We start from the raw sequence: 57209 nt of genomic DNA on the forward strand, positions 1-57209 counted from the left end.
CCCCCACACGACCCACTGATGTGGCGCACCACCGCAGCCGTCCTCGCCACCGCAGCCTGGATCATCCTCCTCACCACACTCATCACACACCCATAAGACCCCCGCCCCGCCCGGCCTCCACCCCGGGCGGGGCGGGCCACATCCACCCCCGGTCAGGAACACGGCGGCGCGACGGGCGGGGGCGGTGGGGGCAGGGGCGGATAGTCCGGCGGGGTCGGAATCCGTGGCCGGGGCGGGGCCACGACGGATGGAGGCGGGGGCGGTCCCGGCAGGTAGGGGGACGGTGGCCGGCGCAGGCCCACCGTGCCCCCACCGTACGGCTGTTGCCCGGCCCGGCGCGGCGCGGCGTCCGTATCGCGCCGCATCCCCCCGCCGACCCCGCCGTACCTCTCCTGACCCCCGCATCCCGCCGGGATATCCGGATGCGTACTCCCCCGCCCCCGACTACCGTCGGCGGTATGTCCACGCCCCGAATTTCCTAGCCCAGGACCCGCTTCCACGTCACCCGTGTGTCCTCGGCCAGTTTCGGAGCGTCATCCCATGATCACCGCTCGCGGGGTCGACGTGCGCGTCGGCGCCCGTCTTCTCCTGTCTTCCGTTTCCTTCCACATCGCTCCCGGCGACCGGATCGGCCTGGTCGGCCGTAACGGCGCAGGGAAGACCACCCTTCTGCACACCCTCGCCGGGCTGCGCGCCCCCGCCGCCGGCGAGGTCGTACGTACCGGCCCGGTGGCCTGTCTCGCGCAGGACTCGCGGGCCGCCGACCCGGACATGACGGTCCTGGACCGGATCCTGTCCGCGCGGGGCATGGACGTCGCCACCCGGCGGCTGCGCGAGGCCGCCGACCGGCTCGCCGAGCGGGCGGACGACGCCGCGATGGCGGCGTACACGCGGGCCGAGGCCGCCTTCGAGGCGTGCGGCGGCTACGCGGCCGAGGCCGAGGCGGCCCGGGTCGCGGCCGGGCTCGGACTGGCCGCCGAGATGCTGGGACGGCCGGTCGGCACGCTGTCCGGCGGGCAGAAGCGGCGGGTTGAGCTGGCCCGGATCCTGTTCGCCGGCGACGGCCGGGACGGCACCCTGCTGCTCGACGAGCCGACGAACCATCTCGACGCCGACTCGGTCGGCTGGCTGCGCGGCCATCTCGCGGCGCACCGGGGCAGTCTCGTCCTCATCAGCCACGACCTGGATCTGATCGCGGCCACCGTCAACCGCGTCTTCCATCTCGATCCGCAGCGCGCGGCGCTCGACGTCCACAACACCGGCTGGGCCGCGTACCTCGCCCAGCGGGACGCCGACGAACGCCGCCGGACCCGCGAGCGCGCCAACGCCGAGCGCAAGGCCGCCGCGCTGCACGACCGGGCGGAGCGGATGAAGGCCCGGGCGTCGACGTCGGTCACCGCCCGGAGCATGGCCCGTCGCGCCGACCGGCTGCTGGACGGCCTGGAGGAGGTCCGCCACGCCGAGCGGGTGGCCAGGATCCGGCTGCCCGAGCCCGCGCCGTGCGGCCGGATCCCGCTGGGCGCGGTGTCGCTCACCAAGGGGTACGGGCCCGGGCGGCCGGTCCTGGACGGGGTGGACCTCGCGGTGGACCGGGGCAGCCGGCTCGTGGTGCTCGGGCTCAACGGCGCGGGCAAGACGACGCTGCTGCGGCTGCTCGCGGGCCACGAGACGCCGGATGCGGGACGGGTGGTACGGGGCCACGGGCTGCGGCTCGGGTACTTCGCGCAGGAGCACGAGACGCTCGACCCGGCGCGTACGGTACGGGAGAACCTGGCCTCGGCGGCGCCTGGGCTGACGGACGGCGAGGTGCGGCGGGTGCTGGGCGCGTTTCTGTTCCGGGGCGACGACGCCGACAAGCCGGCGGGGGTGCTGTCGGGCGGCGAGAAGACCCGGCTCGCGCTCGCGGGTCTGGTCCACTCGGGCGCGAACGTCCTGCTGCTCGACGAGCCGACGAACAACCTGGACCCGGCCTCGCGCGACGAGGTCCTCGCGGCCGTCGGCACGTACCCGGGCGCGATCGTCATGGTGACCCACGACGAGGGCGCGATCGACGCGCTGCGGCCGGAGCGGGTGCTGTTGCTGCCGGACGCGGAGGAGGACCTGTGGAACCCGGGGTACCGGGACCTGGTCGCCCTCGCGTGAGGGGCCGGGGCGGGGCGGCGTAGACGGGGAACGGGGGTGGTACGGCCGGACCGGCCGTACCACCCCCGTCCGACTCCGTGCGACCCCGTGCGAGCTGTCCGACTTTCCGGCTGCTCCGGTTGTCCGGCTGCTCCGGTTGTCCGGCCGCTCCGGTCGTCGGGTCGCTCCGGTCGTCGGGTCGCTCCGGTCACCTCGGGTGTTCGGGTACGCCCGCCCGGCCGTCCCGGCTCAGGCGCGCTTGACGGCCTTCAGGACCACGAACTTCCGGTCGCTCGCGACCAGTTCGCTGTTGCCGAAGATCCGGCGCAGCGTCACGTGGTAACCGAGGTGCCGATTGCCGACCACCCACAGCTCGCCGCCGGGCGCAAGGGCCCGGCGGGCCTCGGCGAACATACGGCGGGCGGTCTGGTCGGTGGTGGCCTGGTGGCTGTGGAACGGCGGGTTGTTGAGCACCAGGTCGACCGAGCCGGGGGCCGCGTCGGCGAGCCCGTCACCGACCGTGAACTCGGCGGTGCGGCCGGGTCCCGCGTGGGTGCGGAAGTTCTCCTCGGCGGAGGCGACGGCCTGGTACGACTCGTCGGTGAAGACGATGTCCGCCTCGGGCTCGGCGAGCGCGACGGCGAGACCGACGACGCCGTTGCCGCAGCCGAGGTCGACGACCCGCGCGCGGCCGAGGCCGCGCGGCAGGTGCTGGAGGAAGAAGCGGGTGCCGATGTCGAGCCGGTCGGCGCAGAACACCCCGGCCTGGTTGACGACGGCGCGCCCCGCGAGGCCGGCGGGGGCGTCGGCGGGCAGCTCGTACCGGTACGGCCAGGGGTTGGCGCCCGGCGCGGTGACGGCGAGCGGCGTGGTGTGGATGAGCCGGGCCTTCTTCACGGCGAGGGAGGTCCGGGTCGGGCCGAGGATCGTCTCGAAGAGGGTGAGGGTGGAGGTGTGGATCTCCTTCACCATGCCGGTGCCGACGACGACCGTGCCCTCGTGGACGGCGGGCGCGATCCGGTGCAGCTGGTCTTCGAGGAGCGCGAGGCTCTTCGGTACGCGGACCAGCAGGACGTCGATCCGCTCGGGCGGCGGGTCCTGCGTGGTGAGCATGCGCACCGCGTCGGGGGCGGCCCCGGAACGGGCCAGGTTCTCGGCGGTGGCGGTCCGGCCCAGGTACGAGTCGGAGATCTGCACCAGCTCGCCGGGGCCGGGGTCCTTGGCCGCGAGCGCGGTCACGAGCGCGCCCCAGCGGTCGCCGACGACGGCGACCGTGCCGGACAGATCGGTGCCGGTCTCGGCGAGGTGGTTCAGCAGGTACTCGTCCGCCGCGTCCCAGGCGCGCAGCGGATCACGCGGGTCGGCCGGGCAGCGGGTGAGCGGGAAGGTGCCCCATGACGTGGTCAGACGGTTCATCGTGCCCCCAGGCTAGCCGGTGCCCGGGGTACGGCCGACCGGAGCGGGGGCTGTACGGCCCTCGGGAGACGACCGGGGCGGTGCGGCCGGCAGACCAGGGCCGGGGCCGTGGTCTGCTCTTTGCTGTCGTCGGCGGCGGAGAAGGATCTTCGCCTCGGAATCCTGCCAGAGCCCACGGGCGCGCTCCGAGACGGAAGGACTCGGTTTCCTCGTCCTCATCCCTCGGATGTCTGTTACACGGCTCGGCGGCGGTGCCCGCGAACATCAGCCCGGCCGGCCCTCCCTGCCTGACCCCCGCACCCGGCCTCCCGCCCCGCCTCAGCCCGCGACCGCCGCCAGCTCCAGGTGCCAGCGCCCCGGGCGTCCGGTGAGGGTGATCGTCGACAGGGGGCGGACGTCGACGTTCCAGTACGTCGGCGGCGGGGCCTTCAGGGCGAAGACGAGGGCGGCGCGGACGACGGCCGGTTCGGCGACGGCGACGATCGCGCCGTCGTCGGCGGGCCGGCTGTCGAGCCAGCCGCCGACGCGGATGATGAAGGCGAGCAGCGGCTCGCCGCCGTGCGGGGCGGTGCGCGCGTCGGCGAGCCAGGCGTCGACGGCGGCCGGTTCCACCGCCGCGACCTCCGCCAGGGTGTGGCCGCGCCAGCGGCCCATGTCGCAGTCGCGCAGGGCCGGTTGGGCGAGCGGGGCGTAGCCGAGGGCCACACCGGTGGCGCGGCTGCGAGGGGTCGGCGAGCAGTAGCGCAGCTCGGCCGCGCCGAGCGGGATCAGCCGGGGCGCGGCGAGTTGTACCTCGTACCAGCCGGCCTCGTCGAGCGGCCGGTCGTCGTCGAATCGCTCGGCGAGCAGCGAGGAACTGCGCGCCGCCGCGACGAGCGTGACCCGAAGCGCCATGGCCGCGATCGTGAGGCCGCCGGCCCGCCCGGTCAAGGGGTCGCGCGACGAACCGGGCGGGGATCGCGGGTCACTGCCGTCCGAGAGCCATCCACTTGCCCGGATTGCTCAGGGGCGCGAACCCGACCTTCTCGTAGACACCGTGGGCGTCGGCGGTCGCGAGCAGGATGCGGCTCAGCCCGTACGGCTCCAGGTGGTCGCGGACGGCGGTGACGAGGGCCGTACCGAGGCCGGTGCCCCGGGCCGCGCGGTCGACGTAGACGTCGCAGAGCCAGGCGAAGGTGGTGTAGTCGGTGACCACGCGCGCGTAGGCGGTCATCTCGCCGCTGCCGGTGTCGTACGCGCCGAAGTTGAGGGAACCGGCGATGGCCCGGTCCTGTGTCTCCCGGGACCGGCCGGGGGCCCAGTAGGCGTCGGTGGAGATCCACTGGTGGACCCGGGCCGCGTCGATCCGCGCGGGTTCGGCGGAGATCTCGTACGTCCCGTGCAGGACGGGGGCGGAGACGGAAGCCGTGCCGCTGCCGGTCCCGCTCGGGTCACCCTGGCCGGTCTGATCGTTCTGGGCATTCTGGTCGCTCATGGGCGCAGGCTGCCAGGCCACCAGGCTCCTGTCAGGTGATTTCCTCGCACGTCTCACGGCAGGAGACCGTCGATCGCCGTCCGCAGTCTGCGGACACCCTCCGCGATCTCGGCGGGGCCCGCGACCCCCGCGAAGCTCAGCCGGACGTGCCCGGCGGGCGCCTCGGCGCAGAAGTAGGGGCGGCCGGGGGCGAGGGCGACCCCGGCGCGCAGGGCGGCGTGGAACAGGGCGGTCTCGGGGAGCGTGTCGGGCAGTCGCAGCCACAGGTGGTAGCCGCCGGACGGGACGTGGGGCAGGGCGAGTTCGGGCAGGTGCCGCAGGACGGCGGCGGTCATGATGTCGCGGCGGTTCTTCAACTCGTGCGCGACGGTGCGCAGATGGCGGTTCCAGGACGGCGATCCGACGAGTTCCAGGGCGGCTTCCTGGAGCGGGCGGGGGACGAAGAAGCTGTCGACGACCTGGATGGCGCGGAGGCGTTCGAGGACGGGGCCGCGGGCGGCGAGCGCGCCGACGCGCAGGCTCGGCGAGGTGGGCTTGGTGAGGGAACAGACGTGGACGACGACGCCGTCGGGGTCGTCGGCGGCGAGGGTCGACGGCAGCGGGCCGGCGTCCTCGTGGACGAGCCGGCGGGCGAAGTCGTCCTCCACGACGAAGGCTCCGGCGGCCCGCGCGACCCGGACGACGGCGGCGCGCCGCGACTCGGGCAGGACGGTCCCGGTGGGGTTCTGGAAGAGGGGCTGGCAGACCAGGACACGGGCGCCGGTGGCCCGGAAGGCGGCTTCGAGGAGGTCGGGGCGGATGCCCTCGGCGTCGGTGGGGACGGGGACGGGGCGCAGTCCGGCGGCGCGGGCGACGGCCAGCATGCCCGGGTAGGTGGGCGATTCGACGAGGACGGGGGTGCCGGGCGGGGTCAGCGCGCGCAGGGCGGTGGTGAGCGCGGGCTGGCCGCCGGCGGTGACGAGGATCTCGGCGGGGGTGACACCGCCGCCGATCTCGCGGGCGAACCAGGCGCGCAGCTCGGGCAGTCCGTCGACGGGCGGGCGGCCCCAGGCGCCGGGGCGGCGGCCGGCCCGGGTGAGCGCGGCGGCGAGGGCGCGTTCGGGCTGGAGGGAGGGGTGCAGATAGCCGCCGTTGAACTCGACGGTGCCGGTGGGGGGTTCGGCGAGGGTGACGAGGACACCGGAGGCGTCGACGGCGCGCGGGACGAGTTCGGTGGCCGCGTCGGCGCTGAGGGCGAGTTCCTGCCAGGAAGTGTCGCCGGTGGCGGGGGCGGCGGTCCGGGGGTCCGTCCGGTAGGCGCCCGCGCCCGGGCGGGTCACGACCAGGCCCTCGGCGGCGAGCAGGGCGAGGGCGCGGGTGACGGTCACCGGGGAGACCCGGTGGCGTTCGACGAGCGTCCGGCTGGACGGCAGCTTCTCTCCTGGTGAGTAGCGGTGGAGTTCCGCTTTCAGGATTCCGGCCAACTCGGCGACGCTGCTACGCTCTTGCATGAGAGCACAGAATAGCGCTACCCCTGAAGGCGCGATAGCGGTCGGCGACACCGCCGCGGCCGGCACCCTCGGCACCGCCCCTCACACCGCACCCCGCACCGCCCTTCACTCCGCCCCTCGCACCGGCGGCCGCACCGCTCCCCGCACCGGCGACCACACCACCCGCGACCAGGCCGGTTCCGGCTTCTCCGGCGGCACCCTGCTCGCCGTGCTCGGCGTCGTCGCGTTCTCCCTCACCTTCCCCGCCACCGTGTGGGGCCTGGAGAGCTTCGGCCCCTGGTCGCTGGTGGCCCTCCGCTCCGTACTCGCCGCCCTGATCGCGGGCGGCTTCCTCCTCGCGGGCCGCGTCCCGCCGCCCGCCCGGCGCCACTGGCCCGGACTCGCGGTGGTCGCCGGCGGGGTCGTCGTCGGCTACCCGCTGCTGACCACACTGGCGCTGCGGACCTCCACCACCGCGCACGCCGCCGTCGTCGTCGGCCTGCTGCCGCTGACCACGGCGGTCTTCGCCGCGCTGCGCACCGGCCGGCGGCCGTCCCGTACTTTCTGGGCCGCGGCCCTCGCCGGCGCCCTCGTCGTCATCGTCTTCACCGTCCAGCAGAGCGGCGGCGCGCTGACGGCCGGCGACCTCTATCTCTTCGGCGCGCTGATCGTCTGCGCCGCCGGATACACCGAGGGCGGCCGGCTGGCCGCCGTCATGCCCGGCTGGCAGGTCATCGGCTGGGCGCTGGCCGGCGCTCTGCCGCTGACGGCGGTGGGCGCGGCGGTCGCCCTCGCGTACGAGCCGGTGCACCTCACCACACACGGGGTCACCGGCCTGGTGTGGGCGGCGGCCGGTTCCACCTTCCTCGGTCTGTACGTCTGGTACCGGGGCATGGCCGCGATCGGCATCCCGCGCGCCAGCCAGCTCCAGCTCGCGCAGCCGCTGCTCACCCTGGTCTGGTCGGTGACCCTGCTCGGCGAGCACCCGGCCGCCGCGGCGCCGCTCGCGGCCGTCGGGGTCCTCGTCTGCATCGCCGTGACCCAGCGGGCGCGGAGCTGAGACGCGGGTCACAATGGCAGACGTAGACTCCGAGTAGGGCGTCCTGGGCGTCTCCTCACAGGTTCCGGGGCCGGGTGGCGAGTTCCCGCTTCCGGCTTCCGGCTCGGGGAGCGCGCGGGCCCAGCGATGGCCGGCCCGGCCGCGAGGAGGTCACGCGATGCAGGCGAGCGTGGGCGACAAACTGCTGATGCACGGCCGTACGGTCGGGCAGCACGACCGTACGGCCGAGGTTCTGGAAGTACGGGGGGAGAACGGCGCTCCCCCGTACCGCGTCAAATTCGACGACGACGGTCACGAGGCCCTGATGTCGCCGGGCCCCGACACCGTCGTACGCCATCACGCCGAGGCCACGGGCCCGTGAGCCCCACCGGGGGCCCGCGAGCCCCCGGCCCCGGTCTCGGACCCCGTCCTCAGGACCCGGCCCCTCTGGGCGCTCCCGTCAGCGTGACGGCTCCGATCACCTCTTGAGGGCGGCCGTGAGCGCGCCCAGCGGATCCTTGGAGACCTCGCGCGCCGCGAAGTAGCAGTGCCCGCCGACGGAGCCGTACTTCCGGCCGAGGTCGACGTGCCGGGACAGCTCCGCCGCGTCCTGCCAGGCGTCCGCCTGCGCCGGATCGCCGACCTTGTACAGCGCCTCGCCAAGGTAGAGCCGTACCCCGGTGCCCTTGACCGTCTTGTCCCACCAGGGGACGAGCTTCGCGTAGTCGGCGGCCGAGTTGCCGATCTGCCAGTACAGCTGCGGGATCACATAGTCGATCCAGCCCTCCTTGACCCAGCGGCGGGTGTCCGCGTGCAGGTCGTCGTAGGTCTGGAGCGAGCGGGTGTCGGAGCCGGCCGGGTCGGTGCCGGCGTTGCGCCAGACGCCGAAGGGGCTGATGCCGAAGGCCACCTTCGGCTTGAGCTTCCTGATCCGGGCGGAGGTCTCGGAGACCAGCAGGTCGATGTTGTTCCGGCGCCAGGCCGCCCGGTCGGCGAACCCGCCGCCGTAGCGGGCGTACGCGTCGTCGTCGTCCAGGACCTGCCCCGAGGCCGGGTACGGGTAGAAGTAGTCGTCCCAGTGCAGGGCGTCGACGTCGTAGCGGTGCACGGCGTCGAGCATCGCGTCCTGGACGTGCTTGCGGACCTCGGGCAGGCCCGGGTTGTAGAGCAGCTGCCCGTTGTAGGCGAGCGCCCAGTCGGGGTTCTCGCGCACCGGATGGCTCGCGGCGAGCCGGCCGGGGTCGGTGTGGAAGGCGACCCGGTACGGGTTGCACCAGGCGTGCAGCTCAAGGCCGCGCTTGTGCGCCTCGGTGACGGCGGTGCCCAGCGGGTCCCAGCCGGGGTCCTTGCCCTGGACGCCGGTGAGGTACTGCGACCAGGGCTCGTACGGGGAGGGCCACAGCGCGTCGGCGGTGGGCCGGATCTGGAAGACGACGGTGTTCAGTCCGCGCCGGACCGCGAGGTCGAGCCAGCCGATCAGCTCCGTGCGCTGTTCGGCCGCCGTGAGGCCGGTGCGGGAGGGGAAGTCGCGGTTGGTGACCGTCGCGAGCCACATCCCCTTGAAGGCGCCCGCCCGGCCCTCCCCGCCCGCGCCGGCCCCTCCGCCGGGATCCTCCGCCGCCTGGACGGGCCCGGCCGCGGAGCCCGTCGCCATTCCGAGAGTCGCGAGCGCCACACCCGCCACGAACCCTCTTCTACCGATCGGTGCCATTTTGTCACCCCTCGCTATCGGATACGTCACAGCCCATCGGACAGCATGCCCCGTCCGTGACGATCGATCATTTGCTCCGTCGGGAGTAACGTCGTGGGGTCGAGGCGGACGCACCGGAATCACACGGGCCCGCCGCCAGCAGAGAGCGAAAGGCACGAGGTGACGGACTCCATGGCCGACATTGAGCGCGTCGGAGTGGTCGGCTGCGGCCAGATGGGCGCGGGCATCGCGGAGGTGTGCGCCCGCAGCGGCCTCGAAGTGAAGGTCGCCGAGACCACCGGCGAGGCGCTGGAGATCGGCCGCACGCGGCTCTACAACTCGCTCGCGAAGGCCGCCGAACGCGGCAAGATCAGCGAGGAGGAGCGCGACGAGACGCTCGCGCGCCTCAGCTTCACCACCGACCTGGGCGAGTTCGCCGACCGCGACCTCGTCATCGAGGCGGTCGTGGAGAACGAGCAGGTCAAGACCGAGATCTTCCAGGTGCTCGACCAGGTGGTGACACGGCCGGACGCCATCCTGGCCTCCAACACCTCCTCGATCCCCCTGGTGAAGCTGGCCGTGGCGACCTCCCGCCCCGACCAGGTCGTCGGCATCCACTTCTTCAACCCGGCGCCGGTGCAGAAGCTCGTCGAACTGATCCCCGCGCTCACCACCTCCGAGGGCACGATCAGCCGGGCCCAGCTGTTCGCCGAGAAGACCCTCGGCAAGCACGCGATCCGCGCCCAGGACCGTTCGGGCTTCGTGGTGAACGCGCTGCTCGTGCCGTACCTCCTCTCCGCGATCCGGATGTTCGAGTCCGGCATCGCGAGCCGCGAGGACATCGACAACGGCATGGAGTTCGGCTGCGCCCACCCGATGGGCCCGCTGAAGCTGTCGGACCTCATCGGTCTGGACACGATCGCCTCGATCGCCGACTCGATGTACACCGAGTACAAGGAGCCGCTGTACGCCGCTCCCCCGCTGCTCCAGCGCATGGTCGACGCGGGCCGGCTCGGCCGCAAGACCGGATCGGGTTTCTACCCGTACGCGTGACGCCGCTCCTCCGAACGAGGGACACGGCGACACAAGGGACACGGCGGCCGGACGGCCCGTACCCGCGCAGGTACGGGCCGTCCGGCCGTTTCGCGTTCCGGTACGCCCCCGCCGGGGGTCCGTGGGACGTCCTGGAACCGTCTCTATACGTCCCTTGGATGTCCTTGATACGTCCCTGGACGTCCTGGACATGTCCCCGGACATCCGGGGAGTCCCCGAACGGCGGCAGCGGCTCCACGAGCCCCAGGAAGGACCGCCCGTACCAGGGCTCCCGCACCAGGCGCACCAGGGCCCGTACCGCCACACGAACACCGAAAAGGGCCGCGGCCCCGGGCGAACCCCGGGCCGCGGCCCCTCGTCGTTCCCGCGGGCGGTTACGCGCCGCGCAGGACCGCGCCGGTGTGCTCGGCGGCCATGGCGACCGCGGCGTCGCGCGCCGCCGTCGCCTCCTCGACCGTCAGGGTGCGGTCGGCCGCGCGGAAGCGGAGCGCGTACGCCAGCGACTTCTTGCCGGCACCGACCTGGTCGCCGGTGTAGACGTCGAACAGGCGGATGGACTCCAGGAGTTCACCCGCGCCGCCGGCCAGGTAGTACTCCACCATCGCGGCCGGGACGTCCTGGTCGACGACCAGGGCGACATCCTGGGTGGCGACCGGGAAGGCGGAGATGCTCGGGGCCTTCACGGCACCCTCGTTCGCGCTCTCCAGGACGTCCAGGTCCAGCTCCATGGCGCAGGTGCGGGCGGGCAGGCCGAGGGCCTTGACCACGCGCGGGTGCAGCTCGCCGCCGTGACCGGCGAGGGTCTTGACCCCGTCGACCATGACGTGGAACGCGGCGCACCGGCCCGGGTGCCACGGGGCGTGCTGGTCGGCGTCGATCAGCAGCTGGGCGCCGGACTCGGCGGCGACCAGGCGCGCGGCCTGGACGGCGTCGGCCCAGTCGGCCGGGCGGCCCTTGCCCCACCAGCCGGCCTGCTCGCGGGAGCCCGCGAGGACGACGGCCACACGGCGCGGCTGCGCGGGCAGCACGGCGTTGACGCGGGCGATGTCCTCGTCGCTCGGGCGGCCGTCGACGGGCAGCCGGACGGCGACGCCCGGCTGGCCCTCGGTCGGCCGGAAGACCAGACCGGTCTCGAACAGCGCCAGGTCGTGGCTGCCGCGGCCGTCGTTGCGGCGCAGCGCGCCGAGCAGGCCCGGCAGCAGCGTCGTACGGAGCGCGGGCTCCTCGTCGGACAGCGGGTTGACGAGGGTGACGACCCGGCGGCGGGCGTCGTCCGCGTCGAGGCCGAGCTGGTCGAAGACCTGCGCGCCGATGAACGGGTAGTTCAGCGCCTCGACGTAGCCGGCGCCGGCCAGGGCGCGGCCCACCCGGCGGTGGACGCGCTGGCGCTCGGTCAGGCCGCGGCCTGCCGGGGGCTTCGGCAGCGTGGAGGGCAGGTTCTCGTAACCCTCCAGGCGGATGACCTCTTCGGCGAGGTCGTTCGGCGCGGCGAGGTCGGGACGCCACGACGGCACGGTGACGATCAGCTCGTCCTGGCCGTAGACGTCGCAGCCGACCTCCTGGAGGCGGCGGACGACGGTCTCGCGGCCGTAGGCGACACCGGCGACCTTGTCCGGGTGGTTCGCCGGCATCGTGATCGTGCGCGGCGCGGACGGCGCGACGACCTCGGTGACGCCGGCCTCGGCCGTACCGCCCGCGAGCAGCACCAGCAGGTCGGCGCAGCGCTGCGCCGCCGCGGCGGCGGCCTTCGGGTCGACACCGCGCTCGAAGCGCTTGGACGCCTCGGAGGACAGCTTGTGGCGGCGGGCCGTGCGCGCGATCGCGATCGGGTCGAAGTGCGCGGCCTCGATGACGACCTCGGTGGTGGCACCGGCGAGGTCGGCGTGGTCGGCGATCTCCGTGTCGGCGCCGCCCATGACGCCCGCGAGGCCGATGGGGCCGCGGTTGTCGGTGATGACGAGATCCGCCGGGTCCAGGACGCGGACGGTGCCGTCGAGGGTGGTGATCTTCTCGCCGGCCTCGGCGCGGCGGACCCCGAGGGGGCCGTCGAGCCGGGTGCGGTCGTAGGCGTGCAGCGGCTGGCCGAGCTCCAGCATCACGTAGTTCGTGATGTCGACGGCGAGCGAGATCGGGCGCATGCCCGCCTTCTGGAGGCGGCGCTTGAGCCAGATCGGCGAGCGGGACTCGGGGTCCAGGCCGACGACGGTACGGGCGGTGAAGCGGTCGCAGCCGGCCGGGTCGGTGACCTGGACCGGGTAGCCGTACGCGTTCGGGGCGGGCACGTCGAGCAGCGCCGGGTCGCGCAGCGGCAGGCCGTACGCGATGGCGGTCTCGCGGGCGACGCCGCGCATCGACAGGCAGTAGCCGCGGTCCGGGGTGACGGCGATGTCGAGGACCTCGTCGAACAGCTCCAGGAGGACCGTCGCGTCGGTGCCGATCTCGTGCTCCGGCGGCAGCACGATGATGCCGTGCGAGCCGTCGTCGCCCATGCCGAGCTCGTCGCCCGAGCAGATCATGCCGCGCGACATCCGGCCGTACGTCTTGCGCTCGGCGATCCGGAAGTCGCCGGGCAGCACGGCGCCGGGCAGCGCCACGACGACCTTGTCGCCCTCGGCGAAGTTCCGGGCGCCGCAGATGATCTCCTGCGGCTCACCGGTGCCGTTGGCCTGGCCGACGTCGACCAGGCAGAACCGGATGGGCTTCTTGAAGTCGGTCAGTTCCTCGATGGAGAGGACCTTGCCGACCACCAGCGGGCCGGTCAGGCCGGCGCCGAGCTTCTCGACGGTCTCGACCTCGAGGCCCGCCTCGACGAGCTTGGCCTGTACGTCACGGCCGGTCTCCGTCGCCGGCAGGTCGACGTACTCCCGCAGCCAGGAAAGCGGGACCCGCATCAGATCTCCATCCCGAAAGGCCGGGTGAACCGGATGTCACCCTCGACCATGTCTCGCATGTCTTCGACGTTGTGGCGGAACATGAGCATGCGCTCGATACCGAAACCGAACGCGAATCCGCTGTACTTCTCGGGGTCGACACCGCAGGCGACGAGCACCTTCGGGTTGACCATGCCGCAGCCGCCCAGCTCGATCCAGCCCTCGCTGCCACAGGTGCGGCAGGGGCGGTCGGGGTTGCCCACGGACTCGCCCCGGCACACGTAGCAGAGCATGTCCATCTCGGCGGACGGCTCGGTGAAGGGGAAGAAGTTCGGGCGGAGCCGGGTCTTCATGTCCGGGCCGAAGAGCGCCTGGACCATGTGGTCCAGGGTGCCCTTGAGGTCGGCCATGGTCAGGCCCTCGTCGACGGCCAGCAGCTCGATCTGGTGGAAGACCGGGGTGTGCGTGGCGTCGAGCTCGTCGGTGCGGTAGACGCGGCCGGGGCACACCACGTAGACCGGGGGCTCCCGGTCGATGAGGGTGCGGGCCTGGACCGGCGAGGTGTGGGTGCGGAGCACGACACCGGACTCGTCGCCCGTGGTGCCCTTGGGGCCCTGGACGAAGAAGGTGTCCTGCATCTGTCGCGCCGGGTGGTCCGGCACGAAGTTCAGGGCGTCGAAGTTGAACCACTCGGCCTCGACCTCGGGACCCTCGGCGACCTCGTAGCCCATGGAGACGAACACGTCGGCGACGCGCTCCATGAGGGTGGTCAGCGGGTGCCGGGCGCCGGCCGGGACGCGGTCGTACGGCAGCGTGACGTCGACGGCCTCCTCGACGAGGACGCGGGCGTCGCGCTCGGCCTCCAGCTCGCTCTGGCGGGCGGCCAGAGCCTTGGAGACGGCGCCGCGGGCCTGGCCCACGAGCTTGCCGGCCGCGGCCTTGGCCTGCGGCGGCAGCGCGCCGATCTCGCGGTTGGCGAGCGCCAGCGGCGAGGTGCCGCCGGTGTGCGCGGTCTTCGCCTGCGCGAGCGCGTCGAGGTCGCCTGCGGCGGCGAAGGCGGCGATCGCCTCGTCCCGCATGCGCTCGATCTCTTCCGGTTTCAAGGCTTCGACCTCGACCGGGTCGTACGACTTATTGGGTGCCGACATTTCTTCCCGTGTTTCGGTTGGCTGGCTGGGCGGTCCCGCTCGACGTCAAGGGCGCAAACGTGCCAAAGGACGAGTCTAACGGGGCGCGGGGACGCGAATGAGCCCGTGGGCGGCCCGTACGGCTCCCGGCCTCGGCTCCGTCTCGGCCGGTGGGACGGAGACGGTGGTCCCGCCGCGGCTGCGGCGGCGGGATCAGACGAGGTGGGCCGGGGTGCCGACGGGCAGGATAAATCGGAACTCGGCCCCGCCGCGGGGGCCGCGTCCGACGGTGATGGTGCCGCCGTGGGCCTCGACGACGCCCTTGACGATATAGAGGCCGAGTCCGGTGCCGCCGCGCTTGCTGCCCCGCCAGAAACGGGTGAAGACGCGGCCCATCGACTCCTCGGGGATGCCGGGTCCCTCGTCGCTCACGATGACCTCCGTCCCCTTCTCTCCGTCGGTGGTGGCCGTGGTGGGTGCCACGTCGATGGTGACGGTTCCGCCGCCGTGCCGCACCGCGTTTTCGAGCAGATTGCCGAGGATCTGGTCGATCTTGTCGGGATCGGCCCACAGATCGGGCAGGCCGGACCGGATCCGTACGAAGAAACGGTCGGGGGCCTGGCCGCCGGTGGTGTGGGCGTGGACGTGCCGGCCGACGGCGGCGGCGATGTCGACGCGCTGGCGGCGCACCTCCAGCCGGCCGGAGTCGATCCGCGAGATGTCGAGGAGTTCGGCGATGAGCCGCTTGATGCGGCCCGCGTCGGCGTCGACGGTCTCCAGCATCAGCCGCTTCTGGTCGTCGGTGAACCGCTCCCACTTGGCGAGGAGAGTGGCGGTGAAGCCCTTGACGGAGGTGAGCGGCGAACGCAGTTCGTGGGCGACCGTGGCGATCAGCTCGGCGTTGCTGCGCTCCGTACGGCGGCGGGCCTCGGTGCCGCGCAGCGAGACGACGACCCGGTGGACGGGGCCGGTGGGGCGGGTGCGCAGATAACGGGCGGAGACCAGGACCTCGCGGCCGCCGGGAAGCAGCAGATTGCGTTCGGGCTGGCCGCGGCGGGTGGCGAGGCCGCCGTACGGATCGGTGAGCGCCCACCAGCGGTGACCCTTGAGGTCTTCGAGCGGCAGGGCCTGATCGAGCGGGCGGCCGAGGGCCTGGGCGCCGGGTACGGCGGTGATACGGCTGGCGGCGGCGTTGAAGCAGATGACGCGGCCGGTCTCGTCGGCGACGACCAGGCCGTCGGGCAGGTCGTCGGGGTCGATGCCGAGGTCCGGGGCGGGGGTGGGGGCGGGGGCCAGGGGGGTTCCGGGTTCCGGGGTGGTTCCGGGTACGGGTTCCGGGGTGGTTCCGGGTACGGGTTCCGGGGTGGTTCCGGGTGCCGGAGCGGTCCCGGAGACGGGCGCTGGAATGATTCCGGGTACGGGTGCCGGTGTGGTGCCGGTTCCGGGTGCTGGAGTGATCCCGCGGACGGGCGCTGAGGTGATTCCGGGCGCGTCACCGGCGGTGGTGGTGGCAGCGGTGGCGTTTTCGGAGCGGAGGCCGTCCGGTGCCGGATTCTCCCCCGTATCCGGGCCTGGGCATGGGCCTGGACCCTGATGCGGGCCGGGAGGACAGGAGCAGGACCCTGGACATGAACCTGAGCCTGAGCTTGAGCTTGAGCGTGGCCTTGGGTCTGGACCCGAACCTGGGCTCGGCCCCGTACCCGGACCGGGACCCGATCCCGGCGCGGGCCGTGGATCCGGGCCGGAGCCAGGACCCGGGCCGGACCGGGGGGCGGCCTCGGTCCCCTGGGGGACCGGCGCGCCGCGCGGCTCGGGTACGGGTGGCGGTTCCGCCCCGTATGGCGCGGTACTCCGTGCCTGTGCGGGACTGCCCGTACCGACTGTCATCCCCTTATCCCACCCCTCCGTGTAGCGCAGTGGGCCCCGAGGTGGTCACCCTACTAGTCCTGGGCGGTCCGTGGAGGGATCAGGCGGTGGTTCGGGGGCGCTGGGCGCGCGCGGAGGCGTACAGGCACACGGCGGCGGCGGTCGCCAGGTTGAGGCTCTCGGCCTTGCCGTGGATCGGGACGCGGACGACGGCGTCGGCGAGCGCCCGGGTCTCCTCGGGCAGGCCCCATGCCTCGTTGCCGAAGACCCAGGCGGTGGGGCCGCCCATGGTGCCGGCGTCCAGCTCGTCGTCGAGGTCGTCCTGACCTGCACCGTCGGCCGCGAGGATCCGTACGCCGACGCTCTTGAGGCCCGCGACGGCCTGCTCGACGGGGACGCCGACCGCGACCGGGAGGTGGAAGAGCGAGCCGACGGAGGCCCGGACGGACTTGGGGTTGTACAGGTCCACGGAGGCGTCGGTGAGGACGACGGCGTCGGCTCCGGCGGCGTCGGCGCAGCGCAGCACCGTACCGGCGTTCCCGGGGTCGCGGACGTGGGCGAGCACGGCGACGAGCTTGGGCCGGGCGGCGAGGATCTCCTCGAACGGCGAGTCGAGGAAGTGGCAGACGCCGACCAGGCCCTGCGGGGTGACCGTCTGCGAGACCTCGGCGAGGACCGCGTCGGAGGCGTAGTGGACGCGGGCGCCGGCGGCGCGGGCGGCGTCGACGATGGCGGTGTAGCGCTCGGCGGCCTCGACCGTCGTGAAGAGTTCGACGAGGGTGGGCCGGTCGGCGGTGCCTCGGTGCTCGACGGCCTCGCGGACGGCCTGCGGGCCCTCGGCGAGGAAGAGGCGGTCCTTGCCCCGGAAGTTGCGCTTGGCGAGCCGCCGGGCGGCGATGACGCGCGGCGAACGCGGGGAGATCAGCTCGGGGGTGGCCATGTGCCTGCGGCTCTCTGACTCAAGTGACGGCGGCGGTGGGGCGGGGCGGGGCGGCGCGCACCGGGACGGGACGACCGGGTGGTCGACGCGGCCGGGACGGGGCGGGTCGGGTCGGGTCGGCGGGGCATCGCCGGGGCCGGGTGACCGGCGATCGGCGCGCTGGAGCGGGCCGGTGCCGGTGCCGGTGCGGTGGTCGCCCTTCCAGGGTGGGCGACCGGGGCGGTCGGCGCAGCCGGGCGGGCCGGCGGGGCGGCCGCGGTTCCAGGAGGCCGTTCCAGGCGTCGTTCCAGGGCGCCGCGCGACGGGGCGGGGCGACGGGGCGGAACGGGGTGACCGGACGCTCCGGGGCAATGCGAGGGGCGGTGCGGTGCGAGGGGCGGTCAACGCGCCGGACCCGCAGGCGAGTGGCCTGCGGGTCCGGGCAGAAGTACTGCGGCCTGGAAGATCAGGCAGCGACCTTCGGGGCGTTGACGTCGGCCGGGAGGGCCTTCTGCGCAACCTCGACCAGCGCGGCGAACGCGTTGGTGTCGTTGACCGCGAGCTCGGCCAGGATCTTGCGGTCCACCTCGATGTTGGCGGCCTTCAGACCCTGGATGAGGCGGTTGTAGGTCATGCCGTTCTGGCGGGCAGCGGCGTTGATGCGCTGGATCCACAGCTGACGGAAGTCGCCCTTGCGCTTCTTGCGGTCGTTGTAGTTGTAGACCAGCGAGTGGGTGACCTGCTCCTTGGCCTTGCGGTAGAGGCGCGAACGCTGACCGCGGTAGCCGGAAGCCTGCTCGAGGATCGCCCGGCGCTTCTTGTGGGCGTTGACTGCCCGCTTGACGCGTGCCACTTCTTACTCCTTGTAGCGGGGCCGTGGGGGTACTCACACGACCCGAAAAACGAATGGGTCCCGGTCTCGACCGGATGCCCTCGTCGCCGAGGGCGGGAGATCAGATCAGATGCCCAGCATCTTCTTGATCTTGGCGGAGTCACCCGGGGCCATCTCGGCGTTGCCGGTGAGGCGACGCGTCAGCTTGGACGACTTGTGCTCGAGCAGGTGGCGCTTGCCGGCGCGCTCCCGCATGATCTTGCCGGAGCCGGTGACCTTGAAGCGCTTCTTGGCACCGGAGTGCGTCTTGTTCTTCGGCATGGCGCCGTTCTCTCCTCGTCAGTGGCGCTCCCCCGGTGCGGACACCGGTAATGCCGGGAGCGTCAATTCTTTGGTTGGTGGTTCCGGAGCGGAACCCTGGGGCCGCCTTCCGGCGGCCCGTGGGATCACGCCTCGGGGTTCTCGGCCGACAGGTCGGCCGAAGCCTCGTCGTCCTGGACCGCCTCGTCCTGGACTGCCTCGTCCTGAACCGCGTCGTCCTGGGCCGCGGCGAGCGCACCGCCCTGGCGCTCGGCCTTGCGGGCGGCCTGCGCCTCGCGGGCCTCGGCCATGGCCTCGGTCTTCTTCTTGTGCGGACCCAGAACCATGATCATGTTCCGGCCGTCCTGCTTCGGGTTGGACTCCACGAAGCCAAGGTCCTGCACGTCCTCCGCGAGGCGCTGCAGCAGTCGGTAGCCGAGCTCCGGCCGGGACTGCTCGCGACCACGGAACATGATCGTGATCTTGACCTTGTCGCCCTGCTTGAGGAACCGGACGACGTGACCCTTCTTGGTGTCATAGTCGTGCGGGTCGATCTTCGGCCGGAGCTTCATCTCCTTGATGACCGTGTGCGCCTGGTTCTTGCGCGCCTCACGGGCCTTCATGGCCGACTCGTACTTGAACTTCCCGTAGTCCATGAGCTTGCACACGGGCGGACGGGCGGTTGCCGCGACCTCGACAAGATCGAGGTCGTACTCCTGTGCGAGCTCCAGGGCCTTCGCAAGCGGCACAATGCCAACCTGCTCGCCGCTGGGGCCGACAAGACGCACCTCGGGAACGCGAATCCGCTCGTTGATGCGGGGCTCGGCGCTGATGGATCCTCCTCGGTTGCACCACGCGACCGCCTGGCGGACGGACACGTCACGGTAGAGCTGTCGAGACCAACCGAGCCGATGCATGAAAAATGCCCCGGACGGGACACAGGCGGGGCTCCAAAAACCGGAGCGCCGCGGTCAACCGCGGGGCGCGTCATCGGATGGCCCCATCGTCCGTACGGAACGATGGCCGCCATCAGACCGGTGACCCGCCACCCGTGAGGGCGGCCAGGTGGGAGATCGGAGCCTCCACTTGTGGGCTGGGCACACAGATGTCCAGCCGGTCTTTATGTGTCACCACCTTAGCAGCCCCCTTTGGTCGGCGCGAACCACGCGGCGGCTTAGGCTGTGGGCCATGAGCGAGACGCCCCAGCACGAGTCGACCGACTCCGCCAACCCTTCGAACCCTTCGGACACGCCCGACTTCTCCGCGATGACGCGTGACATCGCCGAGGTGCCGGCGGTCGAGGTGATCGTGACGGTCGCCGTCAATCTGATGAGCGCCGCCGCCGTGAAGCTCGGTCTCACGGAAGAGGGCGACGAGTACAAGGACCTCGACGAGGCCCGCAAGCTGATCCACGCGCTCGCCGGTCTGCTCGACGCCGGAGTGACGGAGATCTCCTCCTTCCACGCGGCGCCGCTGCGCGATGGCCTGAAGTCGCTTCAGCTGGCCTTCCGCGAGGCCTCGATCGTCCCGGACGACGCGGGCCAGGGCCCGGGCGAGAAGTACACGGGGCCGGTGTACGGCTAGGAGTTCGACAGTCGTACGGCGATGGCCCCGAGTGCGGGGGTACGGGGGTCGCCCCCGGAGGACCGCAGGCACGGGGCCGGTGTACGGCCAGGAGTTCGGCAGCCGTACGGCCGGGGATTCCTGCCGTACGGCTACGGCTACAGCGACGGCCCCGGGCTCGGGGGTACGGGGGCCGGCCCCCGGAGAACCACGGGCACGGGGCCTATGTACAGCCGGAAGTCACGGTCGGTGGTCTCCACCGACCTCCCCGGGTACGGGGTACGGGCTCGTCGCCCGCACCCCGTGTCCACTCATCAGTCTCTGACGTAAAAGGGCTCGCCCGGAGGCGTCGCCGAGGCCGGCAGCAGTGCCAGGTCGAGGCCGCGCACCAGGCGGGCCCTCAGTGTTTCGTCGGCGGCCAGGGCGCGGGCCACCCGCTGGGCGGCCTCGGCCGGAGCGGCGTCCCCGGCGAGGACCAGGGCGAGGGTGCCGTCGGCGCTGCCGGGGCCGAGGTGGGCGCGGAGCACGGCGGGCTCGGCGGCGACGACGGCCCGCACCGCTTCCCGTACCGCCGGATCGTCCAGCGGGTCGACGCTGGTGCGGCCCTCGGCGAGGGCGAGCAGGGCCGAACCGGTCACCTGGTAGGCCACCGGGCCCGACATGTCCAGGACGAGCGTGTCGGCCTTCTCGTGGACGAGAGCCGCGAGCGCCTGGTGCAGCGGGACGGCGACGGGCCGGGCACCCGGGTCCCAGCGGTGCAGCGATTCCATCGAGGTGAAGGCGGGCAGCGCGCGCCGGTCGCCGGCGGTGAGCGTCGGCACCGCCATGTCGCTCGTCTTCTCCTTCTTCAGCCCGGTCTCGGGGTCGATCTCGATCTCACCGAGCACCGCGACGACGGGGACGAGCAGCCGGGCGTCCTGAAGGGCGGCGAGCACGGGGCCGTGCGCGGTCCGGTCCTCCGCCCAGGCCGCGAGAGCCGCGGCGAGCCGCGGGTCGGCGGAGCCGTCGTCGTCGGAGTAACCGGGGTCAGGGATGTTCTTGAGCTCCACGCTCCGAGCCTAACCGGCCGGGATCCGGCTGGTGGACCTGGGCCGATCGGCCCGGGCCGGGACGCGTCGGGATGCGTCGGGCCGCGTCGGGCTGTCTTGGCGCGGTCGGACGCCTTGGCACGCGTACGACGGCGGGGGCTCGGCCCGTATCAGCGCGCGAAGGCCCCCGCCCCCGGCTCAGCGCGTACGGCTCCCGCGCCACAGCGCCGCGGCTGCCGCGAGGAAGAGCACGCCGATGCCGCCGACCAGGGGCGCGAGCAGGCCGACCGGGCGGGAGGCACCGGCCTCGGGCTCGGGGCCGGCGCCGAAGTAACGGCCCGTGTAGCCGGTCGCGGCGGCCTTGGTGTCGGCGCCCTTGAGACCGCCGGCCGCCGCCATCGCGGCGGCGGGGTCGATCATCCCGTACCCCTTGTCGTCGCTGCGGCCGCCGTCGGGGCGGTCGCGCGCGGTGTCGACGAGGAGCCGTTTGATCTGCGCGGGCGTCAGGTCGGGGTGGGCCGAGCGGATGAGCGCGACGGCGCCGGAGGCGAACGCGGCGGCGGCGCTGGTGCCCCAGCCCTCGTAGTAGCGGCGGTCGGGGTCGGCGATGACGATGTCGACGCCGGGCGCGCTGACGGTGGCGTACCAGCGGCTGGTGGAGAACGCCGCGTGGGTGCCGTAGCGGTCGACGGCGGCGACGGCGATCACGCCCGGATAGGCGGCCGGGAAGGAGATGTGGTCGCCCTTCTCGCCGCCGTTGCCGGCGGAGGCGACGACGGAGACGCCCTTGTCGAGCGCGTACTGGACGGCGGAGTCCTCGCCGGCGTCGGGGTGGGCGGACTCGGAGTCGTCGCCGAGGGAGAGGTTGATGACGTCGGCGCCGTGGTCGGTGGCCCAGCGGATGCCCTCGGCGAGGGCGGTGCCACGGCTCTTGCGGGCCTTGTCGCGCTGTTTGTCGGAGCCTTCGAGGATGACCCGTACGGGCAGGATCCTGACCTTGGGGGCGACGCCGAGGACACCGTCCTCGCCGCCGATCCCGTGGCCGTGCCCGGCGATGATGCCCGCCATCGCGGTGCCGTGCCGGGCCCAGGCCCTCTCGCCCCGGGAGGCGCCGAAACCGATGAGGTCGGTGCCGGGCAGGACGGAGCCTTCGAGGTCGGGGTGGGTGGCGTCGACGCCGGTGTCGAGGACGGCGACGGTGACGCCCGCCCCTCGGGTGGTCTGCCAGACCGTGTTCGTGTGCAGCGCTTCGAGGCCCCACTGGCGGGCCCGGATGGTGTCGGCGTACGCGGCGGGCGCGGCGGCGGCCGGCAGGACCGCGAAGGCGGCGGCGAGCAGGGCGGCGGCGGTACGGCGCGGGCGCGGGATCACCGCTGGTCCTCCTCGGCGGTGGCGGCGACGGTACGGCGCAGCGCCTGTTCCACGGCGTCGCCGACCCCCTTGGCCTCGTGGCCGAGTCCGGCCTGGGCGACGGCGCTGGTGCGCTTCGGGGTCATCGCGCGGGTGGCGGGTTCGGGCACGGCCACGGTACGGCCGTCGGCGAAGCCGGAGACCGTGGTGACGACCACGGGCAGGTCGGCCAGTACGTGCCGCCACCAGCTGGCCCGTTGCGGGGCGCCGAAGTGTTCGGCGACCGTGCCGGGGCCGGCCAGGGCGGGCGGGAGTTCGTCGGGGGCGTGCGAGGCGAGCTCGCGGGTGGCGGCCGGGTCGGCCCCGGTGAACGCGAGGGCGACGGTGGTCACCTGGGAGGAGGTCGCGTCGGTGTACGTGGCGCGCAGGACGCGGTCGCAGCCGACGGCCTTCAGGGCCGCGTACAGCTTTGGCGGCAGGGTGGCGGCGGAGCAGGGGCTGTCGGTGGCGACGACGATCCGGGTCCAGGTGCGCGGCGCGCCGCCGGGGCCGGCGGCGGGGCCCGCGAGGGTGCGCGGGAAGAGCGTGTCGACGGGGGCGTTGTGCCAGAGCGCGCGGGCGGGGGTGAAGCCGGGCGGCTCGGCGCGTTCGTCCGCGCCACTGTCGGCGAGCAGCGCGCCGGTCACCGCGCCGCCGACGAGTCCGGCGGCGAGGACGGCACAGGTCGCGGCGGCCACGACCCGGCCGGGCCGGCGGCCCGGGACGGGGCGGAGGCGGGTGGTGGTCTCGGCGGGGATCGGGCCCTGGCTGTCCTGGCCTTGGGCTTGGGCTTGAGCTTGACCCTGGCCCTGGGCGGCGAGGGCCCAGGTGTCGTACGGGTACCCGGGGGCGGGCGCGGTGCCGGGCCGGGGGGCGGGGACCGGGCGGGCGGGCGGCTGCGCGGGGTCGGCCGGGGACGGGGACGGGGACGGCGGCGCGGGGGTACGGCGCGGGGTCGCGGCGGCGGCGCGCGGGTCGCGTATCGGACGGAGACGGGTGGTGGTCTCCGTGGGCCGCTCGGGGGCGGGGGGCCGCTCGGTGACAGCGGCTTGTTTGGTGACAGCGGCCCGCTCGGCGGCGGGCCGCTTGGAGTCGGGTCCCTTGGTGTCGGGTCCCTTGCTGTCGGGCCGCTCGACCGCGGGTTGCTTGGCGTCGGGCTGCTTGGCGTCGGGCTGTGCGGAGTCGGTGGCCGGCTGCGGGGCCGGGGGCTGCTCGGGCGGCAGCGGGCGTCCGGTGGAACGTGAGGACGGGGCCTGGGCGGGCACCGGCACGGGGGCGGCGGGGGTGGCTGCGGGAGCGGGTGCGGGTGCGGCGGGAGCCGGTGGCGCGGGCCGCCGGGGTGTGGCCGGTGGGGCAGTCGAGGCCGAGGGGGTGGCTGGGGCCGAGGGGGCGGCCTGGGCGGCTGCCGTCGGTGGTGCCGTCGGGACGGTCGGGGCCGATGAGGTGGCCGAGGCGACTGTCGCCGGTGGTGCGACTGGGGCTGGTGCCGTGACTGTGGCTGTGGCCGGTGGGGTGGCCGATGCGGCCGTGACGGGTGGTGTCGTCGGGGCGGCCGGCCGAGGGGCCTCGCCGGTCTGGGGTGCGGGGCGCCCGGCCGGGGCCGCCGCGCCGGCTTCCGTACCACCGGATCCGCCCGGCGACCGTGCGGGCCCGGACGGCGCGGCGGAAGCGGTGGATGCGCCAGGTGTGACGGGCGGGGTGGACGTGTCCGGTGCGGCCGGCGCGGACGGCGCGGGCGCCGGTTCGGGTGGCAGCAGCGCCTCGCTGATCCGGGACACGGGGTGCTGCGGCTCGCTGCTCATCCCCGTCCCTGTCCCCCTGGTCGATCCCCCGGACCAGCCCGATCCGGTCGAACCGGCCGTTCCGGTCCATCCCGGTCCCCGGCCGCTCCGCGAAAGCAATGGCCGCCACTCTACGGGCTGTTCCCCCTGGTACGGGAACTCAGGGGCTACCCCCGCGTCAACCGCTCTGGCAGGCTCGGCCCATGACTCCCCGGACTTCCCTCGGTGCCGACCGGGCCCGGTACGACCGGGCCACCGCGCACCTCGACGCACCCCTCGCGCTCGTCGATCTGGACGCCTTCGACGCGAACGCCGCCGATCTGGTCCGGCGCGCCGGGGGCAAGCCGGTCCGGGTCGCGAGCAAGTCGGTGCGCTGCCGGGCGCTCCTGGAACGGGTGCTGGCGCGGCCGGGGTTCGCGGGCGTCATGTCGTTCACGCTCGCCGAGTCGCTGTGGCTGGCCCGGGCCGGGTTCGAGGACGTCCTCCTCGCCTATCCGTCGGCCGACCGGGCCGCGTTCGCCGAACTGTCGGACGACCCGAAGCTCGCCGGGGCGGTGACCGTGATGGTCGACGACCCGGCGCAGCTCGATCTGATCGCGTCCGCGCGGGCGGGCGGCACCCAGGAGATCCGGATCTGTCTGGAACTGGACACCTCGCTACGGCTGTTCGGCGGCCGGATCCGGGTCGGGGCGCGCCGTTCACCGCTGTGGGAACCGGATCGGCTGGCCGGACTGGCCCGGGCGGTGACACGCCGTCCCGGGTTCCGGCTGGTGGGGCTGATGGCGTACGAGGGTCATGTGGCCGGCGTGGCGGACGCGGTCGCGGGCCGGCCGCTGCGGTCACGGGCCGTACGGCTGATGCAGACGGCGGCGCGCAGGGAACTGGCGGTGCGCCGGGCGGCGGCGGTGGCGGCCGTGCGGGCGGTGGCGCCGGACCTGGAGTTCGTCAACGGCGGCGGTACGGGCAGTGTGCAGCACACGGCGGCCGAGGCCGCGGTGACGGAGGTCGCGGCGGGCTCGGGGCTGTTCGTGCCGAGGCTGTTCGACCACTACTCGTCGTTCACGGCCCGTCCGGCGGCACTGTTCGCGCAGCCGGTGGTGCGCCGCCCGGGCGTGGGGGTGGTGACGGTCCTCGGCGGCGGCTATCCGGCCTCGGGCGCGGCGGGCCCGGACCGGCTGCCCGTGCCGTACCTCCCCGAGGGGCTGCGCTACGACCCGCGGGAGGGCCCCGGGGAGGTGCAGACACCGCTGCTCGGCTCGCCGGCCGACGATCTGCGGATCGGCGACAAGGTCTGGTTCCGGCACGCGAAGGCCGGCGAGCTGTGCGAGCGGTTCGACACGCTGCACCTGGTGTCGGGCGACCGGGTCACGGCCGCCGTGCCGACGTACCGGGGCGAGGGCCGCACCTTCCTCTGATTCCTCCGACGCCCGCCCGGGGGCGTGGCGAGAGGGCGCTATCGCTGCTTCGCGAGCCACTCGTCGAAGGTGGTCGGCGCGATACGGGCGCCCTCGCCGGGCAGCAGCACGTCACCGGCCATCTCCGCGCCGAACAGCGACGACCACGTCGGTACGAGCCGGACCACGCGGCCGCGCGCGTCGTTGGTGCGCCGGGCCATGTCCACCAGGTCGTGCGGCTCGGGGCCGGCGACGTCGCGGTAGCGGCCCCGCGGCTCGCCCGCCGCGATCTCGGCGAGGACGTCGGCCACGTCCGCGGGCGCGATCGGCTGGACGAGCAGGGGCGCGATGGGGGCGGCGCCGTCCTGCTCGGTCCAGCTCGTCACCATCGCGGCGAAGTCGTGGAACTGGGTGGCCCGGACGATCGTCCACGGCACCGGTCCCCCGGCCACGAGCCGCTCCTGCTCGCGCTTGCCGGCGTAGTGCGCGTTGCCGTCGACGCGGTCGACGCCGACGATCGAGAGCAGGACGTGGTGGCGGACCCCGGCCCGCTCCCCGGCGGCCAGTAACGTCCGGGTGGTGGTGCCGAAGTAGGCCACCGCCTCGTCCCGGTCGGTCGCCGTGCAGTTGGTGGCGTCCACGACGGCGTCGACGCCCGCGAGGGCTGCGTCGAGCCCTTCGCCGGTGGTCAGGTCCACGCCGAGCGAGCGGCTGACGCGTACGACCTGGTGTCCGGCGCGCTCCAGGGCGGCGACGGTGAGGGCCCCGATACTCCCGGTCGCTCCGGCGACGGCGATGCGCATGGTCCGCATGGTGATCTCTCCTCTGTCTCTCGTGCTGCCGCCGGACGCTATCTCGGACTAAAGAGATCCGCAATATCTGGGATAAGATCAAGCCATGAAGCTGCCTGTGAGTACGGAATGGCTGTTGCACTGCGCCACGTCACTGGCGCAGCTCGAAACGGGGGGCACCGCGTCGGCGGCCCAGCTCGCCCAGTACTTCGACCTGCCGGCCGCCTATCTGGCCAAGCAGCTCCAGGCGCTGGTCAAGGCCGGTGTGCTGGCCGCGACGACGGGCCCGCGCGGCGGGTTCCGGCTGGCCCGGCCCGCTTCCGAGATCACGCTGCTGCACATCGTCGAGGCGGTCGACGGCGCGTCCTCGCCGTACGAGTGCCGGGAGATCCGCAAGCAGGGGCGGGGGGCACTGCCCGCCGAGGAGTGCCGGACCCCCTGCCTCATCGCCGCGAAGATGGCCGACGCCCACGAGGCCTGGCGGCGGAACCTCGCCGCGACCACGCTCGCCGGGATCGTCGCCGAACTGCCTCCGTCGGCCCCGCCCCGCACCCGGCAGCGGCTGACCGGGGCGGCGGGGGCGACCGGAGTGTCCGGGGCGGCGGGGGCGGCTGGGGCGTCGTAGAGCCTCCTGAGGTGCCGGAAATGCGGGGCATATGCCAGGACGGTGCCTAGTCCAGCCACACCCCGTCGCGCATGAGCACCCTGCCCCGCAGTTCCGAGGTGCCGCGCCACGCGCGCACGGTCTGCGGCACCACACGCGCGTACACGTAGGAACCCTCCTCCGTCCGCGGATCCCACCCGAACTTGGCGGCGAACGCCTCCGCCGCCTCTCCGGGCACCTCGTCGTCGGGGAAGCACTCCGCCTCCCCCTGGAGCAGCACCACGTCGAGGGTGTCGGGCAGCCCCAGACGCACGCGCGGGTCGGCACGGAGATTGCGCACGGTCGCGGACGCGGCACCGGTGCACATCCACACCGCCCGTCCGTCCCACGCGAACCACAGCGGCACCTGGTGCGGGCCGTGGTCGGGGTGGGCCGTCGACACCCACATGTCCCGCTCGGTGCCGAGCCGTTCCAGCGTGTCGCGCCTGCGCTCCGCCGTCGCGCGGCGGGTGTCTCCGGTGGTCTGCATGGGCGTTGACGGTAGCCAGCCGACCCGGCGATACGCATGGGGCGCCGGACCTACTTCCGGCGTCCCTGAAACCCCTCGGCCGACCGGCCGAGGGGCTCCGTCGACCGGCCCAGGACCGGTCGGCCGAGGACGGTTCTACAGCGGGGTCACGTACGCGCCCGCGATACCGCCGTCGACCAGGAAGTCGGTGGCGTTGACGAACGAGGAGTCGTCGCTGGCCAGGAAGGCGACCGCGGCGGCGATCTCCTCGGCCCGCGCGAAGCGGCCGAGCGGGATGTGCACCAGGCGGCGGGCGGCGCGCTCGGGATCCTTGGCGAACAGTTCCCTCAGGAGCGGTGTGTCGACCGGCCCGGGGCAGAGCGCGTTGACCCGGATGCCCTCGCGGGCGAACTGGACGCCGAGCTCCCGGGACATCGCGAGGACGCCGCCCTTGGAGGCGGTGTACGAGATCTGGCTGGTCGCGGCGCCCATCCGGGCGACGAAGGAGGCGGTGTTGATGATCGAGCCCCGGCCCTGGCGGCGCATATATGGCAGGGCCGCCTTGCAGCACAGATAGACCGAGGTCAGATTGACGTCCTGGACGCGTTTCCACACCTCCAGGCCGGTCTCGAGGATGGAGTCGTCGTCGGGCGGCGAGATGCCCGCGTTGTTGAAGGCGACGTCGACGGAGCCATAGGTCTCGAAGGCCGTACGGAACAGCGTCTCGACCTCCTCCGGGTCGGTGACGTCGACGCGTACGAACGTGCCGCCGGTCTCCTCGGCCGCGGCCTTGCCGGTGCGTTCGTCGATGTCGCCGCAGACGACGTGGGCGCCCTCACTGGCGAGCCGGCGCGCGGTGGCGAGGCCGATGCCGCTGCCGGCGCCGGTGACGACGGCGGTGCGGCCGACGAGACGGCGGCAGACGATCTCTTCGGTGGTCATGCGGGGCTGCCCTCCGTGCTGATGAAGACGTTCTTGGTCTCGGTGAAGGCGGTCAGGGCGTCGGGGCCGAGTTCGCGGCCGAGGCCGGACTGTCCGTAGCCGCCGAACGGGGTCCAGTAGCGGACGCTCGCGTGGGAGTTGACGGAGAGATTGCCGGCCCGGACGGCGCGCGAGGTGCGCAGGGCGCGGCCCAGGTCGCGGGTCCAGATCGAGCCGGCCAGGCCGTACGGGGTGGCGTTGGCGAGCCGGATCGCGTCGGCCTCGTCGGTGAACGGCAGGACGACGGCGACGGGCCCGAAGATCTCCTCGACGGCGCAGGGCGCGTCCTCGGGGACGTCGGTGAGAAGGGTCGGCGGGTACCAGAAGCCGGGCCCGTCGGGGGCCTTGCCGCGCAGCGCCGGGGCGTCCTCGGGAACGTAGGAGCGGACCCTGTCGAGCTGGGCGCGGGAGATGAGGGGGCCCATGTCGGTGCGCGGGTCGAGCGGGTCGCCGACGACGATCCCCTCGACGGCCGGGGCGAGCAGGTCGAGGAAGCGGTCGTACACCTCTTGCTGGACGAGGATCCGGGTGCGGGCGCAGCAGTCCTGGCCGCTGTTGTCGAGGAAGGACATGGGGGTCGCGGCCGCCGCGGCCGGGAGGTCCGCGTCGGCGAAGACGAGGGTGGGGCTCTTGCCGCCGAGTTCGAGGGTGATCCGCTTCACCTGGTCGGCGGCCTTGGCCATGATCCGTTTGCCGGTGCGGGTGGAGCCGGTGAAGACGATCTTGGCGATGCCGGGGTGTTCGACGAGCGCGGCACCGGCGACCGGGCCCTCGCCGGGCAGGACTTGGAAGAGATGCTCGGGGAGTCCGGCGTCCAGGGCGAGTTCGGCGAGGCGCAGGGCGGTGAGCGGGGTCGCCTCGGCCGGTTTCAGTACGACGGCGTTGCCGGCGGCGAGGGCGGGGGCGGTGGCCCAGGCGGCGATGGGCAGCGGGAAGTTCCACGGGGCGATGACGCCGACCACGCCGAGGGGTTCGAGGATCGTGAGGTCGAGGCCGCCGGGCACCGGAATCTGGCGGCCGGTCAGGCGTTCCACTCCCCCGGCGGCGTAGTCGAGCAGGTCGCGGACGTTGCCGGCTTCCCACCGGGCGTTGCCGAGGGTGTGGCCGGCCTCGCGTACCTCCAGGAGCGCGAGTTCCTCGATGTGCGTGTCGACGACGGTGGCGAAGCGGCGCAGGATCCGGGCGCGGTCGGCGGGCGCGGCCCCGGCCCATGCCTGCTGGGCGGCGGTGGCGCGGCGGACGGCGGCGTCGACGTCGACCGGGGTGGCGGCGGGGACGGTGGCGACGAGTTCCTCGGTGGCCGGGTTGAGGACGCGGAGGAGGGTGGGGGCGGGGGTGCCGCCGGTGGTGTGGCCGGTGGTGCGGTCAGTGGTGCGGTCAGTGATTCCGGCGAGGCTCGGGGGGTGCGAGGGGGTTGTGGGGTGCGAGGGGGTTGTGGGGTCAGTGGGGCTCAGGGGGTCCAAGGTGCGGTCCTCACATGCGTTCGAAGGAGCGGCGCAGTTCCCAGTCGGTGACGGCGGCGTCGTACGCGTCGAGCTCGACGCGCGCCATGTTGCGGTAGTGGGCGACGACCTCGGCGCCGAAGGCGGCCTTGGCGATCTCGCTGTTCTCCCAGAGCTCGGCGGCCTCGCGCAGGGTGGTGGGGACGTGTTCGTACGCGGCGGTGTACGCGTTCCCGGTGCACGGCGGCGGGAGTTCGAGGCCCTGCTCGATCCCGTACAGCCCGGCCGCGACGATGCCCGCGACGGCGAGATACGGGTTCACGTCGCCGCCCGGCAGCCGGTTCTCGAAGCGCAGGGAGTCGCCGTGGCCCACGACCCGCAGGGCGCAGGTGCGGTTGTCGTGGCCCCAGGCGACGGCGGTGGGGGCGAAGGAACCGGGCTGGAAGCGCTTGTACGAGTTGATGTGCGGCGCGTAGAGGAGGGAGAAGTCGCGCAGCGCGGCCAGCTGTCCGGCGAGGAAGTGCCGCATGAGCACGGACATCCCGTCGGGTCCGCCGCCCGCCATGAGATTACGGCCGGGCTCGCCGGTGCCGGAGGTGCGGGCGGTCCCGGTGGCCGCTGCGGCCCCGGCGGCCTCGTCGGTGGGCTGGAGCGAGAGGTGGATGTGGCAGGAGTTGCCCTCGCGCTCGTTGTACTTGGCCATGAAGGTGAGCGAGCGGCCCTCCTGGGCGGCGATCTCCTTGGCCCCGGTCTTGTAGACGGTGTGCTGGTCGCAGGTGACCATGGCCTCGTCGTACCGGAAGGTGATCTCGTGTTGGCCCGGGTTGCACTCGCCCTTGGCCGACTCGACGGTGAGCCCGGCGCCCGCCATCTCGTTACGGATGCGGCGCAACAGGGGTTCGACCCGCCCGGTGCCGAGGACGGAGTAGTCGACGTTGTAGCGGTTCACCGGGGTCAGATCGCGGTAGCCGGTGTCCCAGGCCTGCTCGTAGCTGTCGTTGAAGACGATGAACTCCAGCTCGGTGCCGACCTGTGCGGTGCAGCCGCGGGCGGCGAGCCGGTCGAGCTGGCGGCGCAGGATCTGCCGGGGCGCGGCGGCGACGGGGCTGCCGTCGGCCCAGGCGAGATCGGCGGTCACCAGGGCGGTGGCCTCGTGCCAGGGGATCCGGCGCAGGGTGGCGAGGTCGGGGAGCAGGGCGAAGTCGCCGTAACCGCGGTCCCAAGAGGACATCTCGTAGCCGTCGACGGTGTTCATCTCGGCGTCGACGGCCAGAAGATAGGCGCAGCCCTCGGTGCCGTGGTCGAGGACCTCGTCGAGGAAGAAGGGGGCGGCGAACCGTTTGCCCTGGAGCCGTCCCTGCATGTCCGGGAAGGCCAGCACGACGGTGTCGATCTCCCCGCGTCCGGCCAGCTCGCGCAGCGTGTCGACGGTGAGCGGGGGTGTTCGGTCTGCCACGGGACGACTCCTCGTTCGGCGTGCCGGGAGCCATAAGGTATGGGGCCGGACCATTGCTTGGGAAGGAAAAACGGCGAGGTGGCCAGAACGAGTGACACGGCGGACGCAGCAGGCACGGCCGACGCGATGGACGCAGCGGGCGCGGCGGATACAGCGGGTGCGGCAGGCGCGGTGGATACAACGGGCACGGCGGGCACGCTGACCCGGGTGCTGCGCCCGGTGCGCGCGGGCAACGGCTTCGAGGAGGCCCTGGAGCAGATACTCCAGGTCGTACGGCTCGGTCTGGTACCGGGGGGCGGGCGGCTGCCGGCCGAGCGCGAGCTCGCCGACCGGATGGGGATCAGCCGGGTCACCCTGCGCGAGGTCCTGAAGGTCCTTCAGGAGCAGGGACTGGTGGAGAGCCGGCGGGGGCGGTACGGCGGAACGTTCGTCCTCCCGCGTGCCCAGACCGCCGACGAGGCGGAGCTGCGGCGCCGGATCGCCGCCGTCGACATCGAGGACACGCTGCGCTTCCGGGAGGTCCTGGAGGTGGGCGCGGCGGAACTGTGCGCCGGGCGGGGCCTCGCGGAGGAGGGCGCCCGGCGGCTGCGGGCTGCGCTCACGGCGACGCACGACGCGCCGCTCGACGACTACCGGCGCCAGGACACGCTGCTGCATCTGACGCTGGCCGAGCTGGCCGGCTCGCCGTCGCTGGCGGCGCGGTACGCGGCGGTACGGGCGACCGTGAACGAACTCCTGGACTGCATCCCGCTCCTGGTCCGCAATCTGGAGCACTCCCAGCGTCAGCACACGGCGGTGGTGGAGGCGGTCCTGGCGGGGGACGCGGACGGGGCGCGCGCGGTGATGCGGGAACACTGCGACGGGACGGCGGCGCTGCTGCGCGGCTTCCTGAGCTGAGCGGTCGAACCGGCGCACGGGGCGGCGAATCGGCGCGCGGGGGCGAATCGACGCACGGGGGCTTGCGCTCGGCTCCCGCGACCACAAAGGTATGGCAGCGGTCCATTGGAATCGCGGCGCCGTCGTACGCGGCGGTGCGCCGCCGCGTACCGCCCAGCACCGCCAAGCGCCGTCCAGCACTGCCTTTCACCGCGAGCGTCGGGAGCCGAGTGCCGCCATGACCGTGGAAGAAACTTCGAAAGGTCCGGGCACCTCACCCGGCCGGGGCGCCGGATCCGGGGCGGGTGCCGGGGCCGGTGCCACCGCTGGTTCCGGTGCCGGGTCCGAGTCCCGTACCGCAGCCCCCTCCGCCGACGACTATCTGAAGCGCCGCACCCTGCGCCGCGGCAGCGCCGGCACGCTGCTGCTGACCGGGCTCGGGGTCGCGTACGTCGTCTCCGGCGACTACTCGGGCTGGAACATCGGACTGTCCAAGGGCGGCTTCGGTGGTCTCGCCGTGGCGATGGTCCTGATGGGCGCGATGTACGCGTGTCTGGTCTTCTCACTCGCCGAACTGTCCGCCATCCTGCCCACCGCGGGCGGCGGTTACGGCTTCGCCCGGCGCGCGCTCGGCACCTGGGGCGGCTTCCTGACCGGTACGGCGATCCTCATCGAGTACGTGCTCGCGCCCGCCGCCATCGTGCTGTTCATCGGCGACTACGTCGAGTCCCTCCAGCTGTTCGGCCTGACGTCGAGCCTGCCCGTCCACCTCGCCTGCTTCGTCCTCTTCCTCGGCATCCACCTGTGGGGCGTGGGCGAGGCGCTGCGCTTCAGCCTGGCCGTCACGGCCATCGCGGTGACGGCGCTGCTCGTCTTCGCGATCGGCGCGTTCGGCGACTTCGACGCGGCCGGGCTGACCGACATCCCCGTCGACCACACGGCCGCGGGAGCGGGCTCCTGGCTGCCGTTCGGTTTCCTCGGCATCTGGGCCGCGTTCCCCTTCGGCATGTGGTTCTTCCTGGGGGTGGAGGGCGTGCCGCTGGCCGCGGAGGAGGCCAAGGACCCGGTCCGCGCGATGCCCCGCGCGCTCGCGCTCGCGATGGGCGTCCTCGTCCTGCTCGCCGTACTGACCTTCCTCGCGGCGACCGGGGCGCGCGGCGCGGCGACCGTACAGGAAGCGGGCAATCCGCTGGTGGTCGCGCTCCAGGGCGACGGCGGGCCGACCGCGCTCGGCCGCTTCGTCAACTACGCGGGCCTCGCGGGCCTGGTCGCCTCCTTCTTCTCGCTGATCTACGCGGGCTCGCGCCAGCTCTTCGCGCTGTCCCGGGCCGGCTATCTGCCGCGTTTCCTCTCGCTGACCAGCCGCCGCAAGGCGCCGTACCTCGGCCTGCTGATCCCCGGCGCGCTCGGTTTCGCGCTGGCCGAGGCGACCGGGAACGGGGCGCGGATGCTGAACATCGCGGTGTTCGGCGCGACCATCTCGTACGCCCTGATGGCGCTGTCCCACATCGTGCTGCGCCGCCGCGAGCCGGGGCTCGCGCGGCCGTACCGGACACCGGGCGGGGTGCTGACCTCGTCGGTGGCCTTCGTGCTGGCGCTGTCGGCGCTGGTGGCGACGTTCCTGGTGGACCGGGACGCGGCGTTCATCGCGCTCGGCGTGTACGTGATCGCTCTGGCCTACTTCGCGTTCTACAGTCGCCATCGTCTCGTCGCGAGGGCTCCCGAGGAGGAGTTCGCGGCGCTCGCGGCGGCGGAGGCGGAACTGGACCGCCGGCCGGACCCCGGACAGGACCACGGACGGGACCACGGACGGGATCGCTGACCGCCGGTCCAGCGGCCCACGACCCTCCGACCCCGGTTTCCGGCCGCCCGGCCGGGAACCGCCGCACCCGACACACCCCCACCCCCACCCCCACCACGCGGGAGGACCCGTGCCCAAGCCGCTCATCGGCGTGACGACCTATCTGGAGCAGGCCCGCTGGGGGGTGTGGGATCTCCCGGCCGAGCTGCTGCCGACCGGCTACGCGCGGCACATCCGGGCGTGCGGCGGCCTCGCCGTGATGCTGCCGCCGGACGAGCCGGGCGCGGCGGCCGGGATGGTGGCCCGGCTGGACGGGCTGGTGATCTCGGGCGGCGCGGACGTCGAGCCGGTGCGGTACGGGGCCGCGCTCGACCCCCGTACCGGCCCGCCCGCGCCCGAACGGGACTCCTGGGAACTGGCCCTGATCGAGGCGGCCCTCGCCGCCGGCACCCCGCTGCTGGGCATCTGCCGCGGTCTGCAACTGCTCAACGTGGCCCTCGGCGGCACCCTGGTCCAGCACATGGACGGGCACACCGGGGGCCTCGGCGTCATGGGCAGCCACCCGGTGGTCCCGGTGCCCGGCACGCGGTACGCCTCCCTCGTCCCCGAGACCACGTCGATGCCCACGTACCACCACCAGTGCGCCGACATCCTCGGCAAGAACCTGGTCGTCTCCGCGTACGCCCCGGACGGCACGGTCGAGGCCGCCGAACTGCCCTCCCCCGCCTGGGTCCTGGCGGTGCAGGGGCATCCGGAGATGAGCGAGGACACCCGGGTGGTGCGGGGCCTGGTGGAGGCCGCCCGCACGCACATGGGCGAGGGAGCCGAGCGGGCCGGGGCGGCGGAGCAGACCGAGCGGCCCAAGGCGGTCGAGGCGGCCGAGCGGTAGCCGGCAGACCTCGCCCGGCCGGTGGTGCTCGTTCAGGTCGTCCAGACGGTCGCGGCCGGCAGGGGCGAGGGGGATGACGTCCCGGCGGCTCCGCACCGCCGCTACGCGCGCGTGCCCGCGCGGGTCAGCGACAGCAGTTCCCGCGCCGGGCCCGTCGGCCGGTGGCCCGCCGGCCAGACCGCGCGCAGTTCCCGGGCGAGTGGCATCCCGGCGACGGGCACGGCGACCAGCCGGCGGGAGGACAGCTCTTCCGTGATGGCCAGTTCGCTCAGGACGGCCGGTCCCGCGCCGCTGACCACCGCCGCCTTCACCGCCGTGGTGGAGGCGAGTTCGAGCAGCGGCCGGGCCAGCCCCCCGTACGCGGAGAGCGCCGCGTCGAGGACCTGCCGGGTGCCCGACCCGCGTTCGCGCAGGATCAGCGGGGTGGCGGCGAGTTCCGCCGGGTCGAGGGCGGTTCGGCGCCGGGCCCACGGGTGGGTGGGTGCGGTGACGACGGTGAGCCGGTCGCGCGCGACGGCCACCCCGTCGAGCCCGTCCGGTATCGCGAGCCCCTCCACGAAGCCGAGGTCCGCGTCCCCGGCGAGCAACTGCCCGGCGACGGCGGCGGAGTTGCCGGCCTGGAGGGAGACGGCGGTGTCCGGCCGTCCGGCGCGCAGCGCGATCAGCCAGCCGGGCAGCAGATACTCGGCGATGGTCATGGACGCGGCCACCCGCAGCCGTGAATCGCGCCGCCCGCGCAACGCCTGCACCCCCGCGTCGAACGCCTCCGCCGCCTCGACGACCCGCCGCGCCCAGTCGGTGACGAGCGCCCCGGCGTCGGTGAGCCGGGAACCGCGCGGCGAACGGTCGACCAGGGCCACGCCGAGCTGCCGCTCCATCGAACGGATCCGGCTGCTGGCGGCGGGCTGGGTGATGCCGACCTCGCGGGCGGCCCGGCCGAGGCTGCCGTGCCGGGCGACCGCCAGGAGCAGTTCGAGCGCGCCGAGATCGGGGACGCGGTGGGACACCAGCGCGGGAAGCTCGGGCGTACGCGGCTCGCTGCTCATAAAGCCAGCTTATGGCCCCATAGTCGCGATGTCCCTGGTGGGGGCGGCGGGTGCGGGAGACGGTGAACGCATGGCTTCCCTCGCTCCCTCCCCGACCGCCACGCCCGGCGCCGCACCCGAAACCGAATCCGAACCCGGCCACGGACCCGACCACGGACCCGACCACGAGTCGCAGCCCGCCCCCGTGCCGGGCGCCGGCTCCGGCTCTGGCTCTGGCTCTGACTCCGGCTCTGGCTCTGGCTCCGGGTCCGGGTCCGGCTCCCGGTTCGCGGCGGTCCGTCACCTCGGCCCCAACTGGTACGCCTCGGTCATGGGCACCGCGGTCATCGCCAACGCCGGAGCGGGCCTGCCCCTGGCCGTACCGGGACTGCGGACGGTCTGCACCGCCTTCTGGGCCCTGTCGCTCACGGCCCTGCTCGTCCTGCTCACCGCCCGTGCCCTGCACTGGACCCACCACCGCGACCAGGCCCGGGCCCATCTGCTGGACTCCGCGATGGCACCGTTCTACGGCTGTCTGTCCATGGCGCTGCTCGCGGTCGGCGGCGGCACGCTGCTCGTCGGCCGGGACTGGATCGGGCTGCCCGCGGCGGTGGCGCTCGACACGGTCCTCTTCACGGCGGGCACGGTGATCGGCCTGGTGGCCGCGGCGGCGGTGCCGTATCTGATGGTGGCGCGGCACCGGATCGACGAGGCGTCACCCGTGTGGCTGCTTCCGGTGGTGGCCCCGATGGTGTCCGCGGCGCTCGGCCCGCTGTTGCTGCCGCATCTGCCCGCGGGCGAGCTGCGGCAGACGCTGCTGCTGCTCTGTCACGCGATGTTCGGAATCAGTCTGCTGGCGACGCTGGTCATGCTGCCGCTGCTGTTCGGACGGCTCGTCCTGGGCTCCGCGCTGCCGCTCGCCCTGATGCCGACCCTGTTCCTGGTGCTCGGCCCGCTGGGCCAGTCGACGACGGCCGCGAACGCGTTCGCCGACGCCGCGCCGGGCGTGCTCGCACAGCCGTACGCCCGGGGCTTCGAGACCTTCGCCGTGCTGTACGGCGTCCCGGTGATCGGGTTCGCGCTGCTGTGGCTGGTGCTCGCCGGGGCGCTGGTGGTCCGGGCGCGCCGCCGGGGCATGGGGTTCGCGATGACGTTCTGGGCGTTCACCTTCCCGGTGGGCACCTGTGTGACGGGCGTCGAGGGGCTGGCCCGACACACGGAACTCGCGCTGTTCCGGTGGCTCGCGATCGCGCTGTACGGGGTGCTGGTCGCGGCCTGGCTGCTGGCGGCCGTCCCCACCGCGCGCGGCCTGCTCAGCGGTGCGCTGCTCGCAGGGCCCGGGCGAGCGACGCCGGCGCCTCGGCGAGCGACGGCCCGTACCAGGTGAGGTGGCGTCCGTCGACGAGCGCGGCGGCTGTCCCGGGGAACGCCTCCGGACCGTCGTCACGGGTGAAGCGGTAGGGCTCGTCGGGCAGGACGACGAGGTCGGGGCCGGCCGCGAGAAGTTCGTCGAGCGGGACGCGCGGATAGCGCTCGGGGTGGCCGGCGTAGAGATTGCGGACGCCGAGACGGGCGAGCAGGTCGCCGGCGAAGGTGTCCCGGCCGAGCACCATCCACGGGCGGCGCCAGACGGGGACGACGGCGGTGACCTCGTGGACGGTCTCGAGGCCGGCCCCGGGGACGGTCTCGTGGACGGTCTCACCAATGGCCCCGGGCTCGGTCTCGCGTACAGGACCGGCTTCGGGGGTGACCGCCGCCCACGCCGCCTCGGTGGCGTCGAGCCAGCCGGGCCGGTCCCGTACGCCACAGGCGGCGAGGACCCGGACGAGTTCGGCGAACGCCTGGTCCAGGGTGCGGACCTCGGTGACCAGGACGTCGAGTCCGGCGGCGCGCAGGGCGTCGAGGTCGACGGCCCGGTTCTCCTCCTCGTTGGCGAGGACGACGTCGGGCCGCAGGGCCACGACGGCCGCGGTGTCGGGGTTCTTGGTGCCGCCGATCCGCGCGGCGTCGCCGAGGTCGGCCGGGTGGGTACACCAGTCGGTGACCCCGACGAGGGTGCCGGGCGGCGTGGAGACGGCGACGGCCTCGGTGAGCGACGGCACCAGGGAGACGACCCGGGTGGTCGCCCGGGTGGTCGCCCGTGCCGCGCCCGCTGCCGGGCGGTCGTCCCGCACCCCGCTCACCTCTCCGCGGCTCACCCCTCCGCGACTCACCCTTCCGCGGCCTCGATGTGGTCGCCGACGGCGACGAACAGCAGCCGGGTGCCGGGCGCGGTGGCCCGCCAGCGGTGGCGGACCCCGCCGGAGAGATAGAGCGTGTCGCCCCGGCCGAGCCCGTAGGCGCGGCCCTCGGCCTCGACGGCGACGGCGCCGTCGGCGACGTACAGCACCTCGTCGTTGCGGTGCAGGACCTCCCCGCCTGCGTCCTGTTCGCCGGTGACCTCCAGGGCCTGGAGCTGGTGCCGGCCGCGGACGAGGGGTCGCAGGCCCGAACCGGCCTGTCCCAGCTCCTCGCCGGCCCGGACGACGTCGACGGTACGGGCGGCCTCGGCGGCGGCGAGCAGTTCGGCGGCGGTGGTGTCCAGGGCTTCGGCGACCCGCTGGAGCGAGCGGTCGCTGGGGCGGGCCCGCTCGTTCTCGATCTGGCTGAGGAAGGGCACGGACAGGCCGCTGCGCTGGGCCACGACGGCCAGGGTGAGCTGGAGCGCCCGCCGGCGCCGCTTGACGGCCGCGCCCACGCGCGGTGACTCCTTGTCGTCCATGTCGGCCCCCTCCCTCGTCTCTCTCGTCTCCCGCGTCCGGGCTCTACTGGTCGGTTACCTGAACCTTACGCAGCTTTCGGGTGGGGTTTCGCGTCGTAGCGGAAAGGGGCGGACACCGAATACGTTCGGTGTCCGCCCCTTTCCGTACGGTGATCGAGGCCGATCCGTACGGTGAGCGGTGAGACCGTGCACAGGCGGCCGGCGCGGGCTCGGGGCCGGCGCGGGCGATCGTACGGGCGCGGTCGCGGGCGCGGTCCCGGGGCGGGGGGCCGCTACTGCGGGGCGAGCCGGTCCACGACGCCCGGGTTCTGCCCGAGCCAGGTGCGGACGGCGTCCTGCTCCTTGCCCTTGCCGGTGTCCTGGATGACGGCCTCCAGGCCGGTCAGCTCCTTCTCGCTGAGCTCGAAGTCCTTCACCCAGCGGCCGACCTCGGGGTTGTCGGCGGTGAAGCCCTTGCGGGCGATGGAGTGGATGCCGTCGCCCTTGCCCCAGGTGTGCTTCGGGTCGTCGAGCTTCTTCAGGTCGAAGTCCGAGTAGGCCCAGTGCGGCGACCAGAGGGTGACCGCGATCGGCTCCTTCTTGGCATATGCGCGCTTCAGCTCGGCCAGCATGCCGGGCGTGGAGCCGTCGACGACCTTGAACTCGCCGGTCAGGCCGTACTCCTTCATGACCTTGTCCTTGAGGATGGCCATCATGCCGGCGCTCGGCTCGATGCCGACGATCCGGCCCTTGAACTGCCCGGCCTTGCCCTTGAGGTCGGCGACGGAGTCCACGCCCTCGACGTACGAGGGGACGGCCAGTTCCAGGGAGGTCGGGCCGAACCAGGACCCGAGGTCCTCCAGCTTGTCGCCGTACTTCTCCAGGTACTGGGCGTGGGTGACGGGCAGCCACGCGTCGGTCTGGAGGTCGACCTGGCCGCCGGCGAGGCCGGTGTAGAGGGCGCCCACCTCCAGCTGGCTGATGGCGACGTCGTAGCCGCGGCGCTCCAGGATCTCCTTCCAGAGATACGTCGAAGCGATGCCCTCGTCCCACGGGATGTAGCCGAGGGTGATCTTCTTGCCGTTGCCCTGGCCGGAGGCGCTGCCGGACGACTTGCCGCCGCCGAGGAAGCCCATGCCGCCGGCGACGAGCGCCAGGACGACGACACCGACGAGCGCGGTGACGGGCTGCGGGCGGTGCGCCCAGATCTTCGCGCCGGTACGGGACGCGCGGGCGGCGTGCGCCTTCGCGGCGGCCCGGCGGCCGAGCGGGGAGACCTGGCGGCCGAGGGCGCCGGTCATCCGGTCCAGGTACATGGCGAGGATGACGATGGAGATGCCGGCCTCGAAGCCGAGACCGATGTCCACGTTGCCGATGGCGCGGTAGACGGCGCCGCCGAGCCCGCCGCCGCCGACCATGCCGGCGATGACGACCATGGACAGGCCCAGCATGATCACCTGGTTGACGCCCGCCATGATGGTGGGCAGGGCGAGCGGGAGCTGGACGCGCAGCAGCGTGTTGCGCGGGGTGGTGCCGAACGCCTCGGCGGCCTCCACGAGTTCGCCGTCGACCTGGCGGATGCCGAGCTCCGTCATCCGGACGCCGGGCGGCAGGGCGAAGACGATGGTGGCGATGATGCCGGGGACCACGCCGACGCCGAAGAAGATGATGCCGGGGATGAGATAGACCATCGCCGGCATGGTCTGCATGAAGTCCAGGACCGGGCGCAGCACGGTGCTGACGGCCTTCGAACGGGCCGCCCAGATGCCGAGCGGTACGGCGATCACGAGCGTGACCAGGGTCGCGACGAGGACCAGGGAGAGGGTCGACATCGCCTCGTCCCACAGGTCGATCGAGTCGACGAGGGCGAAGCCGGCGAAGGCGAGGGCACCGGCGGTCAGGCCGCGCAGCCACCAGGCGACGACGGCGAGGATGCCGGCGAAGAGCAGCGGCTGGGGCGCGGACAGGACGGCGTCGATGCCGTCGTAGAGGCCGGTGACGCCGGTGGTGATGGCGTCGAAGAGCCAGGAGAGCTGGGCCTGGAGCCAGTCGACGGTGCTGTCGACCCACTGGCCGAGGGGAAGCCTAGGCATGGGTGGTCACCTCCGGGCCGGTGGCCGGCGCAGCCGTCGCCTTCGCCGCCTTCGTGGCCCGCGTGGTCTTCGTGGCCCGCGTGGCGGTCGTCCTGGAGACGGGGGCGGCGGTCCTGCCGGTGGTCTTGCCGGTGGTCTTGCCGGTGCCCTTTCCATGGGCCGTTCCGGCGGCGGGCGTCCGCGCCGGCGCTTCGGTCTCGGGCGCGGCGGGTGCGGCGACCGGCGCGGCGGGGGCAGCCGGGGTAACGGGGGCGACGGGGGCGGCGGTGAGGCTGCCCATGGCGGCGAGCAGCTTCTCCTGCGGGACGACGCCGAGGGCGGAGCCGTCCTCGTCCCGCACGACCACCGGGTGCGGGGCGCGGGCGGAGATCGCGCACAGCTCGGCGAGCACCGTGTCGGGGCCGACCGCCTGGCAGGCGCAGTCGGCCGGACAGTCGGCGGCGGACACGGTGCCGTCGGTCATGACGGCACCGGCGGTGAGCACCCGGGTGCGGTCGACGTCCTGGATGAAGGAGGCGACGTAGTCGTTGGCGGGGCGGACCAGGATGTCCTCGGCGGAGCCGAGCTGGACGATCCGGCCGTCGCGCATGACGGCGATGCGGTCGCCGAGGCGCATGGCCTCGTTGAGGTCGTGGGTGATGAAGACGATGGTCTTCTTCAGCTTGCGCTGGAGGACCAGGAGCTGGTCCTGCATGTCCCGGCGGATCAGCGGGTCGAGCGCGCTGAAGGACTCGTCCATCAGAAGCAGGTCGGCGTCGGTGGCGAGGGCACGGGCGAGGCCCACGCGCTGCTGCATGCCGCCGGACAGCTCGTCGGGCCAGGACTTCTCCCAGCCGGCGAGTCCGCACAGTTCCAGCGCCTCGGCGGCGCGCTTCTCCCGCTCGGCGCGGGCCACGCCCTGGACCTCCAGGCCGTAGGCGGCGTTCTCGAGGACGCTGCGGTGCGGGAAGAGGGCGAAGTGCTGGAAGACCATGCTGATCTTCGTGGACCGCACGGCACGCAGTTCGCGGGGGGCGAGCGCGGTGAGGTCGCGGCCGTCGAAGAGCACCCGTCCGGCGGTGGGGGCGAGCAGGCCGTTCAGCATGCGCAGGAGGGTGGACTTGCCGGATCCGGACAGGCCCATGACGACGAAGATCTGGCCGGGGTCGACGGTGAACGACGCGTCGATCACGGCGGCGGTGGTGCCGTCGGAGCGCAGCGTCTCGCGGTCGACCGCGTCGCCTTCGGCGGCGAGCTTGCGGACGGCCTCGTCGGGTCGTCTGCCGAAGACCTTGTACAGATGGTCGGCCTGGAGCCTGGACACATACACCTCACGGGTAGCAATGAAAACGGCCCGCCACCCCCGCAGCCGGGCCGTGGAGCGGCGCGGGATCGGCCCGCGCGACCACTGCGTACGGGATCCGTTTTCGGTTCGCACCGTTGAATCCCGTACTGGGTTCGCTCCGGGCTCGCGCCTGCCCGGGCCTCCCGGACCCAAACCGGAAGGTGACCGGCGTCACTCCAGGTGGCGGGCGGTGTCGGTGTGGTGCGGCATGATCGGAGGGTGACGCGACGCCTGATGCTCCTCGACACCGCCAGCCTCTACTTCCGCGCGTACTTCGGCGTGCCGGACTCCGTCCGGGCCCCGGACGGGACCCCCGTGAACGCGGTGCGCGGGCTGCTCGACTTCATCACCCGCCTGGTCCAGGACCACCGGCCGGACGACCTCGTGGCCTGCTGGGACGAGGACTGGCGACCGCAGTGGCGGGTCGACCTCATCCCCTCGTACAAGGCGCACCGGGTGGCCGAGGAGACGGAGCGGGGCCGCCCCGACGAGGAGGAGATCCCGGACACGCTGGGGCCGCAGGTGCCGGTGATCGTGGACGTGCTCGACGCGCTGGGCATCGCCCGGGTCGGCTCGGCCGGCTTCGAGGCGGATGACGTGATCGGCACCCTCTGCGCCCGCGCGGCGGGCCCGGTCGACATCGTGACGGGCGACCGCGACCTGTTCCAGCTGGTGGACGACGGGCGCGGGGTGCGGGTCCTGTACCCGCGCAAGGGCGTCGGCGACTGCGATCTGGTGGACGAGGAGCTGATCCGTACGAAGTACGGGGTACGGGCCGACCAGTACGCGGACTTCGCGGCGCTGCGCGGGGACGCCAGCGACGGACTGCCCGGGGTCAAGGGCATCGGCGAGAAGACGGCGGCGCAGCTGATCACGGAGTACGGGGATCTGGCCGGGGTCCGCGCGGCGGCGGCCGACCGGACCTCGCGGCTGACCCCGGCAAAGCGGCGGGGCGTCGTGGAGGCGGCGGACTATCTGGACGTGGCTCCGACGGTGGTCCGGGTGGCGCGGGACGTACCGCTGCCGGAGTTCTCCCCCGCCCTGCCGTCGACACCGCGGGACCCGGAGGCGCTCATGGGCCTGGTGGAGCGGTGGGGGCTCGGCGGCGCCGTGGGGCGGATGCTGCCGGTCCTGGAGCGCCGGGAGCACCGGGCGGGCTGAGCGGGCCGAGGTGACGGCGGGGGCTGCGGGGCCGAGGGGGTCGAGGGGCCGAGGGGGCTGTCTCCGCAGATGCGGAGATGTTAACTTAGGTAATCCTAAGTTCTGCTGCCGGGGTCCTGCCGCCCCGACGCGTGAACGCTGACCGCATGGCCCGGACCGGAACCCGGACCGGGCCATGGACCGATACGGGGAGACCACCGTGGCCCAGCAGCCCGCAGCCCAGCCCGCCCGCAAGACACCGCGGGCCCACGAGGCCCGAGTGGTGCGCACCGAGCGGATCACCCCGCACATGGTGCGCGTGATACTCGGCGGCCCCGGCCTCGACGCCTTCGAGATCGGCGATTCCACCGACCACTATGTGAAGCTGCTGTTCGCGCCGGAGGGCGTGACGTACCCCGAGCCGTTCGACATGGAGCGGATCCGTGCCGAGTTCCCACGCGACCAGTGGCCGACGACCCGGACGTACACGGTGCGGGCCTTCGACCCGGTGCACCGCGAGCTGACCGTGGACTTCGTGGTGCACGGCGACGAGGGTCTGGCCGGCCCGTGGGCGGCGCGGGCGCAGGCGGGCGACGTCATCCGTTTCCTCGGCCCGGGCGGCGGCTACGCCCCCGACGAGTCCGCCGACTGGCATCTGCTCGTGGGCGACGAGAGCGCCCTGCCGGCGGTCGCGGTGGCGCTGGAGCGGCTGCCGGAGGGTTCGGTGGTGCACGCGTTCCTGGAGGTGGCGGACGCCACCGAGGAGCAGAAGTTCAGGACGGCGGCCGGTGTGGACGTCACCTGGCTGCACCGCGGCGACCGTCCGGTGGGCGAGGCCCTGCTGGAGGCGGTGCGCACCCTGGACTTCCCGGCGGGCGACGTCCACGCCTTCGTCCACGGCGAGGCCGGTTTCGTGAAGGGGCTCCGCCGTCACCTGCGGCTGGAGCGCTGCGTACCGCGCGAGCGCCTGTCGATCTCGGGCTACTGGCGGCTCGGGAAGACGGACGAGGCCTGGCGCGCGGTCAAGCGCGAGTGGAACGAGCAGGTGGAGCGCGAGCAGGAGGGCTGACCCGCCCGCATCACGCTCGCCCGAGGGGGCGGGGGCCGGCCGGCCTCCGCCCCCTCGGGCTTTTTCGCCGCCCCGCGGATCGCGACCGCCTCGCGCTCACGATCCGATGAAGCTGACCGTTTCCGCCAGGTCCGCCCGCCCGGTGCGCAGCGGCGGCACGCCTTCCTTCTCGAACCCCACCGCGACTCCGCAGAACAGGACGAGCCCGTCGTCGGCTCCGACCGTCTCGCCGACGGTCTCGCGATACATCGTCCACATCACCTGGGGGCAGCTGTGCAGCCCTTCCGCCCTCAGCAACAGCATGACCGTCTGCAGGTACATCCCCGCGTCCCCCCACTGCCCGGGGCCCATCGTCCGGTCGAGGTAGCAGAACAGGACGACCGGCGCCCCGAACGCCTCCGTGTTCAACGCGGCGATCCTCTTGGGCCTGTCGGGGTCGTCGCGCTCGACTCCCAGCGCCTCGTACCGCTGGGCGGCCGCGGCGGCAAAACGGTCCAGATAGCGCGCGGTCAGTTCATCCGGGTACATCGGATACTCCCGCTCGTCACCCGGGTCTCCCGCCAGCGCCCTGGCCGTGGCCCGCTTCTTCAGCTCGGCCAGGGGCTCGCCGCTCACGGCGTACACATGCCACGGCTGGAGGTTCCCGCTCGACGGAGCCCGCGTCGCCGCGGCCAGCACTCGTTCGAGCACCTCCTTGGACACCGGCTCATCACTGAACGCCCGCACAGCCCGGCGGCTGTCCACGGCCTCGTACACATCCACGTCTTCCCGCCTTCCCACTCGACGACGACCCGGCCCCTACCGTATTCAGGGTCGGCGCCGGGCATCACCGGCCACCGGGCGTCCTCCTGATGGGGAGTCGGCGCCGACGCCGCAGCCGTGACCGCAACCGCAACCGCAACCCGGCATATGCCTGACGGGACGGCAGGCATATGCCGGGCTCCGCGAAGGAAGAGTTCGGCGGCACTGGAAGGCGGCACACCGGACACCGCCGGCCTCACCTGGAGCGACACGACCCGCGCGGGACACGGCTTCCGCCGACACGACCGCGCCGGAGGCGCGGGGCGGAGGGCCGGTGACGCGGGGCGCGCCGGAGGCGCGGGACACAGGGCGGGCGGGGCGGGCGCGCCGGGGAGGGGGCGGGTGGGCCGCCCGGATCCGCGAGTCCCGCACGGTCCGTCCGGGGCGGGCTCTCAGCGCTCGGCGCCGTAGAGCCGGTCCGAGGCGTCGACCTGGGCGAGGCGGCGCAGGGCGCCGAAGACCGCGTCGCCGAGGACGGTGCCGACGACCACGCTCTCGACCAGATCCTCGCGCGCGACGTTGCGGGCCACGTAATCGAGGTCCGCGCGCGCCACCCGTTCCGCGGCGTCCGCGTAGTCGTCCAGGACCTCGGTGAACGAGCCGTGGCCGAGGTCCTCCAGGGCGGTGAGGGCGACGGCGAGGGCCTCGGCGGCCGGGGACCCGGGGTGGCTGCGCCAGCCTCGGCGGTCGATCAGGCCGGCGACGGCCGTACGGGCCGCGGCACGGACGTCCTCCTCCGGCCCGCCCGCACCGCCCTCGTAACGCGGCACCACGCGCTCCGCCGCCGTACCGAGCACCTCGTGCAGCGGCAGCTCCTCGTCGTCGATCGCGACGACGACCTCGCGGATGGCCGCCACGGACAGGCCGCCGACGTCGAGCAGGGCGCGGATCAGGCGGAGCCGCCGGATGTGGGACTCCTCGTACGAGGCCTGGTTCGGGCTCGTCAACCGCCCTGCGGGCAGCAGCCCTTCCCGGACGTAGTACTTGATCGTCGGCACCGACACCCCGGCCCTGCGACTCAACTCTCCGATACGCACCGCGCGTTCGCCTTTCCCTCGTACTCCGGCCTTGCCGACCGACTCCCCATCATAGATAGTGGCGCTATCGGATAGCAGGAAGTGCCACTATCCATTCCTGTTGCTGTGCGCTGTGCGCGCATCCCATACGCCACGCATCCCTCGGGGGGATTCCCATGTCGTCGGCACCACGACTCCGCACGCTCCACCGGCCCCTGGTCTGGTTCACCGTCTCCATGGCCGCCTTCGCACTCGTCTGCCTCGGCGGCCTCTTCCTGGACGACCGGGAACTGGCGGGCGCGCCGATCTGGGCCAAGCCACTGAAGTTCGCGCTCTCCTTCGTCGCGTACTGCCTCACGCTCGCCTGGATGCTCTCCCTGCTGCCCGGCACCCGGGCCCGCCGGGCCGGCTGGTGGGCGGGCACCGTGCTCACCGTCGCGTGCGCCGGCGAGATGGCGCTCATCACCACCCAGGTGATCCGTGGCAGGCAGAGCCACTTCAATGTGGCGACCCCGTTCGACGCGGCCCTGTTCGGGGCCATGGGCGGCACCGTCGTCATCCTCTGGCTGGCCGCGCTCGTCATCGCCGCCCTACTGCTGCGCGCCCGGATCCTGGACCGCGCCACCGCCTGGGCCGTACGCCTCTCCTCGCTCATCGCGCTCGCCGGCGCGGCCCTCGGTTTCGTCATGACCCGGCCCACGTCCGGCCAACTGGCCCGGAAAGACCCGTCGCTGATCGGCGCGCACAGCGTCGGCGTACCCGACGGCGGCCCCGGCCTGCCCCTGATCGGCTGGTCCACCACGGGCGGCGATCTGCGCGTCGGCCACTTCTTCGGCATGCACGCGCTTCAGCTGATCCCGCTGCTCCTGCTCGTCCTGTCCGCCCTCGCCCCGCGCTTCACCCGCCTCGCCGACGACCGGATCCGGCTGCGCCTGGTCCTGGTCGCCTCGGGCTGCTACGCCGCCGTGTTCGCCCTGCTCACCTGGCAGGCGCTGCGCGGCCGGCCGCTCCTCTCCCCCGACGGCACGACGCTCGCCGTCGGGGGTGCCATCACCGTCGCCACCGCTCTCGGCACGGCGCTCGCCCTGCGCGTACGGCAGCCGAGGGCCGGAAGCCCGAACAGCCGGATCCGCGAAACCCGGCCCGTCTGACCGCGCCCCCGCATCGGGAGCGGGGGCGCGGCGCGCCGGATTGCCCCGGTCCGGGGCGGAGACCTCCCGGCCTCCGCCCCGAGTGCTTCAGCCGCGCTCGCCCAGAAGGCTCAGCGCTTCCCGGAAGTCGTCGAGGGCGGGGCCGTACTGCTTGGTGACGACCCGACACGATGCCCGGTCGACAAGCCGGCCGGCCAGGATCCGCGTGCCGTCCGCCGGCCGGTGCAGGTGCAGCCGGCGGGCGAGGTCCACCCCCTCGTCGAACAGGGAGCGCACCTCCTCCGAGAGCTCGCGCCAATCGTGCCCCGCCCAAACCCCGGCCCGGACGGTGAGAATGCGCTGGATCCGTACCAGTTCGGCCAGATGCCGGTCGGGCTCCTCGGCGGCTCGCGGGACGAGAGCGTCCACCTCGCCCCGCGACGCGTCGATGCCCTCGGCGTAATTCCGTCGGGCGTCGGCGGTCCACGTCCGCGCTTCGGCACCCGCAGGGGGGAGCGGCGCGGCGGGGGTCGCCCGCCCACCCTCCGCGGCCGAACACGACCACAGGGTCGCCCAGAACTCCGCTGCCCTACTCCCGCTCCTGTTCCGGTGCTCCCCCTCGGCGGCCAACTCCGTCAGCACCCCCAGTGCCTTCTGCCGTACCGCGACTGCCTGCTCGCCCCGCTCCTGGGCGTCGAGCATCCGCGCGTACCCGATCAGCGACTGGAAGTGGTCGGCCATCGGAGCATGGCCGGCCGCGGCGTCGACAGCCCGTACGCCGACGAGCCGGTCGTACGCGGCGAGCATCTCGCCGACCCTGCCCGCGGCGTCGAGCGCGCCGGCCCACCGCACCAGCGACCATGCGAGCTGCCCGTACTGGGGGCCGTCGGGCAGAATCGCCCCCACCCCTTCGGTCAGCGCGTCGGCGGCCTCGTCGTACCGTCCCTCCTCGGCGACCGCGTCGGCCCACTCGGTCAGCCCCCGAACCCGTGCGTTTCCGGTCCGCTCCGCCTCCGCCCGGCCGATCTCCAGCAGTTCGGCGCACAGCGCCAGCCCTTCGGCGCGCCGCCCCAGCCGGTACAGCAGCCACTGACAGTCGCTGAGCGCGCGACGCATGAGCTCCACCCGGGCGGGTTCGGACGGATCCACCGTCCGGGCCGCCGCCAGCGCCTCCTCGCTCAACGCGAGCTGGACCTCGGGCCGGTCCCTGAACCGGAACTCGGAACTCAGCCCCAGCAACGCCCCGACCAGCTTGGGCAGATAGGCGGCGGGGCTGACCTGAGCGAGCACCCGAAACGCGTCGACTTCCTCGCGTCGGGTCCGACGCCCCGAGGCCAGAAGTGCCACCCGGGCCCTGAGAACGGCGTCCTGATCGACTTTCCCCCAAGAATTCATGACGGCGATTCTGAGCTTCCCCGACAGGCCCCAACAAGCTTCCTGAGCTGTGCCGTTCGTCCTACGAAAAAGCCCTTTGACCTGTCATGATGGATCTGGCATCAATTTTCGCGGGAGACGGACGCATTCGGTTGTCCGTGCGGAGCGAAAAGAGGTCGCTTTCCATGCGTGTCGAGGACAGAGCCGTGGGCGCCGTACTGGGGTCCGCCGTCGGGGACGCGCTCGGGGCTCCGTTCGAATTCGGGCTTCCGGGGGTGTTCCGGGAGCGGTTCCCCGACGGGGTCGGCGAGATGTGCGGGGGCGGCGGCTGGGACCCGGGCGAGGCCACGGACGACACCCAGATGGCCGTGCTCGTCGGCGAGTCCCTCGTCGAGCGGGGCGGACTCGACCTGCCGGACCTGTTCGACCGGTTCCGGCGCTGGGCCGCCGCCGAACCGAAGGACATCGGTCTGCAGACCGAGGCCGTACTGCTCGGCGGCGACCCTTGGGACACCGCCGCCGCACGACACTTCGAGGTCGACATCCGCGCCGCGGGCAACGGTTCGCTGATGCGCGCCGCCACCTCCGCCGTGCACTTCGCGGCCGGTGTGCGAGCCGTGACCATGGCCGCCGCCCGACGGATCGCCGCGCTCACCCACGGGGACCCCGCCACCTGGGAGGGCACGGCGGTGCTCCACGAACTGGTCCGCGTGGCACTGCTCGGCGAAGACCCCCTCGCCGCTGTACCCGCCGCCCTCGCCCAGGTCGCCGCACCGCACCGGGAGCGGTGGGCGAGAGTCCTCGCCCCCGACTGGCGGCCCGAGGACGCCACCGAGTTCAACGGCGCCGTCTGGCCCTGCCTCGGCTCCGCCCTCTGGGCCCTGCGCACCACATCCTCGTACGAGACGGCCCTGGCCGCCGCGATCGACCTGGGCGGCGACACGGACACCGTCGCCGCCGTCACCGGAATGCTGGCGGGCGCGGTGTACGGCCCCGACGCCCTCCCCTCCCGCTGGACGGCACCCCTGCACGTTCCCCTGCCGGGGTTCGGCAACCGGGTGCTACGCGCCGACGACCTGCGGGACCTCACCCTGGCGCTGATCTGACCGTCGGACCGACGGCAGGTCGGCAGGTCGGCAGGTCGGCAGGTCGGCAGGTCGGCAGGTCGGCAGGTCGGCAGGTCGGCAGGTCGGGTCAACGGCGAGGTCGGGGTCGGGGCACGCCGTACCTCGGTCACCTGGTCCGACGGCAGGTCAGGGCGGGGGCGGACCTGGCCGGACAGCCGACCGTGGACCGACGGCAAGCCGAGGTCAGAGGGGGGGGCCGATCTGGCCCCGGGCGTGAACTGACAACAGGTCAAGACCGGGACGAGAGCGGTCGGCGGCCGGCGCACACGGTCGGGCTCCGCGCCGGGCGCCGACCCCTCGCACGCCCCCTCCTGACCTCTCCACGCCGGAGCCTTCCGCCGCTCCCACGCGTCGGGCCCGGCCGCCGCTCTACGAGTTCATGAAGAGGACGACTCGATCGGTCCCGGCATCAAAGCCGAGAATCGGATGGCCGTAGGCGCCCTCGGCGTCCATCAGTACCGACTTGCCCAACCGCCGCCCGATCTCCCGGAGGAATCCGCACAGCACGTCGAGGCGTTCCTGCCCTTGAAGCTCTCTCAGGTCGACGTCGAAGTCGACTTCTTCGTCATCGAGGAAGCGAAAGATCGCCTGTACATCGGCAGTCAGCCAGACCCGCAGGTTCGGGCACTCGGCATCCAGCGGGCGGGACAGCACGGCCTCCGCCCGAGGTAGCGGAAGCACCGCCGTTCCCTCGGCGTACTGGTGCTTCCAGCCCTTCTCCGCCACGAGGTCGAGGACCATCTGCCAGTCTCCCACCGAGGCGTTCGGAACGCGCACGTCCGGAAGCGACCCCATCCAAGCCGGGTCGAAGAAGCGCTTCACGTCATCCCACAGCAGGTCGCTCACCCTGCCATGCTGCCCGGTTCGCGGTCCCCCTCGCACCTTGGGGCCCCTCCCCCTCCCCACCCCTCCCACCGCCACCCGCCACCCGCCACCCGCCACCCGCCACCCGCCACCCGCCACCCGCCACCACGATGCGCCAAACCAGCCCTTGGTCCCGGTCCTGGGCCTCGCCGGTCTCAGATCAGCCCAGCCCCACCACCGGTGCCGGCCTCAGACCAGCCCCGTCCTGACCAGCCTCGTTGCCGGACCGTGCCGACCTCAGACCTGGTCGGCCTGAGACAGGCCCACGCCCGCACCAGTCTCGCCCTGGTCCCGACCCAGCCCTGCCCCCCCGGTCTGTCACACCCGCCCGGCCCTCCCCACCGGCCCTCCCCACCGGCCGCCCCAGCGGTCCACCCACCAGCTCCGTCCACCAGCTCTGTCCACCAACTCCGTCCGTCAGCTCCGCCCAACCTGCCCCCGCTCCCCTACCGTTTCCGCACCGTCGCCAGCACCTCGCGGTCCGGCTGCAACGTCAGCCCCGCCACCGGGCGTATCTCGCCGGCGTCGACGTCCAGCCGGAAGCGGCGGGCGAGCGTGGCCAGGACGAGGACGGCCTCGACCATCGCGAAACGGGTGCCGAGGCAGACGCGCGGGCCGCCGCCGAAGGGGAACCACGCGTATTCGGGTATGTCCTCGGCCGGCGTTCCGTCGGCTTGGACGGTCCACCGTTCGGGGCGGAACTCCAAGGGGTCCTGGTACCAGCGGCCGTCGCGGTGGGTGGCCCACTGACTGCTCCAGACTCGGGTACCGGGGCGCACCGGCGCGCCGCCCAGCGTGGCGCCTTCCTTCGCGATGCCGGTGAGCAGCCAGATCGCGGGGTAGAGGCGCAGGGTCTCCTTCACCACGGCCTGCGTGTAGGCGAGTTGGGCGTAGTCGTCGAAGCCGGGGTCGCGGTCGCCGAGCACCCGGTCGAGTTCGGCGCCCAGTGCCTCGGCGACCCGGGGGTTGCGTGCCAGCAGGTACCACGCCCACACCAGGGTGGAGCTGGTGGTCTCGTGGCCGCCGACGTAGAGGGTGACGGTCTCGTCCCTGATCTCCTGGTCGGAGAGCGGTGCTCCGGTCTCGTCGCGGGCCGCGAGCAGCCGGCTGAGCAGGTCGGGGCGTTCGGTGTCGCCGTCGCGGTGCCGGGCGACGACCCGGGCGACCTCGGCGTCGATGACGGCCACGGACTTCTTGATCCGGGCCCGCCCTCTGGTCGGGACCCAGTCGGGCAGGATTCCGCCGAGGCCGCTGAACTCGTCGCCGATCTCGCGCTGCGCGACGTCCATGGCCCGGCCGATGGCCTGCGCGTCGGCGGTGGTGTCGGTGCCGAAGATGGTGCGGACGGCGATCCGCTGGGTGAGGGCGGTCATCTCCCGTTTGACGTCGACCCGTTGTCCGTCGGTCCACTGGTCGGCGAGAGCGGCGGCGCTCCCGGCCATGGTGGCCGCGTAGGACTTGACCTGTCGGGGCCGCACGGACGGCTGGACGAGGGAGCGTTTGCGTCGCCAGTCGGCTCCCTTGGCGACCACCACCCCGTCGCCGAGCAGGGTGCGTACGGCGATGCCGAGGTCGGGTTGGTCGAAGGTCCCCTCGACCTCGGTGAGCAGTTCACCGACGGTCTCGGGGTGGGCGATGAACAGCATGGCGCTCGGGCCGAACCGCCAGCGGACGAAGTCCCCTCGGTCCCGCAGCCGTTCGAAAAAGGCGAGCGGGTCCTTGCCGAACTCCGGCATGTTCCCGAGCAGGGGTAAGCCGCGCGGTCCCTGCACCGTCCTTCGGCCGTCCGCCGCCACCGCCACCGCCGTGGCCATGGTCATGGCCGTGGTGGTGGCCGTGGTCGCGGTCGTGGCATCGGCGGGCGGACCGGCGTGCGTGGTCACAGGCGTTTCCTTCCACGGGAGTTGCCCCACAGGGCCCGGTGGTGCGTACCCGACCATGGAAGCGGACGGGTCGGCACCGCGCCAGCCCTGTGGACAACCACCTGTGGAAAACTCGCCCCGCCTTCGCGGCGGTGTGTCGTGTCAGCCCACGGAGCTGTAGGCCACGACACCCCTCAGCAGTGCGTCGACCGCCTTGCGGGCGTTCTTCGGGACCGTGCTGTTCTCCTTGGGCGCGGCCGCCGCGATCTGCCCGAGCACGTCGATGACCTGCTTGCACCAGCGGACGAAGTCGCCGGCCGGCATCTCCGCCTCGCGCAGCACCTCGTCGAGCCCCTTGTCGGAGGCCCACTGGTAGACGGCCCAGGCGAAGCCCAGGTCGGGCTCGCGCTGTCCGACGCCCTCGGTCTGGTGGAGCCGGAACTCCTCCTCCAGCGCGTCGAGCCGGCCCCAGATCCGCACCATCTCGCCGAGCGCCGCCTTGGACCTGCCGGTGGGCAGCTTCGGCGCCACGGCGTCGTCGGACTGGCGTGCCTCGAAGACGAGGGCGGAGGCGCAGGCGGCCAGTTCGGCCGGGTCGAGCCCCTCCCACACGCCCTCGCGCAGGCATTCGCTCGCCAGCAGGTCGAGTTCGCCGTAGAGCCGGGCGAGCCGCTTGCCGTTGTCCGTGACGTCGTCCTCGCGGAGATAGTCCAGCTCGGTCAAGAGCGCGACGATCCGGTCGAAGGTGCGGGCGATGGTGTTGGTGCGGCCCTCGATGCGCCGCTCCAGCTGCTTGGTGTCCCGCTGCAGCCGGTGGTAGCGCTCGGCCCAGCGGGCGTGGTCCTCGCGCTCGTCGCAGCCGTGGCAGGGGTGCGCGCGGAGCTCGGTGCGCAGCCGGGCGATCTGGCGGTCGTCGGCGGCGGCCGAGCGCTGCTTGCGGTGCCGCTCGGGGTTGAGGTGACCGGCCTTGGACCGCAGTGCGGAGGCGAGGTCGCGGCGGGACTGCGGGGACTTCGGGTTGAAGGTCCGCGGGATCCGCACCCGCTCCAGCGGCTCGACGGGAACCGGGAAGTCGATCGGGGCGAGCCGCTTGACCTGCCGCTCGGCCGTCAGCACCAGCGGGCGCGGCCCGTCGTAGTGGTCGAAGCCGCGGGACCGGTCGGTGCGGCCGGCCGGCACGCCCGGGTCGAGGACCAGCGCGAGACCGGCGAACTTGCCCGTCGGGACGTGGATGACATCACCGGGCTTGAGCCGCTCCAGCGAGGCCGCCGCCTCCGCCCGGCGCTGCGCGGCACCCTGGCGGGCGAGATCCGTCTCCCGGTCCTTGAGTTCGCGGCGGAGCCGCGCGTACTCCTCGAAATCGCCGAGGTGGCAGGTCATGCCCTCCTTGTAGCCGGTGAGGCCCTCCTCGTTCTTCTGGACCTGCCGGGAGATCCCGACGACCGAGCGGTCGGCCTGGAACTGGGCGAAGGAGGTTTCCAGCAGCTCGCGCGAGCGGTGCCGGCCGAACTGGTCGACCAGGTTGACCGCCATGTTGTACGAGGGCTTGAAGCTGGAGCGCAGCGGATACGTACGGGTGCCGGCGAGACCGGCCAGGTGGCCCGGGTCCATGCCGCGCTGCCAGAGCACCACGGCGTGACCCTCGACGTCGATGCCGCGCCGCCCGGCCCGCCCGGTGAGCTGGGTGTACTCGCCGGGGGTGATGTCGGCGTGCTGCTCGCCGTTCCACTTGACGAGCTTCTCCAGGACCACGGACCGGGCCGGCATGTTGATGCCGAGGGCCAGGGTCTCGGTGGCGAAGACCGCCTTGACGAGGCCTCGGACGAAGAGCTCCTCGACGACCTCCTTGAAGGTCGGGAGCATGCCGGCGTGGTGCGCGGCGATGCCCCGCTCCAGGCCTTCGAGCCACTCGTAGTAGCCGAGGACGTGCAGATCCTCGGTGGGGATGGCGGCGGTGCGCTCCTCGACGATCTCGCGGACCCGGAGCCGGGCCTCCTCGTTGTTGAGCCGGAGGCCCGCGTACAGGCACTGCTGTACGGCGGACTCGCAGCCGGCCCGGCTGAAGATGAAGGTGATGGCGGGCAGCAGTCCCTCGGCGTCGAGGCGTGCGATGACCTCGGGCCGGCCCGGCGTCCAGATCCGGTTGCGGGCGCGCCGCTCGCGCTCGCGGTCGGCCTCGCGGACCATCTTGCCGCGCCGCCGCTCGCGCGGGTTGTACGTGCGCGAGTTCTCGGTACGGGCGAGGCGCAGCAGGTCGGGGTTGACCTCGCGGCGGGAGGCGCCGCGGCCGCCGTGGTCGGTCTCCTCCTCGAAGAGGTCGTACATCCGTCGGCCGGCCAGGACGTGCTGCCACAGCGGCACGGGGCGGCTCTCGGAGACGATGACCTCGGTGTCGCCGCGGACGGTGTCGAGCCAGTCGCCGAACTCCTCGGCGTTGGACACGGTCGCGGAGAGCGAGACGAGGGTCACCGACTCGGGGAGGTGGATGATCACTTCCTCCCAGACGGCGCCTCGGAAGCGGTCGGAGAGGTAGTGGACCTCGTCCATGACCACGTATCCGAGGCCGGAGAGCGCCTGCGAGCCCGCGTAGAGCATGTTGCGCAGGACCTCGGTGGTCATGACGATCACCGGGGCGTCGCCGTTGACGCTGTTGTCACCGGTCAGCAGGCCGACCTTGTCCTGGCCGTAGCGCTTGACGAGGTCGGTGTACTTCTGGTTGGAGAGCGCCTTGATGGGCGTGGTGTAGAAGCATTTGCGGCCCTGCCGGAGGGCGAGGTGGACGGCGAACTCGCCGACGATGGTCTTGCCGGAGCCCGTGGGCGCGGCGACGAGCACGCCCTTGCCCGCTTCGAGGGCCTGGCATGCCTCGATCTGGAAGGGGTCCAGACCGAAGTCGTACATCTCGCGGAAGGGGGCCAGCGCGGTGGCCTGCTCCGCGGCGCGAACGCGGGCAGCCGCGTACGCCTCGGCTGGTGTGAGGTCCTCTGTCATCTTGTCATCGAGCCTACCCGCCCCCTCGGACAGTGACGCGACCTTTATCGGGCGGCCGTCGGGGCCGGTGCCACGGGGCCGCCGGGAGCGGCCCTACGGGGCGGGCGGGGCCAGGACGCGCAGGGCTCCGGGGACGCAGCGGACGGTGAGCGGGAGGGGGCCGAGGGGCTCGCCGTCGGCGTATCCGGTGACGTCGGGGGCGTCGAGGGTGAGGGAGCGGACCCGGTGGAGAGTCACCTTGGGGTGGCCGAGGTGGGTGCCCTTGTAGACCTTCGGGAAGACCTTGATCAGTTCGGTGCGCGGGAGGTCTCCGACGACGATGACGTCGAAGAGTCCGTCGTCCATGACGGCGTCGGCGCATATGCGCATTCCGCCGCCGTAGGAGGTGCCGTTCCCGACGGCGACGAGGGTCGCGTCGACCTGGAGCACGGTGCCGTCGTCGAGGGTGAGGCGGTACGGGATCGGGCGGAAGGAGGCGAGTTCGGCGAGGATCGCGAGGTCGTACTTGAAGCGTCCGGCGGGCAGCCGCATGCGGTTGCCCCGGTCGTTGACGCGGGAGTCGAAGCCGGAGGCGAGGACGGTGCCGAACCAGCGCGAGGCCGCCGCACCGCCGCCCGCCGCGTCGCCCTCAGCGCCCTCGGCTGCCGCCGCGAGGCCCGTGTCGACCCGCCCCAGGTCGATCGTCCGTCCGCCGTCGCCCTTGAGGACCTCGGCGACGGTCCCCGCGGCTGCGGCCGGGTCGCGTACGGGCAGTCCGAGGGAGCGGGCGAAGTCGTTGCCGGTGCCGACGGCGATCACGCCGAGCGGGGTGCCGGTCCCGCCCACGGCCTGCAGCGCCAGGGAGACGATGCCGTCGCCGCCTACCGCGACCAGCGCGTCGGTCCCGGCGGCGACGGCTTCCCGGACGCGCCGCAGCGCGTCGTCGGCGTCGTGGCCGAGGACCGTACGGACGGAGAATCCGGCGTCCCGGAGTACGCGAGCGGCCGGCTGCGCGGCGTGCGCGCCCCGGCCGCGTCCCGCCGCGGGATTGACGAAGAGAGTGATCTCGCTGGTCATGGGGTCCCCCCGGATCGGATCTGAGGGGGGACCCTACAAGATCAGGTGATGTCGTCGTAACCGTTCAGCCGGTGCGACCTCGTGCCGTCCTGCTCTCCGGTGGTCTGCTCGGGCAGCTTCCGCGTCGCGCCCACGGTTTCGACCTCGCCGATCGCCTCGGGGGTGAGGTCCAGCCGGGATGCCTCGTCGTCGTCGAGACCGGCGTCGGGGTTCTTGCGTCCGCGCCGCTTGTCGTTGAGGAGGGCGATGCCGACCGCCGCCAGGTAGAGCAGGGTGATCGGGACGGCCAGGGCGAGCATGCCGAGCGGGTCGGTGGTCGGGGTGATCACGGCACCGAAGATGAACACGCCCATGATCACACCGCGCCACCAGCGGGCCATCCGGCGGCCGCTGAGGATGCCGGTCAGGTTCAGCATCACCAGTACGAGCGGCAGCTCGAAGGCGAGGCCGAAGACGAGCACCATGCGCAGGGTGAAGTCGAGGACGTCACCGAGCGACAGGATGTTGGCTGAGCCCGCGGGCGTGAGGCTGATGAGCACCTGCACGCTGATGGGGAGGATGAGGTACGCGAGGAACGCGCCGGCCGCGAAGAGCGGCACCGCGGCGGTGACGAAGGCGTACGTGTACTTCTTCTCGTGCTTGTGCAGACCGGGCGCGATGAAGGCCCAGAGCTGGTACAGCCAGACGGGGCTCGCCACCACGAGACCCGTCGTGAGGGAGACCTGGATCGTCGTGCTGAACGGCGCCATCAGCGTGTTGAAGGACACGATCGCGCAGTTGCCGCCGTCGCTGGTGACCCCGGGGGCGCACTTGGGCACCGACCTGGTCAGGAACTGCATCAGCTCCTCGCTGTACACGAGGGCAACGGTGGTGACCGCCGCGATGGCCAGGAGGCCCTTCGCCAGGCGGTTGCGAAGC

At 73.2% G+C, this 57209-nt stretch carries 48 protein-coding genes (1 of these 48 running past the window's edge); 15 read left to right on the forward strand and 33 right to left on the reverse strand.

Translation table 11 applies throughout. The annotated features are described in order from the left end of the window. The first annotated feature begins 540 nt into the window (after positions 1–540). Entirely contained in the window at positions 541–2142 is a 1602-nt protein-coding gene (locus ABZ990_RS09040) for an ABC-F family ATP-binding cassette domain-containing protein (RefSeq protein WP_361227578.1), read from the forward strand. A gap of 228 nt (positions 2143–2370) precedes the next feature. Here ABZ990_RS09040 and ABZ990_RS09045 read toward each other — a convergent pair whose 3' ends face one another. From ABZ990_RS09045 to ABZ990_RS09060, 4 genes are all read right to left on the reverse strand, one after another. Then, positions 2371–3537 (reverse strand): methyltransferase, encoded by a 1167-nt coding sequence (locus ABZ990_RS09045; protein ID WP_361227581.1) that lies wholly within the window; start codon positions 3535–3537, stop codon positions 2371–2373. A 318-nt stretch (positions 3538–3855) separates the two neighbouring features. Then, positions 3856–4431, reverse strand: coding sequence for a histidine phosphatase family protein (locus ABZ990_RS09050; protein ID WP_361227584.1), 576 nt, complete (start codon positions 4429–4431; stop codon positions 3856–3858). 70 nt (positions 4432–4501) lie between these two features. After that, positions 4502–5011, reverse strand: coding sequence for a GNAT family N-acetyltransferase (locus ABZ990_RS09055; protein WP_361227587.1), 510 nt, complete (start codon positions 5009–5011; stop codon positions 4502–4504). 53 nt (positions 5012–5064) lie between these two features. Beyond that, complete coding sequence (locus ABZ990_RS09060; RefSeq protein ID WP_361227590.1) at positions 5065–6501, reverse strand: PLP-dependent aminotransferase family protein; 1437 nt, start codon at positions 6499–6501, stop codon at positions 5065–5067. Between ABZ990_RS09060 and ABZ990_RS09065 the strand changes: the two genes are divergently transcribed. Both ABZ990_RS09065 and ABZ990_RS09070 read left to right on the forward strand, forming a co-directional pair. Continuing rightward, complete coding sequence (locus tag ABZ990_RS09065) at positions 6500–7540, forward strand: DMT family transporter (protein WP_361227593.1); 1041 nt, start codon at positions 6500–6502, stop codon at positions 7538–7540. The two genes, ABZ990_RS09060 and ABZ990_RS09065, sit on opposite strands and share 2 nt — an antisense overlap. A 157-nt stretch (positions 7541–7697) precedes the next feature. Beyond that, positions 7698–7901 carry a DUF1918 domain-containing protein gene (locus ABZ990_RS09070; RefSeq protein WP_361227596.1) on the forward strand — a complete coding sequence of 68 codons (204 nt, stop codon included), beginning with the start codon at positions 7698–7700 and terminating at the stop codon, positions 7899–7901. A 96-nt stretch (positions 7902–7997) separates the two neighbouring features. Here the strand turns inward: ABZ990_RS09070 and ABZ990_RS09075 are convergent, their stop codons facing one another. Next, a complete protein-coding gene (locus ABZ990_RS09075) occupies positions 7998–9173 on the reverse strand; it encodes a family 10 glycosylhydrolase (protein WP_361227599.1) in 1176 nt (391 codons plus the stop codon). 228 nt (positions 9174–9401) lie between these two features. On the opposite strand from ABZ990_RS09075, the gene ABZ990_RS09080 reads away from it, so the two are divergent. After that, on the forward strand, positions 9402–10262 hold the full coding sequence (locus tag ABZ990_RS09080) for a 3-hydroxybutyryl-CoA dehydrogenase (protein WP_361227602.1): 861 nt from the start codon (positions 9402–9404) through the stop codon (positions 10260–10262). A 374-nt stretch (positions 10263–10636) separates the two neighbouring features. On the opposite strand, the gene pheT is transcribed toward ABZ990_RS09080, so the two are convergent. The 7 genes from pheT to infC form a co-directional block, all read right to left on the reverse strand. Further along, positions 10637–13153: a phenylalanine--tRNA ligase subunit beta gene (gene pheT / locus ABZ990_RS09085; RefSeq protein ID WP_361227605.1), complete on the reverse strand. Its 2517-nt coding sequence runs from the start codon at positions 13151–13153 to the stop codon at positions 10637–10639. Beyond that, positions 13153–14280: a phenylalanine--tRNA ligase subunit alpha gene (gene pheS / locus ABZ990_RS09090; RefSeq protein ID WP_361227608.1), complete on the reverse strand. Its 1128-nt coding sequence runs from the start codon at positions 14278–14280 to the stop codon at positions 13153–13155. Before pheS ends, pheT begins: the two co-directional genes overlap by 1 nt. A gap of 192 nt (positions 14281–14472) precedes the next feature. Continuing rightward, positions 14473–15555, reverse strand: coding sequence for a PAS domain-containing sensor histidine kinase (locus ABZ990_RS09095; protein ID WP_361228104.1), 1083 nt, complete (start codon positions 15553–15555; stop codon positions 14473–14475). A gap of 670 nt (positions 15556–16225) precedes the next feature. Further along, positions 16226–17065, reverse strand: a complete 840-nt coding sequence (locus ABZ990_RS09100) for an RNA methyltransferase (protein WP_361227612.1) — start codon at positions 17063–17065, stop codon at positions 16226–16228. Positions 17066–17510: 445 nt separating this feature from the next. Next, positions 17511–17897 (reverse strand): 50S ribosomal protein L20, encoded by a 387-nt coding sequence (rplT, locus tag ABZ990_RS09105; protein ID WP_361227615.1) that lies wholly within the window; start codon positions 17895–17897, stop codon positions 17511–17513. 105 nt (positions 17898–18002) lie between these two features. Beyond that, positions 18003–18197 carry a 50S ribosomal protein L35 gene (gene rpmI, locus ABZ990_RS09110; protein ID WP_030493495.1) on the reverse strand — a complete coding sequence of 65 codons (195 nt, stop codon included), beginning with the start codon at positions 18195–18197 and terminating at the stop codon, positions 18003–18005. A 125-nt stretch (positions 18198–18322) separates the two neighbouring features. Then, positions 18323–19093, reverse strand: coding sequence for a translation initiation factor IF-3 (gene infC / locus ABZ990_RS09115; RefSeq protein WP_361227618.1), 771 nt, complete (start codon positions 19091–19093; stop codon positions 18323–18325). 271 nt (positions 19094–19364) lie between these two features. Between infC and ABZ990_RS09120 the strand changes: the two genes are divergently transcribed. Beyond that, positions 19365–19760, forward strand: a complete 396-nt coding sequence (locus tag ABZ990_RS09120; protein WP_361227621.1) for a DUF1844 domain-containing protein — start codon at positions 19365–19367, stop codon at positions 19758–19760. 293 nt (positions 19761–20053) lie between these two features. On the opposite strand, the gene ABZ990_RS09125 is transcribed toward ABZ990_RS09120, so the two are convergent. From ABZ990_RS09125 to ABZ990_RS09135, 3 genes are all read right to left on the reverse strand, one after another. Then, positions 20054–20788 carry an SseB family protein gene (locus tag ABZ990_RS09125; RefSeq protein WP_361227624.1) on the reverse strand — a complete coding sequence of 245 codons (735 nt, stop codon included), beginning with the start codon at positions 20786–20788 and terminating at the stop codon, positions 20054–20056. 177 nt (positions 20789–20965) lie between these two features. Continuing rightward, the gene (gene mycP / locus ABZ990_RS09130) at positions 20966–22138 is read right to left on the reverse strand and encodes a type VII secretion-associated serine protease mycosin (protein WP_361227627.1); all 1173 of its coding nucleotides are present in this window, start codon (positions 22136–22138) and stop codon (positions 20966–20968) included. Continuing rightward, positions 22135–23427 (reverse strand): hypothetical protein, encoded by a 1293-nt coding sequence (locus ABZ990_RS09135; RefSeq protein ID WP_361227630.1) that lies wholly within the window; start codon positions 23425–23427, stop codon positions 22135–22137. The genes mycP and ABZ990_RS09135 overlap by 4 nt, the downstream gene beginning before the upstream one ends. Positions 23428–24140: 713 nt before the next feature. Here ABZ990_RS09135 and ABZ990_RS09140 point away from each other — a divergent pair. Beyond that, positions 24141–25352: an alanine racemase gene (locus ABZ990_RS09140; protein WP_361227633.1), complete on the forward strand. Its 1212-nt coding sequence runs from the start codon at positions 24141–24143 to the stop codon at positions 25350–25352. A gap of 38 nt (positions 25353–25390) precedes the next feature. On the opposite strand, the gene ABZ990_RS09145 is transcribed toward ABZ990_RS09140, so the two are convergent. After that, positions 25391–26143, reverse strand: a complete 753-nt coding sequence (locus ABZ990_RS09145; protein WP_361227636.1) for an NAD(P)H-binding protein — start codon at positions 26141–26143, stop codon at positions 25391–25393. Positions 26144–26228: 85 nt separating this feature from the next. Here ABZ990_RS09145 and ABZ990_RS09150 point away from each other — a divergent pair, with 85 nt between their 5' ends. After that, positions 26229–26747, forward strand: coding sequence for an Rrf2 family transcriptional regulator (locus ABZ990_RS09150; protein WP_361227639.1), 519 nt, complete (start codon positions 26229–26231; stop codon positions 26745–26747). A 46-nt stretch (positions 26748–26793) separates the two neighbouring features. Here ABZ990_RS09150 and ABZ990_RS09155 read toward each other — a convergent pair whose 3' ends face one another. The 4 genes from ABZ990_RS09155 to ABZ990_RS09170 all read right to left on the reverse strand — a co-directional run bounded on the left by ABZ990_RS09155 (position 26794) and on the right by ABZ990_RS09170 (position 31113). Continuing rightward, positions 26794–27255 (reverse strand): pyridoxamine 5'-phosphate oxidase family protein, encoded by a 462-nt coding sequence (locus ABZ990_RS09155; RefSeq protein WP_361227642.1) that lies wholly within the window; start codon positions 27253–27255, stop codon positions 26794–26796. A gap of 135 nt (positions 27256–27390) precedes the next feature. Next, positions 27391–28176, reverse strand: a complete 786-nt coding sequence (locus ABZ990_RS09160) for a 3-oxoacyl-ACP reductase (protein WP_361227645.1) — start codon at positions 28174–28176, stop codon at positions 27391–27393. Then, a complete protein-coding gene (locus ABZ990_RS09165; RefSeq protein WP_361227648.1) occupies positions 28173–29678 on the reverse strand; it encodes an aldehyde dehydrogenase family protein in 1506 nt (501 codons plus the stop codon). The genes ABZ990_RS09160 and ABZ990_RS09165 overlap by 4 nt, the downstream gene beginning before the upstream one ends. A gap of 10 nt (positions 29679–29688) precedes the next feature. Beyond that, entirely contained in the window at positions 29689–31113 is a 1425-nt protein-coding gene (locus ABZ990_RS09170; RefSeq protein WP_361227651.1) for a glutamine synthetase family protein, read from the reverse strand. Between the two features lie 126 nt (positions 31114–31239). On the opposite strand from ABZ990_RS09170, the gene ABZ990_RS09175 reads away from it, so the two are divergent. From ABZ990_RS09175 to ABZ990_RS09185, 3 genes are all read left to right on the forward strand, one after another. Further along, the gene (locus ABZ990_RS09175; protein WP_361228107.1) at positions 31240–32010 is read left to right on the forward strand and encodes an FCD domain-containing protein; all 771 of its coding nucleotides are present in this window, start codon (positions 31240–31242) and stop codon (positions 32008–32010) included. A 217-nt stretch (positions 32011–32227) separates the two neighbouring features. Then, complete coding sequence (gene eat / locus ABZ990_RS09180) at positions 32228–33811, forward strand: ethanolamine permease (protein WP_361227654.1); 1584 nt, start codon at positions 32228–32230, stop codon at positions 33809–33811. A 109-nt stretch (positions 33812–33920) separates the two neighbouring features. Beyond that, on the forward strand, positions 33921–34679 hold the full coding sequence (locus ABZ990_RS09185) for a gamma-glutamyl-gamma-aminobutyrate hydrolase family protein (protein ID WP_361227657.1): 759 nt from the start codon (positions 33921–33923) through the stop codon (positions 34677–34679). A gap of 101 nt (positions 34680–34780) precedes the next feature. Here ABZ990_RS09185 and ABZ990_RS09190 read toward each other — a convergent pair whose 3' ends face one another. Then, on the reverse strand, positions 34781–35725 hold the full coding sequence (locus ABZ990_RS09190) for a LysR family transcriptional regulator (protein ID WP_361227660.1): 945 nt from the start codon (positions 35723–35725) through the stop codon (positions 34781–34783). Between the two features lie 310 nt (positions 35726–36035). On the opposite strand from ABZ990_RS09190, the gene ABZ990_RS09195 reads away from it, so the two are divergent. Then, positions 36036–37091: a TDT family transporter gene (locus ABZ990_RS09195; protein ID WP_361227663.1), complete on the forward strand. Its 1056-nt coding sequence runs from the start codon at positions 36036–36038 to the stop codon at positions 37089–37091. On the opposite strand, the gene ABZ990_RS09200 is transcribed toward ABZ990_RS09195, so the two are convergent. The 4 genes from ABZ990_RS09200 to ABZ990_RS09215 form a co-directional block, all read right to left on the reverse strand. Then, positions 37018–37878: a helical backbone metal receptor gene (locus ABZ990_RS09200; RefSeq protein ID WP_361227665.1), complete on the reverse strand. Its 861-nt coding sequence runs from the start codon at positions 37876–37878 to the stop codon at positions 37018–37020. The two genes, ABZ990_RS09195 and ABZ990_RS09200, sit on opposite strands and share 74 nt — an antisense overlap. A gap of 35 nt (positions 37879–37913) precedes the next feature. Next, entirely contained in the window at positions 37914–38465 is a 552-nt protein-coding gene (locus tag ABZ990_RS09205) for a helix-turn-helix domain-containing protein (protein WP_361227668.1), read from the reverse strand. Positions 38466–38737: 272 nt separating this feature from the next. Beyond that, positions 38738–40537 (reverse strand): ABC transporter permease/substrate binding protein, encoded by a 1800-nt coding sequence (locus ABZ990_RS09210; RefSeq protein WP_361227672.1) that lies wholly within the window; start codon positions 40535–40537, stop codon positions 38738–38740. After that, positions 40530–41840: a betaine/proline/choline family ABC transporter ATP-binding protein gene (locus tag ABZ990_RS09215; protein ID WP_361227675.1), complete on the reverse strand. Its 1311-nt coding sequence runs from the start codon at positions 41838–41840 to the stop codon at positions 40530–40532. The genes ABZ990_RS09210 and ABZ990_RS09215 overlap by 8 nt, the downstream gene beginning before the upstream one ends. Positions 41841–42095: 255 nt before the next feature. Here ABZ990_RS09215 and ABZ990_RS09220 point away from each other — a divergent pair, with 255 nt between their 5' ends. Together ABZ990_RS09220 and ABZ990_RS09225 are read left to right on the forward strand one after the other, a co-directional pair. Further along, entirely contained in the window at positions 42096–43022 is a 927-nt protein-coding gene (locus tag ABZ990_RS09220; protein WP_361228110.1) for a 5'-3' exonuclease, read from the forward strand. A 175-nt stretch (positions 43023–43197) separates the two neighbouring features. Continuing rightward, a complete protein-coding gene (locus ABZ990_RS09225) occupies positions 43198–44070 on the forward strand; it encodes a siderophore-interacting protein (protein ID WP_361227678.1) in 873 nt (290 codons plus the stop codon). Between the two features lie 96 nt (positions 44071–44166). Here the strand turns inward: ABZ990_RS09225 and ABZ990_RS09230 are convergent, their stop codons facing one another. Beyond that, entirely contained in the window at positions 44167–44832 is a 666-nt protein-coding gene (locus tag ABZ990_RS09230) for a nitroreductase (RefSeq protein WP_361227680.1), read from the reverse strand. A gap of 431 nt (positions 44833–45263) precedes the next feature. Beyond that, positions 45264–45908, reverse strand: a complete 645-nt coding sequence (locus ABZ990_RS09235; RefSeq protein ID WP_361227683.1) for a MerR family transcriptional regulator — start codon at positions 45906–45908, stop codon at positions 45264–45266. Between the two features lie 155 nt (positions 45909–46063). On the opposite strand from ABZ990_RS09235, the gene ABZ990_RS09240 reads away from it, so the two are divergent. Further along, positions 46064–47038 (forward strand): hypothetical protein, encoded by a 975-nt coding sequence (locus tag ABZ990_RS09240; protein WP_361227686.1) that lies wholly within the window; start codon positions 46064–46066, stop codon positions 47036–47038. A gap of 87 nt (positions 47039–47125) precedes the next feature. Here ABZ990_RS09240 and ABZ990_RS09245 read toward each other — a convergent pair whose 3' ends face one another. After that, positions 47126–48307, reverse strand: coding sequence for a hypothetical protein (locus ABZ990_RS09245; protein ID WP_361227689.1), 1182 nt, complete (start codon positions 48305–48307; stop codon positions 47126–47128). 269 nt (positions 48308–48576) lie between these two features. Between ABZ990_RS09245 and ABZ990_RS09250 the strand changes: the two genes are divergently transcribed. Next, the gene (locus ABZ990_RS09250) at positions 48577–49497 is read left to right on the forward strand and encodes an ADP-ribosylglycohydrolase family protein (RefSeq protein WP_361227692.1); all 921 of its coding nucleotides are present in this window, start codon (positions 48577–48579) and stop codon (positions 49495–49497) included. A gap of 390 nt (positions 49498–49887) precedes the next feature. Here the strand turns inward: ABZ990_RS09250 and ABZ990_RS09255 are convergent, their stop codons facing one another. The 5 genes from ABZ990_RS09255 to tatC all read right to left on the reverse strand — a co-directional run. Continuing rightward, positions 49888–50364: a hypothetical protein gene (locus tag ABZ990_RS09255; protein ID WP_361227695.1), complete on the reverse strand. Its 477-nt coding sequence runs from the start codon at positions 50362–50364 to the stop codon at positions 49888–49890. A 464-nt stretch (positions 50365–50828) separates the two neighbouring features. After that, positions 50829–52202, reverse strand: a complete 1374-nt coding sequence (locus ABZ990_RS09260) for a cytochrome P450 (protein ID WP_361228113.1) — start codon at positions 52200–52202, stop codon at positions 50829–50831. A gap of 204 nt (positions 52203–52406) precedes the next feature. Further along, a complete protein-coding gene (locus tag ABZ990_RS09265) occupies positions 52407–55235 on the reverse strand; it encodes a DEAD/DEAH box helicase (RefSeq protein ID WP_361227698.1) in 2829 nt (942 codons plus the stop codon). Positions 55236–55328: 93 nt separating this feature from the next. Beyond that, on the reverse strand, positions 55329–56291 hold the full coding sequence (locus ABZ990_RS09270) for a diacylglycerol kinase (RefSeq protein WP_361227701.1): 963 nt from the start codon (positions 56289–56291) through the stop codon (positions 55329–55331). Between the two features lie 41 nt (positions 56292–56332). Next, positions 56333–57209, reverse strand: partial view of a twin-arginine translocase subunit TatC gene (gene tatC / locus ABZ990_RS09275; RefSeq protein ID WP_361227704.1) — the 3' portion only. Its footprint extends 71 nt past the window's final position; 877 of the gene's 948 nt are visible here — the last part of the coding sequence; its start codon lies off the right edge, out of view; the stop codon is at positions 56333–56335.

Origin of the sequence: Streptomyces sp. NPDC046203 (genome assembly GCF_040646255.1) — a bacterium.
In the GTDB taxonomy this organism is placed as follows: domain Bacteria; phylum Actinomycetota; class Actinomycetes; order Streptomycetales; family Streptomycetaceae; genus Streptomyces.

Excerpts from the sequence above, each read along its gene's own strand:
- ABZ990_RS09040 (WP_361227578.1), top strand. The coding sequence starts at position 541 with ATGATCACCGCTCGCGGGGTCGACGTGCGCGTCGGCGCCCGTCTTCTC.
- ABZ990_RS09045 (WP_361227581.1), bottom strand. The coding sequence starts at position 3,537 with ATGAACCGTCTGACCACGTCATGGGGCACCTTCCCGCTCACCCGCTGC.
- ABZ990_RS09050 (WP_361227584.1), bottom strand. The coding sequence starts at position 4,431 with ATGGCGCTTCGGGTCACGCTCGTCGCGGCGGCGCGCAGTTCCTCGCTG.
- ABZ990_RS09055 (WP_361227587.1), bottom strand. The coding sequence starts at position 5,011 with ATGAGCGACCAGAATGCCCAGAACGATCAGACCGGCCAGGGTGACCCG.
- ABZ990_RS09065 (WP_361227593.1), top strand. The coding sequence starts at position 6,500 with ATGAGAGCACAGAATAGCGCTACCCCTGAAGGCGCGATAGCGGTCGGC.
- ABZ990_RS09060 (WP_361227590.1), bottom strand. The coding sequence starts at position 6,501 with ATGCAAGAGCGTAGCAGCGTCGCCGAGTTGGCCGGAATCCTGAAAGCG.
- ABZ990_RS09070 (WP_361227596.1), top strand. The coding sequence starts at position 7,698 with ATGCAGGCGAGCGTGGGCGACAAACTGCTGATGCACGGCCGTACGGTC.
- ABZ990_RS09075 (WP_361227599.1), bottom strand. The coding sequence starts at position 9,173 with ATGGCGACGGGCTCCGCGGCCGGGCCCGTCCAGGCGGCGGAGGATCCC.
- ABZ990_RS09080 (WP_361227602.1), top strand. The coding sequence starts at position 9,402 with ATGGCCGACATTGAGCGCGTCGGAGTGGTCGGCTGCGGCCAGATGGGC.
- pheT (WP_361227605.1), bottom strand. The coding sequence starts at position 13,153 with ATGCGGGTCCCGCTTTCCTGGCTGCGGGAGTACGTCGACCTGCCGGCG.
- pheS (WP_361227608.1), bottom strand. The coding sequence starts at position 14,280 with ATGTCGGCACCCAATAAGTCGTACGACCCGGTCGAGGTCGAAGCCTTG.
- ABZ990_RS09100 (WP_361227612.1), bottom strand. The coding sequence starts at position 17,065 with ATGGCCACCCCCGAGCTGATCTCCCCGCGTTCGCCGCGCGTCATCGCC.
- rpmI (WP_030493495.1), bottom strand. The coding sequence starts at position 18,197 with ATGCCGAAGAACAAGACGCACTCCGGTGCCAAGAAGCGCTTCAAGGTC.
- infC (WP_361227618.1), bottom strand. The coding sequence starts at position 19,093 with ATGCATCGGCTCGGTTGGTCTCGACAGCTCTACCGTGACGTGTCCGTC.
- ABZ990_RS09120 (WP_361227621.1), top strand. The coding sequence starts at position 19,365 with ATGAGCGAGACGCCCCAGCACGAGTCGACCGACTCCGCCAACCCTTCG.
- ABZ990_RS09140 (WP_361227633.1), top strand. The coding sequence starts at position 24,141 with ATGACTCCCCGGACTTCCCTCGGTGCCGACCGGGCCCGGTACGACCGG.
- ABZ990_RS09145 (WP_361227636.1), bottom strand. The coding sequence starts at position 26,143 with ATGCGGACCATGCGCATCGCCGTCGCCGGAGCGACCGGGAGTATCGGG.
- ABZ990_RS09150 (WP_361227639.1), top strand. The coding sequence starts at position 26,229 with ATGAAGCTGCCTGTGAGTACGGAATGGCTGTTGCACTGCGCCACGTCA.
- ABZ990_RS09155 (WP_361227642.1), bottom strand. The coding sequence starts at position 27,255 with ATGCAGACCACCGGAGACACCCGCCGCGCGACGGCGGAGCGCAGGCGC.
- ABZ990_RS09160 (WP_361227645.1), bottom strand. The coding sequence starts at position 28,176 with ATGACCACCGAAGAGATCGTCTGCCGCCGTCTCGTCGGCCGCACCGCC.
- ABZ990_RS09175 (WP_361228107.1), top strand. The coding sequence starts at position 31,240 with ATGGACGCAGCGGGCGCGGCGGATACAGCGGGTGCGGCAGGCGCGGTG.
- eat (WP_361227654.1), top strand. The coding sequence starts at position 32,228 with ATGACCGTGGAAGAAACTTCGAAAGGTCCGGGCACCTCACCCGGCCGG.
- ABZ990_RS09190 (WP_361227660.1), bottom strand. The coding sequence starts at position 35,725 with ATGAGCAGCGAGCCGCGTACGCCCGAGCTTCCCGCGCTGGTGTCCCAC.
- ABZ990_RS09195 (WP_361227663.1), top strand. The coding sequence starts at position 36,036 with ATGGGCACCGCGGTCATCGCCAACGCCGGAGCGGGCCTGCCCCTGGCC.
- ABZ990_RS09205 (WP_361227668.1), bottom strand. The coding sequence starts at position 38,465 with ATGGACGACAAGGAGTCACCGCGCGTGGGCGCGGCCGTCAAGCGGCGC.
- ABZ990_RS09210 (WP_361227672.1), bottom strand. The coding sequence starts at position 40,537 with ATGCCTAGGCTTCCCCTCGGCCAGTGGGTCGACAGCACCGTCGACTGG.
- ABZ990_RS09220 (WP_361228110.1), top strand. The coding sequence starts at position 42,096 with ATGCTCCTCGACACCGCCAGCCTCTACTTCCGCGCGTACTTCGGCGTG.
- ABZ990_RS09225 (WP_361227678.1), top strand. The coding sequence starts at position 43,198 with ATGGACCGATACGGGGAGACCACCGTGGCCCAGCAGCCCGCAGCCCAG.
- ABZ990_RS09240 (WP_361227686.1), top strand. The coding sequence starts at position 46,064 with ATGTCGTCGGCACCACGACTCCGCACGCTCCACCGGCCCCTGGTCTGG.
- ABZ990_RS09250 (WP_361227692.1), top strand. The coding sequence starts at position 48,577 with ATGCGTGTCGAGGACAGAGCCGTGGGCGCCGTACTGGGGTCCGCCGTC.
- ABZ990_RS09260 (WP_361228113.1), bottom strand. The coding sequence starts at position 52,202 with ATGACCATGGCCACGGCGGTGGCGGTGGCGGCGGACGGCCGAAGGACG.
- ABZ990_RS09265 (WP_361227698.1), bottom strand. The coding sequence starts at position 55,235 with ATGACAGAGGACCTCACACCAGCCGAGGCGTACGCGGCTGCCCGCGTT.
- ABZ990_RS09270 (WP_361227701.1), bottom strand. The coding sequence starts at position 56,291 with ATGACCAGCGAGATCACTCTCTTCGTCAATCCCGCGGCGGGACGCGGC.